We start from the raw sequence: 56,026 nt of genomic DNA on the forward strand, positions 1-56,026 counted from the left end.
TCGCGCTCGAAGCGGCAGGCTGGAAGGGGGAAGCCGCGACCGCAATCGCCTGCCTGCCTAATGACGCGGCCTATTTCCACCGGCTGGTCGAGCTCTTCGTCGAACAGGACGCGCTCCAGCTCGACACGCTGCTGCTCGATGGCAAGCCCATGGCGATGGGCCTGCTCGTCGAAAGCGGAAATACCCGCCAGTTCCTGAAGATCGCCTATGACGAGACCCAGGCGCGCCATTCGCCAGGGCGAGCGCTGACCATTGCGATGCTCCAAGCCGATTTCACGGAGACGCCGCCGGTCTTCTTCGACAGCGGCGCAGGCGACGGCGTCGATCCCGGAACCTATGTCTGGGGCGAGCGCAGGACCATGGCGAATGCGATCATCGCGATCGGCAGCGCGATACCGGGGCCGGCACAGGTCGCCGCCCTGGCCCGCACGTGGCTGCGGCGCCTGCGGAATCGTCATCAATCGGCAAAGCATCGATAGAGATCACGCGGCTCGCCTGGCGACCTCGCACGCATCAACTGAGAGCAACTCCGGCGACGCCGCCCTGTCGAGCCGACGTCGGGCTCGGAAGGCGGCGGCTCATGACGAGATTGACCAGGCTCGCCACCTGCCCGATACCGGCCAGGATCATCCTGCAACGGTGCGACGGCATGACCAGCGATATCAAGATCGGAATCGTCACGGTATCCGACCGGGCCTCAGCCGGCATCTATGCCGACGAGGGCGGCCCCGCCATTCGCGACTACCTGAAGAATGCGCTCACTTCGCCCTGGACGGCCGTTGCGCGGGTCATCCCGGACGACCGCAAGGCGATTGCCGACACCCTGATTGAACTTGCCGACCGCGAGGGCTGCTGTCTCATCGTCACGACGGGAGGCACCGGTCCCGCACCCCGCGACGTCACGCCCGAGGCCACGGACGACGTTGTCGAGAAACCGATGCCCGGCTTCGGCGAACTGATGCGCCAGGTCAGCCTCACCAAGGTGCCGACCGCGATACTCTCGCGCCAGACCGCCGGCATCCGTGGTCGCTCGCTCATCGTCAACCTGCCGGGACGGCCCCGCGCGATCGCCGAATGCCTCGACGCCGTGATGCCCGCCATACCCTACTGCATTGACCTGATCGAGGGCCCCTACCTGGACACCGACCCGACCGTCATCGTCGCCTTTCGTCCGGGCCAGAAGGCCAAGGCCTGAATTTTTCCACGACCCTGCATTTAACCAATGGTAGTGACGTTGCTGTAAGGCAGCAGGGTCACGACCTGCCTGAGAAGAGCGCGCTTGATGTCAGTCCCGAAAATCGTTCCGCTCGTCATGGCCGGCGGAGCCGGCACCCGGCTTTGGCCGCTGTCGCGCGATACGTTGCCCAAGCAGTTCATTCCGCTGCTCGGAGACGGGATCTCGACCTTCCAGGCGACCCTGCAGCGGCTGCATGACCCGCGCTTCGATGCGCCGATCGTCATCACCAACAATGACTTTCGCTTTATCGTTGCCGAACAGATGCTCGCGATCGGCATCAAGGGCGAGATCGTCCTGGAGCCGGAGCGACGCGATTCCGCCGCAGCGGTCGCAGTCGGCTCGCTATTGGCAGAACAGCGCAGGGCCGGCGCAATCTGTGCGGCCTTTGCAGCCGATCACGTCATTCAGGCGACTGCGGCATTCCGCGACGATTGCGCGATCGCAGCCGAGCTCGCTGCGTCCGGCCTGATCATGACGCTCGGCATTCCCCCGACGCATCCCTCGACGGCCTATGGCTATCTCGCACCCGGCGAGCCGCTGCCCGGCGAGCGCGCGAAACGTCTGCAGCGTTTTGTCGAGAAGCCCGACCTGGAACGCGCCACGCGCTATCTCGAGGAGGGATATCTCTGGAACAGCGGCAATTTCGTCTTTGCCGCGGCGACGATGTGCGACGAGATGGAACGCCACGTTCCGGACGTGCTGAATGCCGCGCGTGAAGCGATTGCCAAGGCGACCCGCGACCTCGACTTCCTGCGCCTCGATCCGGAGGCCTTTGCCCAGGCCACCAAGATTTCAATCGACTACGCCGTGATGGAGCGGACGCGGGCGGCCGGTGTCGTGCAGGCAAGCTTCGACTGGTCCGATATCGGCGCCTGGGACTCGATCCACGAGATCAAACAGAAGGACGCCGATCGCAACGTCCTCGAAGGCGAGGTGGTCGCGCTCGATAGCCACGGCATCTATGTCCGCAGCGATGACGTGTTGACGACGGTTCTCGGCCTCGACGATGTCGTCGTGGTTGCGACGCGCGATGCCGTGCTCGTCTCGTCAATGGCCGCCGCCGGCAAGGTCAAGAACCTCGTCGAGTTGATGAAGACCGATGGCCGGCCGCAGGCGAGCGAGCACTTGAGGGTCTACCGGCCCTGGGGCTGGTATCAGCGCATCGATATCGGCCAGCGCTTCCAGGTTAAGCGCATCAACGTCAAGCCGGGCGGGCTGCTCAGCCTGCAGAAGCACTTTCATCGCGCCGAGCATTGGGTCGTGGTTTCGGGAACAGCCGAAGTTACGGTCGATGCCAAGGTCACGCACGTGCATGAGAATGAATCGGTGTACTTGCCGATCGGCTGCGTCCACCGCTTGCGCAATCCCGGCAGGATCGACCTCGAACTGATCGAGGTACAGGTCGGCTCCTATACCGGCGAGGACGACATCATCCGCATCGAAGACATCTACGCGCGTAGCTGAAGGCGGGCTCAGGCGGCGTGCAGCTCCTGACCGATAGCCCGGATCAGCTGTGAGCCGACCGGGTCCGAGCTCGCGGGAAAGCCGCCTACGAGGCTGCCATCGCGCCCGACCAGATACTTATGGAAGTTCCAGGTCGGGACTTCGGCCGGCCGCCGTGTCGCCGCCCAGCGATAGAATGGATGGGCGTCCGGGCCGCGCACGCTCGATTTCGCGGCGAACGGGTAAGTCGCGCCATAGGTCTGGCGCGCTGCTTCCGCGATAGCCACGCCTTCCAGCGGCTCCTGCCCGCCGAAGTCATTGCACGGCACCGCCAGCAACATCAGGCCACGGCCGGAATAGCGTTGCCACAGCTGCTCAAGTGTTGCGAACTGCCCTGCGTAGCCGCAATTGGTAGCCGTGTTGACGATCAGGATCGGCTTGCCGCGATAGGCCGCCAGCGGAATATGGCCGCCCTCGAGCCGGGCGAACGCAAACTGGTAGGCGTCGGGTGCGCTCTGCATATCCGGCGATATGGCAAATGATGGGCTCGCAGCGAGCCCGCCGATCAGGCTCAACACGTCACGACGAAGCAGCGGCATGGCCTGCCCTCCCGCCAAACCTCATAATCCGGCGCAGATACTGGCGCAAATGAGAGCGCCCCGCAGCCATGATGGCCCGAGGCGCTGGATCACAATGGTGAGATTAGATCATCGGACAGGAAATCGTATCCGGTCCGATGATCTATCCCTTTATCTTTGCACCGGCTTTCCCGAAAACCGCAATCCACTTTTCGGGCCGATGCTTTAGCCTCGAGCCGCCTGCGCTCAGCAGGCGAGAACCTTCTTCACCCGCACCTCGAGATCGCGGAGCTCATAGGGTTTCACGACATAGTGGTCGGCGCCGTTGCTGGTCGCCTCGTCCATCTTGTCCACCGAGCGCTCGGAGGTCGCCATGATGATCTTGATCTGGTTGAGCTCCGGCACGGAACGGATCGCCCGCAGCAGATCGATGCCGCTCATTCCGTCCATGTTCCAGTCGAGCAAAAGCAGATCATAGCGCTTGGTCTGCATCTTCATCAGCGCTTCGCGCGCATTCTCCGCCTCATCGATGTCCTGGAACTCGATCTGCTTCAGGAAATAGGTGGCAAGACCGCGCATGCTCTTCTGGTCGTCGACCACGAGGATCCGGTAGTCACTTCTGGCTTTCATCACGCTCTCCTCACGCGGTGCGCTGATGCGGACGTTCTGCGATCAGGTGGCCGATAGCGGCGCCAATCTGGTCGAGTGCCACAACGCGATCAGCGGCCCCGATCTCGAATGCTGCTTTCGGCATCCCGTTTACCACACAGGTTTCGCCACTTTGAATTAACGTCTCGGCGCCGGCTTTGCGCATGGCTAACAAACCGTCTGCCCCGTCCCGGCCCATCCCGGTCAGCAGCACGCCTACCGCATGGGCACCCAGGCTGCGCGCCACCGAGTGGAACATGACATCGACCGATGGCGAATGACCGCTGACCAGCGGCCCTTCCTTCAGGACACAGACCAGTTCCCCACGGCGCTCCTCGATCTCGAGATGGCGCAGGCCACCTGGCGCGACGACCGCCATGCCAGGCTTCAGCTTGTCCCCGTCAGCCGCCTCGCGGACGTCAAGCCCGGTGGCCGCCGCCAGGCGTGCCGCGAATTTTGCCGTGTAGCCGGCGGGCATGTGCTGAACCACGACCATCGGGATGCGCAGATTGGCGAGGTCCCGCATCACCACCTGCACGGCCGGTACGCCGCCAGTCGAGGCGCCGATGGCGATCAACGACGTACGCCCACCGGGCGAGGCGGAAGCGCGCCCAGGTTCACGAACGGGAGCTGGCCTTGCCGGCGCGGCTTCGCGCGCCAGAGCGCGCGCGGCTGCAAGCATCTTTCGACTGGCCGAGGCGCGGTGAAGCGCAGCCACCAGATGCTTCATGAAGCCTTCGAGCGTATGCGTCGTGCCGTCCGGCTTCTCGATGAAGTCGATCGCCCCCAGTTCGAGCGCCTGGATGGTGTTGTCGGCGCCTGGGCCGCCGAAGGCTGAGACGATCAGCACCGGCAACGGATCCTGCTTCAGCACGCGCGCCAGCAATTTGAGGCCGTGCCGTCCCGGCAGTTCGAGATCGAGCGTCAGCAGGTCTGGCCGCAGCTCCTGGATCGCGTCCCAACCCTCCTCCGCGCTGCCGGCGACGCCGATCACCTTGAAGCCGGGGGCGGAGTCGATGATCTGCGTCATGAGCTTCTGCATCAGGACGGAATCGTCGACGACAAGGACAGTGACGGGTTTGGCCGATGGTGCTTGGTTCAGGGTCATGTGAAGATCTCGACATCACCTGCGACAGGCTGGGTCTTAAGTCGGTTGAGATAGGCCACTTCCTGCTCATGCTCGCTGCTGCGGACGCTCGGCTGCACATGCTGCACCCAGGCCCGTCCCGTGGAAGGCTGGTAGTGGATTCGCCGTGAGCGTGTGCCGCCGACATCCTTGGAGACGATGGGAATGCCTTCCCGGTTGAGGAAGTCGAGCACGAAGGCAATGTTGCCGTCGCCTATGGCGAGCATGGTCGCCCCCGACAGGACCCGTGCCCCGCCGAAGACCTTGGCTTCGAGATGATTTCGTTTGCCGCCGCGCTTGAGCAGGCCGTTGATGAGAACTTCCATGGCGGTGTCGCCATAACGCTCGCCGGCGCTGGCATCGTTGCCACTGTTGTTCTTCGGCAGCAGGAAATGGTTCAGCCCACCGACCCCTGCCTGCGGATCGCGCATGCAGACCGAGATGCACGAGCCCAGCACAGTCGCGACGATCTCGTCCTTCGCCGAGGTGATCTCGTGCTCACCTGGCGCGACCGTGATGATCGTCGCCTCGAAACGGGGGTCGAAATAGCGCCGAGAGGACCGCGTGATACTCATGGGGTTCTCTCGTAGATCGTGCGGCCGATCAGCCTGAGCTGCGGGTGAGGTTGCGGGAGCGACTCGGAATGACCGAGATAGAGGAAACCTCCCGGCGCAAGCAGATCGACGAAGCGGTCGAGGATCGTGGCCTTGGTCCGGGTATCGAAATAGATGAAGACGTTTCGGCAGAAAATGGCATCGAATGGGCCACGCATCGGCCAGTTTTCGATGAGATTGAGCCGCTTGAAGGCGATCAGCCGGCGCAGATCATCGCTGATCCGCGCCTCTCCACGCCCGACCTGCCCGTCCAGGCGCAGCAGCGGCCTGACATCGGCGGGCAGACGCTCGAACAGCTCCGCCGGATAGATGCCCGCTTCCGCCCGGTTGAGGATGTCCGTGTCGATATCAGTCGCCAGAATGCGGAAATCGAGATCGCTGCGTGAGCCGATGACGTCGCGCGAGACAGCCGCAATGCTGTAGGGCTCCTCGCCGGAGGAGCAGGCAGAGGACCAGATCCGGATACGCCCGCGCCGGCCGCCGCGTTCCTGAACCAGCCTCGGCAGCACATCGCGGCGCAAATGGTCGAAGTGATGCCGCTCGCGGAAGAAGGCGGTGTGGTTGGTGGTGACCGCGTTGATCAGCTCGGGGATCTCGTCCTGCGCGCCCGGCGTCTTCAGGAAGGCGCAGTACTCCGCGACCGAGCCCATTCCCAGCGCCTTGACGCGTCGGGAAATGCGACCGCGCGTCATCGCTTCCTTGTGTTCGCGGATGACGATGCCGGCATGCTCGTAGACGAGCTTCGATATGAAGCCCATGTCCTCACGCGTCAGCGTGGCTTCGGGAAGACCTTGAGGCGCGAGCATCACTGTGAACCTGACAACATCGAACTAGAACTCGGCCCAATCATCGACACGCCCATTGGCGATGCGGCGCGGCGCTGGACGGACCGCCGGGGCTTTCGTCAGTTCCGGCCGACGCGACTCCGGGCGGCGGACCGCCGGCGCGACACGCGCCTGCTCGACGAGCGCTGCAGCCGCAAGTCGCTGCAACCGGGCGGGCTCGGTCTGCGCAGCATGAACCGACGGCGCAGCGAACCCTTCCTCGATGCGGAAGACGGCAACAAGCTGTTTCAGCCTGTCGATTTCCGCCATCAGTTCATGTGCCGATGACGCACTCTGCTCCGCCAAAGCCGAGTTCTGCTGGGTCATCTCGTCCATATGGGCGACGGTCTGGCTCATCTCCTCGATGCCATGGGCCTGCTCGGCGGTCGCGGAAGAGATCTCCGCGACGGTCGCAGAGACCTTGCTCGCAGCGGCCACGATCCGCTCCAGAGCTTCACCGGTGCTGCGTACGAAGCGCACGCCCTCGCCGACCTGCTCGTTGGAGGTCGCGATGAGACCCTTGATATCCCGCGCAGCCTGAGCGGAACGCTGTGCCAGGGCGCGCACTTCGGAGGCCACAACGGCAAACCCCTTGCCCGCATCACCGGCCCGCGCAGCCTCGACCGCCGCATTGAGCGCCAGCAGATTGGTCTGGAAGGCAATACCGTCGATCACGGAGACGATCTCCGAGATGCGGACGGAGGACGTCTCGATCCGTTCGATCGCGCCAACCGCCTGGGACACGACAACCCTGCCGTCATTGGCCACATTCATGGCCTCTCCGGCCAGCTGGGTCGCCTCGCGGGAGCGGGCCGCGCTCTGCTTGACGGAGGCTGCCAGCTCCTCGGTCGTCGCGGCAGTTTCCTCCAGATTGCCGGCTGTCGCTTCAGTCCGCCTGGCAAGGTCGCCTGCGCCGGAATTGATCTCGCTCGCGGCTCGCGAAACATTGCCTGCCGTCAGTTGGATGGTCGAGACGGTCTGGCCGAGATGGGCGAGTGCTCCGTTCAGGCTGCGCTTCAGCTCTGCGAGGCGGCCGCGATAGTCCCCCTCCATGCGGTGGCTCAGGTCGCCCTCAGCCAGTCCACCGAGCACGCTCGAAAATTCGCCGACCGCGCCTTCGACCAGCGTATTGATCTGATTCAGGCCCTCGGCGATGCGAGCCATCGCCTCCGGCTTGCCCGCAAGCGGAATACGACGCGAGAAGTCGCCCTCGACGGCCGCCGAGACGACATCTGCAACCTCGTTGGCGGCGGCAAGTTCGTCGGTCAGTTCCAGCCATTCGACGGCGGTGCCGAGACGCTCGCCATTGGCATGCAGGACAGGGCTCAAAGACAGCGAAATAGTCCGCCGGCCGAGCGCATAGCGGATCGCGCGGGCCCCGCCGACATCATGCCGCCCGAACACGGCGTCGCCATAGACGGCATCCATGACCCGGCCAAGCATGTCCTTGGCCGAGCAGCCCGGGAAGGCCGTGCGAAAATCCTCCTGGGCCTCGGCAAAGAACTTCAGCAGCGACTTGTTGACGTAGACGACGCGGTTCTGCCGATCGCAGACCATGACATTGGTGCGGCAGTCATCGAGCGCGGCACGGATACGCGCAGCTTCGACCCCTGTCTCGTGAATGCTCTTCAGGGCGCGGGCAAGGTCGCCGATCTCGTCGCCGCGGGCGAGGCCCGGGATCGCGGCGTTCTCGCCCTGGGCCAACAGGCCGACCGCATCGCGCATCTCGACGATGGGCCGGTAGATCGAGCGCGCCGCAAACCAGCCGACGGCCGCGATCGCGACCAGCGAAACGGCGCTGATCCCCAGCATCTGCGGAATGGCCGATCGCACGGCACCGTCGATATCGGCGGCGCTCAGCCCGAGCTGCGCGAGGTCATTCAGCCGCCCCCAGGCGACATGATAGGCGGCGGCGCCGATGGCGCCGCCCGAAACGAAAGCCGCGCCGAGAAACATCAGCGGCAGCCGTACCGAGAGTCTCGAAAGGGAACCGGCGAAGCTGCCCATGTTCTTGTCGTGTCTTTCTTGGCGCGTTGGCCTTCCCCGGCTCAGTCATCTGGCGCGTTGCCGCGTCAGATGATGATCAAGCCGCCCGGGTGGTCCGAGCGAGAGGGGTTTCCGCCCCGCCTTCGCGGATCACGGCCGCGAGGTCGAGCAAGGCGACGATCTCGGTGTCGAGCAACACGAGGCCTTCGATCAGGCCATGCTCGTCACGCTCCAGATCCGGCGCCGGGCGAACCGCGCTGACCGGAACATCGACGATGTCGGAGACCGAGTCGACCAGCAGGCCGGCGGTCTTGTCCTCGACATCGACGACGACGATGACGTGGGTTGCCGTGGCATCGGTGACACCGAGGCCGATCGAGGTGCGCAGGTCGTAGACCGCGAGAATGACGCCGCGCAGATTGAGCACGCCGCGCACATGCGGAGCCGCATGCGGCAGGGGCGTGGTCACCTGCCAGCCCTTGATTTCACGAACCATGCCGACATCGATGCCGAAAGTCCGATCACCGACGCGGAAGGTAACGATACGACGCACGGCTGATTCAGGCTGCGCCGACGAGAAGTGCTTTTCGCCGAGTTGAAGGGTCATGATCATCCAGCCATTTTCAGTTCGGGAGCGGGTTGCCGGCTGCCGGTCGCGGCCAGCCTCAGCATCGAGTCGACATCGAGGATCAGGGCGACGAGGCCGTCGCCGAGGATGGTCGCGGCGGATGCGCCGTTGACCGCGCCGTAATTCGCCTCGAGGCTCTTCACGACGACCTGCTGCTGGCCGACGATCTCGTCGACCGCAATTCCGACATTACCGCCGCGCTCGGTTTCGGCGATGATGATGATGTTCTCGTCGCGCTGCCCGGACGAGCCCATCACGGCGCCGAGCCGGTAGAGCGGTGTGACCTCACCGCGCCAGCGCAGGACTTCCTGGCCGAAGGTGAGATGCTCGATCGGCGTATTGGCGAGGTGCTGGGTCTCGATCACACTCGCGATCGGGATGACGTAGCGATCGTCACCGCAGCGGATCACCATGCCCTCGAGCACGGCGAGCGTCAGCGGCAATGCCAGGGTGAACTTGCAACCGCGGCCGGGCTCGGAATCGACGCTGATGCGGCCGCCAAGCGACTCGACATTGCGCCGCACCACATCCATGCCGACGCCGCGGCCCGAGATGTCGCTGACGGCCTCCGCGGTCGAAAGCCCGGCGGCGAAGATCAACTGGTCGATCTCCTCGGGTGCAAGCTTTTCATCGGGGCCGACAAGACCACGCGAACGGGCCTTGCCCAGTAGCTTCTCGCGATTGATGCCGCGCCCGTCATCGGTGACGGAAATCACGATGCGCCCGGCCCGATGTTCGGCGGTGAGCTGGATCGTACCCTCCGGCCCCTTGCCTGCTGCCAGGCGTTCCTCCGGCGTCTCCAGGCCATGATCCATCGAATTGCGGATCATGTGAGTCAGCGGATCGGCAAGCTCTTCGATGATCGTCTTGTCGACCTCGGTGTTTTCGCCTTCGAGCACCAGGCGCACTTCCTTGCCCAGGGTCTGCGCAAGCTCGCGGACGAGGCGCGGCATGCGCTGGAACACGGCCTTCACCGGCTGCGCGCGCACGGCCATGACATGGTCCTGCAGCTCGCGTGTCTGGCGCGACAGCGTCAGGATGCCCTCGGCGGTCTTGGCATAGACGTCATAAGGCAGCGAGCGCACGCATTCGACCAGCATGGACTGGGTAATGACGATCTCGCCGACGAGATTCATCAGCTTGTCGATGCGGTCGAGATCGACACGAACGCTGACGGCCTGGCGTTGGCGGGCCGCAGGAGCATCATTGGCAGGAGCACGAAGCGCAGGACGCGGCACCGGCGGAGCCGCCGCCTCGACTGGGGCCGGCGCAGGAGCCGGCACAGGAACGGGTTCCGGCGCAGCGGCCGGAGCAGGCCCGAGCTTCGCCAGGATTGCCGAGAGATCGGCAGCAACCGACTGCGGCACCTCTGCTTCGACGGCAGCGACTGGCGCGAACGAGACCACATCGTCATTGGCCGGCTCGGGCATCGCCTCGATCTCGAACTCCTCGGTCGCGAGGGTGAAATCGAACTTGCCGTGCAGCTCTTCGACCGACAACTGCGTGCGCAGGTTCACGGCAAAGCGCATCCAGCAATCGGTGACGTCGAGTTCCTCCAGCGACGGCACGTGGCTCAGGTCGCAGGAGACGGAAACGATATCCTCCGGCGGCAGAGCCGCCAGCACGACGCGGGGTTCGATCACACGGCGGAAGAGGTCGCGATCCGGCGTGATGCGCAGGCACATCTCGCTGCCGGCCTTCACCGGCTCGGCCGGAGCGACGGCGGCAACTGGCTCGTCGTCCCAGCCGTCATCGATCGGCTTCACGGGCGCGGCGGACTTCGCCTCGACCATCGCAAGCAGATTGCCGAGCGCTGCGATACCCGGCGGGGCGTCGTCGCTCGCAGGCGCGGAGGCCGATGGCACTGGAGGTGCGGAAGCGGCAGCGGCAGGAGCTGCTGCGACGGGTTCGGCCTGCCCGACACGTTCCAGCGCCTCGAGCAGATCAGGACGCGGGCGGGCCGGTTCGTCATTGCGCGCCGCCGATACCAGATCGGCAACGGCATCCGAGCAGCGCAGGAACAGTCCGAAGGGAGCGTCCTCGATCGCGACACGCCCCGAACGCAAATGATCGAGCGAGGCCTCGAAGACATGGGCGAAGGCGACGAGCTCCGTGCAACCGAAGGCCCCTGCCCCGCCCTTGATCGAATGGATCGCGCGAAATGCGGCGTTGACGTCCTCGGGCTCGCGTGAGCCCTCATCAAGCGCCTGAAGCTTTTGCTCCAGAGCGCCGAGAAGCTCTTCGCATTCCTGGAAGAACGTTTGTTTGAGTTCCGCTAACGGATCCATCGGCCAGCCTTAGTTCTGATAGCGAGCAACGAGGCCGAGCAGGGTGTTGGGCTCGAACGGCTTGACCATCCAGGCGCTGGCACCGGCGCGCCGGCCCTCCGCCTTGATCTCGGCGCCGTTTTCCGTCGTCAACACGATGATCGGCGTATTCTGGCCGGCCGGTCGGGCACGGCAGGCGCGCGTGAACTCGATTCCGTCCATCAACGGCATGTTGAGGTCGGTGATCACCAGATCGGGCTGGAACTGGTCGAACTTGACGAGGCCGTCCTCGCCGTTCTCCGCTTCCGCCACCTCATGTCCGGCATTGCGAAGCGTCAGGCTGAGCAGACTGAGCAGGGTCTTCGTATCGTCGATGGCCAGGATTCGCATCGATATCACTCCAGGACGAGAGCGCTTTGGGCAGGATCGAAGCCGATCGCCTGCAGGGACTTGCGGCACTCTTCCGAGGCCGCCTTGAGAGTGACGCTGAGCCCCTTTGCCTGCGCACTGGTCGCGGCGGCATGGAGCAACTGAATCCAGAGGCTGGGCAGGGGGCCAGCTTCAGCGCATTCGACGGCGATGCTCTCCTTCTGCTCCAGCGCGACGAGCAGCTGATTGCGGAAGGCTGCCGCCTCGGAACGACCGAGAAAGGCTGGAAGCGAGACGGTGATGACCACGGCGGCGGGACCCATGATTGGCGGATGGAAGATCACGCCAGATTGGTAAAAATTTCGCTAATCGGCGGCACCCCGGCATCAACGCTTTGGGCGTTTCCGAGGCAGATGTGGTCAGAACATGGCATTGCTGATGGCACGCGGAACGAGCGAGATGCTGCCGTTCTGCTCCTTGTACTTGCGCGGGATGTTGATGATCCCGGACAGGTGCAGCCAGAGCGCGTTGGGCGAGATCGGCTTGGTGATGATCTCGTGCGCCCCGAGCTTGGCCGCCTGCACGACCGAGCGGCGGTCGGGGCGTTCCATCATCACCAGGACCGGAGCCTTGGCGAAGGGCGAAGTCTTGAACGAACGGATCGACGCCAGGCATTTGACACTGCCGGAATCGGGCAGGTCCCAGTCCAGGACCACGATGTTCGGCTGCTTCTGGATGAACATCGTTGCGGCCGAGGACAAATCCGGGGCCTCGAAGATGCGGTGGAGCGACGCCTGGTAGAGCATGGTCCGGACGATGCGCCGGTAATGCGCGCTGCTATCGATCAGCAGGACCGAGAGATTGGGAAAAGACGGCGCGATATGCATGACGCTGGACCGGACACTCACTCAACCCGACGCGCCATCCTGGCGCTACGCGTAGTCTTGCCTGCAGGAACGCTCACAGGCCGTTAATGCGGTCGCCTCAAACGCTGAGACCGAAGCGAATTCCGCCCCAATGGCGCCCCTTGACCCAGATCGGCGCGGAGAGGTCCTCCATGACGAGAAACTGGCCGCCGCCCATGTCGCGCCGATAGGTCTGCAGCAGGAAGGGTTTCTGGTTGCGGGCAGCCGCCAACCCGGTGCGATCCGCGAAGACGCGGCGGTTCCGGCAATTCGCGTTGTTCCAGATCGGATCCCGTCCCTGCGCCTGCGAGTACTTGCGGTTATGGGTCGGCAGAAAGCCGTTGCGATCGACGGCCGCGCAGAAAACGACGCGCTTGTCTGCGGCCAGCAGCCTTTCCTGGAGCGGCGGCAGCAGACGATCGGTCAACGCGACGAAACGCGTCATATGCTGCAGGGGGTCCGAGCCGCCGATCGGACGATAGGTCTCATCGAAGAGATCGGCCATCGTGACTTTGCCTTGTGCCACGGCGTCCTCGAAGAGGCCGGAAATGGCTTGCGCCGTCTCCATGGCGGTGGCGATCAGTTCCGATTGCGCGGTGCGCACGCCGGAAGCCGCAATCGAACCGAGGATCGCCTCGCTGATCGAGACGAGCGAAGCCGCCCGGCCCGACGCGAGATCGAGATTGCCGCTCGACTGGTCGACGCCGGCGACCAGCGCCTTGAGATCCTCGCCGACCTTGGCGAAGGCGATGGCATTCTCCCGCGTCGGATTCGAGATCGCATCGATATCGCCGATCAGCCCGACGACCGAGCGACCGAAAATGTCGAGTTCGCCGACCTGCCGGGATATTCCCCTGCTCTCCTCGCTCGCGCGGCGGGCGACCGCTGCATTCTCGAAACTGCGGCGGGCAAGCTGATCGACCGTTTCCACAAGCGCGTCGAGCTGTCGGGTGCTGAGTGCGGTCGCCTCACGCGTCTGCTCGGAGAGTTGCTTCACGGCCGCAGCGATGACCGCAAACCCGCGCCCCGCCGAACCACTCCGCGCCGCCTCGACACCGGCATTGATCGAGAGCAGTTGGATCTCGCGCGTGATCGTCTGGATGGCGTCGCTCGCCTCGCGAACCTTGTGGGCATTGGTGACGGCCTCGGCAAGCGCAGCCGAAATCGATTCGGCCCCCTGGCTCAGCGTCTCGATATCGCTCTGGGCAGCATTCAGCCCCTGCCGAACCGCTCCCGTGACCCGTTCCAGGCCACTCTTGACGACAGACGCCGCCTTCTGAGCGTCTTCCGCCGAACTCTGGATCGAGCGATTGGAGAGCGAAACCTGCTCGACGGACGCAACGACGCGGTGCAGCCCTTCGGCCTGGCCTTCGAGCTGTCGTGTGACATCGCCGATGCGGCCGGAAATATCCGTGATCTCGACCCCGAGCTTGCCGAAGCGCTCCGCGATCTCGCCAATGGCGCGGGCGGCCGCAGTCCCATTGAGCACATCCTCATTGGCCGTCTCCGGCAGCTTGAGCGCCTGTGCTTGCATGGCGAGATGTATCCGCGACCAGAGGAAGCCTCGCTTACCCTAGGCAAAACACGGTAAATCGCGCGTTAACGGCCAGTTCGGCCGTTAACCATCCCTCCGCGTACCGATCACGCTCTGTCGCAGGCGAGGCGGACATCGCCGAAATCGCGCAGCGGGGGGCGTTGCTGCGAACAGCGCTCGACGGCACTCGCACAGCGCGGGTGAAACGCGCAGCCGCTCGGCGGCGCAATCGGGCTCGGCACCTCGCCCGACATCGGCTTGCGCTCCCGGTTCGGTCTCTCGACATCGGGAATCGTCTCGAGCAGCAGCCGCGTATAGGGATGGCGCGGCAGGTTGAAGACCTCATCGGCGGGGCCGGCCTCGACGAAGCGGCCGAGATACATGATCGCCAGATGGTCGGACATGTGCCGAACCACCGAGAGATTATGGCTGATGAAGAGATAGGTCAGGCCGAACTCGGCCTGCAGCCTCACCATGAGATTGAGGATCTGTGCCTGCACGGAGACGTCGAGTGCCGAGGTCGGCTCGTCGCAGACCAGGAAATCGGCCTCGGTCGCCAGTGCACGGGCGATCGAGATGCGCTGCCGCTGCCCGCCAGAGAATTCATGCGGGAAGCGCCGGGCGTCGGCGCGGGACAGACCGACGATCTCGAGCAGATCGCCGACGCGTTCCGTCGCCTCGGCGTCATCGCGGCGCAGCTTCAGCTCGCGGATCGGCTCGGCGATGATGTCGCCGACCCGCCAGCGCGGATTCAGGCTGGCGTAGGGATCCTGGAAGATCATCTGAACGCGTGGCGGACCGAAGCTGCCATCGAGGCGGCGGATATCGGCGAAGCGCAAGCTGCCCTCGGTCGGGCGCTGCAGCCCGACGATCATCCGTGCCAGCGTCGACTTCCCGCAGCCGGACTCGCCGACGATGCTGAAAGTGGTGCCACGCTGGACCGTGAAGGAGATATCCTCGACCGCCCTCAACACACGGCGCGGCTCATGCGAAGCCAGACGGGACAGCCAGGGCGCCGAGACGTCGAAGCGGCACGACGCCGCCTTCACCTCGAGAATGGTTTCGGTTTCAGCCATGAACCAGCTCGCGCAAGGGGAAATGGCAGGCGGCGATATGGAGCCCCGCGCCCAGCGAAGGCCGCTCGTCGCGGCAGCGGTCGCGGCAAGAACCGCACCGCGGATTGAAGGCGCAGCCCTTCGGTATGGCGTTCAGTCGCGGCATGGCGCCGTCGATCTGGTTGAGATGGCGATGGCGCTCATGCACGCTCGGGATCGAAGCCATCAGCCCGGCCGTATAGGGATGGCTGGGGTGGCGCGTCACATCCTTCACAGGGCCGACCTCGACGACCCGTCCGGCATACATCACCGCGACCCTGTCTGCCGTCTCGGCGATCACGCCCATGTCATGTGTCACCAGCATGATCGCTGTGCCATGCTCGCGGCAGAGCCGCTTGAGCAGGCTCATGATCTGCGCCTGGATCGAAACGTCGAGCGCCGTCGTCGGCTCGTCCGCGATGATCAGCTTGGGTTCGGCGCAGAGAGCCAGCGCGATCACCACACGCTGGCGCATGCCGCCCGAGAACTGATGCGGATAATGGTCGATCCGCGTTTCGGCGGCGGGAATGCCGACTTCCTTGAGAAGGTGGAGCGCCCGTGCCCGCGCCTCGCCACGGCTGACCGGCAGATGCGCCAGGATCGTCTCGACGATCTGATCCCCAACCCGGAGCAGTGGATGGAGCGAGGTCAGCGGATCCTGGAAGATCGCGCCGATCTCCTTGCCCCGCACCAGGCGCATCGCCTCAGCTGGGAGATTGTCGATGCGCCGGCCGTTGAGATGGATGCTGCCGCCTGCAACCCGGCCGGGCGGATCGAGCAGGCCGATCACCGCCGTACCGGTCAGGGATTTGCCCGCCCCCGACTCGCCGACAACGCCAAGGATCTCGCCTGGCGCGATCTCGAGCGAAACGCCGTCGAGCGCCGTCAGCGGGCCATGTCGGCCGTCGAAGACGACCTTGAGGTCCCGCACCGAGAGCAGCGACTGGGGCACGGCCATGGCGGTCATGTTCTCTCCTCCCCACGTTCGACCGGATAGCTTGACGAGAAGATCTCGGAAGCCGGCGGGTGGCCATGTGTCCGGCGCGGGTACTGCGCCATCACGCCTTCGAACTGTTTCTGCGCGCGCCGCTTGTCCGCAGCTTCGTCGACGCCCGGGATCTCGCGGTCCTCCATGACGAAGCGGCCGTCGATGATCACCGTCGCGAAGTCGCGGCCGTGTCCGGCGAGCAGCATGGTCTGGATCGGATCGATGACCTGGCCGAGATGTGGCCGGTCGAGATCGAAGACCGTGATATCGGCCCGTGCGCCGGGCTGGAGCCTGCCGAGATCCGGGCGGCCAAGCGCATCGGCACCGCCAATGGTCGCCGCGTCGTAATAGTCCTCGCTGCGCACGCTGGCCGAGCTGCCCGCCATGGTGCGGGCGAGGATCATGCCGACCTGCATGTTCATGATCATGTCCGGTGGGCTGGTATCGGTGCCGAGGCCGAGATTCAGGCCCATCTCGCGATAGCGGCCGAAATGATCGATGGCATTGCCGTGGCGTCCGGAAACCAGAGGACAGTGCACGATGGTCGAACCGGCATCGCGGATGATCTCGAGATCGCGGCCAGGCCGGGAAATGTGCCTGCTGCCGGAGACATAGGTTCCGTGAGGCAGGAGCGTCCGCTCGGTCAGAAAGCCGAGCTTCTCCAGCCATTCCGGCGGGCTCATGCCGTGCTGCGCCAGCACGAGATCGTACTCGATCTTCGACTGGCAGCAGTGCAGCCGCACCGGCACGCCAAGCGTCCGGCCGGCCTCCGTCGTGCGCCGAAGCAGTTCGGCAGTCGAGGTCTCGATCCGGTCCGGCGCGAGCATGGTGCGGACGAGTCCGCCGGCGGCGCCCTCAAAGCGCTCGCAGAAGGCGATCGCCTCCGCGAGCTCGGCAAGGCCGCGAGGCTCGTCATAAGCCGTCGTGATCCTGCCATCGGCCTCGACCACCTGGTTCCCGGTGCGGTAGGCCGGGCCGAGATAGGCGCGCAGGCCGAGTTTCGCCGCGGCTTCTGCCGCATCGGAGAACTCTTCCGGCGTCTCGCCCCATTGCCGGTAGAACAGCGAGGCGATCGGCAGCGCCGTGGTGATGCCATTGCGGATCAACGTCGCGAAGGCATGATGCTTCTGGAAGGCAAGCTCCTCCCGCGAATACATCTCGACCGGGCCGGCCTCGATATAGGAACGCGGCCAGACACGCCCCTTCTTCCAGGCCGGTTGGTTGTCATAGGCGAGGATGGTGGTGTCGAGATCGGAAAGCGCGTCGAGATCGACGAAGCCGGGTCCGATCAGCGCGTTGCCGTAATCGATCCGGCGCATGACCTCGCCGGGGAAGCGATGGCCGATGAAGACCACTTCGCCATTCTCGAAGACGATCTCGCCATTCTCGATGAGCCGATGCCGGCCGTCGCGGTGGCCCACGAGCCAGCGCGCGGTCAGCAGGACCCTGCCCTTGGGGTGCGGCGCGGCCTGCAGCATCAGGGTGCGCTCTTGATCGAGACGCCGTCGCGCGCGACGATCTTGCCGCCCTTGACGACGCGACGCTTCGGCGAGCGGGTCACGATCGCCTCGGCCAGCGTCTCGCCGGGCACGAGCACGAGATCGGCCCGACAGCCCTGGCTCAGCCCGTAGCCGTCGAGTTCCATCACCTTGGCACCCTCGATGGTGCAGACATCGAGCGCGATCCGGAGTTCATCGTCGCGCCGGAAGTTGTTGCGCAGGCCGACGAACATGGCGCGCTCCAGCATGTCGGCATTGCCATACGGCCCCCAGGTGTCGCGGATGCCGTCTGAGCCGGAGCAGACCCGGATGCCGGCCTCGATCAGCCGCTTCACCGGCGGGGCCGGCCTGCTCGCCGGCGCCGTCGTCATGATGGCAATGTCGAGCTCGGCGAGCTGGGCGATCAGCGGATCGATGAGCGCCGGGTCCGGCGTGCCGAGGCAGAAGGCATGGCTGATCGTGACCTTGCCCTTCATGCCGAGTGCCCGTGTACGCTCGATGATCATGTCCATCGAGAAGGCGCCGACCTCACCCGGCTCATGCAGGTGGATGTCGAGCGGCTTGCCGTAGCGCTGGCAGAGCGCAAACACGGCGTCGAGATGGCCCTTGGGATCACGGTCGATCGTGCAGGGATCGAGGCCGCCGACCACTTCCGCGCCGAGCTTCATGGCCTCGTCCATCAGCTCCAGCGTGCCGGGCCGGCGCAGCATGCCGGACTGCGGGAAGGCGACGATCTCGACGTCGATGATGTCGCGATAATAGTCGCGCATCTTCATCACGCCCTCGACGCCCCACATGCCGTGGTCGGTATCGATGTCGATATGGCTGCGGATATGGGTCGAGCCCATCAGCGAGGACTGGATGCTCTGGCGGGCCGATTGCTGATAGGGATCGATGCCGAGCCGACGCTTGTTCAGGCGCTCATTGTCGATCTTGTCGAGAAGTCTCGGGCCAACTTCGTTCTTGTACCAGGGCAGGCCCCAGAGGCTCTTGTCGAGATGGGTGTGAGCCTCGACCAGGCCGGGCAGCAGGATCTCGTTGCGGCCATCCTCGACCACGACACCGGCCGGCGCGGCAAGCCCGGTCCCGAGGCGGGCAATCCGCCCCTTCTCGATCAGGATATCGGTCGCCTCGCCGCCAAGCGGGCGAATATTGCGCAGCAGAAGATCGGTAGCCATCGTTTCCTCGTCAGTTTCTTGTCAGCGGAGTTTCGGATTCAGCGCATCGCGTAGCCAGTCGCCGAGCAGGTTGACCGAGAGCACGATCAGCCCGAGCTGCAGTGACGGGAAGACGACCAGCCACCAGGAGCCGGAGAACAGGTACTGGTTGCCGATGCGGATCAGCGTGCCGAGCGAAGGCTGGGTGATCGGCATCCCGACGCCCAGGAAGGACAGGGTCGCTTCCGACAGGATTGCCAGACCGAGATTGAGCGTCGCGGCGACCATCACCGGCGTCAGGGTGTTTGGCAGGATGTGGCGGCGCATGATTCGCGCCGGCGCGACCTTGATGATGCGCGCAGCGAGCACGTATTCCTTGCGCCGTTCGACCATGGTGGAGGCGCGCACGGTGCGCGCATACTGCACCCAGTTGGTCAGCGAGATCGAGACCACCAGCACCACCGCAGCGAAAGGCTCACGCAGGCCGGGTGGCAGCAACTCGCGGAAGATAGCGCTGACCAGGATCGCCATCAGCAGGGTCGGGATCGAGAGAACGGTGTCGCCGAGGCGCATCAGGAGGTTGTCGATGCGGCCGCCATAGAAGCCCGAGACCAGCCCGACCGTAACGCCGAGCCCCATCGAGACGATCACCGCCGCGATGCCGATCAGCAGCGAGACGCGCGTGCCGTACAGAATGGCCGACAACACATCGCGTCCCTGCGGGTCCGTGCCAAGCAGAAACGGCCACTCCCCGCCGGCCTGCCAGATCGGCGGGATCTCGGCCTTGTCGATGAAGACCTGAGCGAGATCATGCGGGTTCTGCGGCGCGATCAGGGGCGCGAGAAACGCGGTCGCGATCAGCAGCACCAGCACCAGCGTCGAAAGCCAGGCCGCGGGAGTGCGGCAGAAGCTCCAGCCGATATCGCTGTCGAGGAAGCGGCGCAGGCGGCCGGGCTTGGCAGTGGCATCAACGGGCATTGGCGGCTCCCGAAATCGCATCTTCGCGCAGCCTCGGATCGACATAGGCGTAGAGCAGGTCGACCAGCGCGTTCAGTGACACGAAGATGAAGGAGACGACGATCAGATAGGCCGCCATCACCGGGATATCGACGAAGGTCACGGCCTGGACGAAGAGCATGCCCATGCCCGGCCATTGGAAGACGGTTTCGGTCACCAGCGCGAAGGCGATCAGGTTGCCGATCTGCAGACCGGTCACCGTGATCACCGGCATCAGGCAGTTGCGCAGCGCATGGCGGAAATTCACCGCGCGAGCCGGCAGGCCCCGCGCCCGGGCGAAGCGGATGAAATCGGTGCGCATCGTCTCCAGCATCTCGGCCCGCACCAGCCGCATCACCAGCGTGATCTGGAAGAGCGAGAGCGTGATGCCCGGCAGGATCAGCGCCCGCCGGCCGGACGGCGTCAGGAAACCTGTGCTCCACCAGCCGATCTGCACCACCTCGCCGCGGCCGAAGGCCGGCAGCCATTGCAGCGTCACCGAGAAGAGCAGGATGAACAGGATGCCGAGCGCAAAGCTTGGCAGGGAGACGCCGAGCACAGAGACGAATTGCAGCGACTTGGCGAGCAGGCTGTCACGTCTGATCGCCGTGTAGACGCCGAGCGGAATCCCGACTGCGAGCGACAGGAAGGTCGCCACCAGCACCAGTTCGAAAGTGGCCGGGAAGCGCTCCGTGATCAGCGTGAAAACATCCTGCTGATTGCGATAGGAGATGCCGAAATCGCCGCGCGCCGCGTTGCCGACAAAGGTCGCAAATTGCAGGACGAAGCCCCGGTCGAGACCGAGCCGCACGCGCAACTCGTCGCGCTGCGCCTGGCTCGCCTGCTCGTTCAGCATCAGCTCGACGGGGTCGCCGACGAAGCGAAAGATCAGGAAGGCGAGGAAGGCGACGGCGAGCATCACGCCAGCCGCGTTCAGCAGTCGTTTCAGCAGGAAAGCCGGCATCGTCCCCTCCGGTCACAATGGGCCGGGAGCGCCTAAACGCTCCCGGTCGGTCGATGCGGTTCAGCTTACTTCAGCATCGTCAGCCACAGGCGCGGCTTGTTGTCGGAGGCCTGCACGGTCGAGGTCACCGTGTTGCGCATCGCCCACGCCATCGGCTGCTGATGCAGCGGAATGAAGAGATGCTCTGCCTTGGCGATCTTGAGCGCCTCCATCATCATCGGGATGCGCTTGCTGTTGTCGAGTTCGACGCCGGCCTTGTCGATCAGCGCATCGATGCGCGGATCGCCCCAGTTGCCCCAGTTGAACACGCCGCCCGTGCCGCTCTTCGAGCGCAGCACCTGCACCAGCAGCGAGTAGGCGTCGATCATAGGCTCATTGGCCCAGCCAAAGGAGATCACGTCGAAATCGCCCTTGACGCGTTTCGGTGTCTGCTGGCTGCGCGGGGCGAGGCTGAGATTGGGCTTCAGGCCGGCGCGCGACCACATCGAAGCGACCGCCTGGCAGAACTCCTCCTCGTTGACCAGGCTGTCGGCCTGACAATTGAACTGGAAGGAGAAGCCGTTGGGATAACCGGCGGCCGCCAGCAGCTTCTTGGCCCCCTCGAGATCGAAGGGCAGGCGCACATCCTGGGACGGCTCGTAGCCTGGGATCGCCGGAGCGACCAGCGCGCCGGTATTGCGCGAGAGGCCGCGCATGGCCCGCTTCTGGACGGCATCGATGTCGATCGCGCGATAGAGCGCCTCACGGACCCGGATATCCTTGAAGGGGTTCTTGTCCTTCACATCGCTCTCGAACAGCGCATCCTTCAGATTGAGGGCGAAGAAGACCGAGCGCAGCTCGTTGGTCTGCAGGACCTTGACGTCGGGCGAAGCCGCGAGCCGCGGCAGATCCTGCAAGGGCGCGACATTGGTGAAGTCGATCTCGCCGGAGAGCAACGCGGCGACACGGGTCGAGGCCGAGGTGATCGGCGTGAACTCGATGACGTCGATATTGTGCTGCGGCTTGTCCCACCAGGTCGGGTTCTTGATGAAGATCGTCTTGGCGTCGGCGCGGCGGCTTTCGACCTTGAACGGGCCGGTGCCGTTGGTGTTGTCGGTTGCGTAGCCCTTGATACCCTTGCCGGAATCGGTCGGGAGCGAGGTGTTGTTCGCCTCCATCCACTCCTTGTCGAAGATGAAGATGTTGGTGAGGTCGTTCAGCAGCAGCGGATACGGGCCGTTGACCTCGATCTCGACGGTATAGTCGTCGATCTTCTTGGCGCTCTTGTAGGCCGGCAGATTACCCTTGAGCGGCGAGGTGTCATGCGTGACGCGGTCGAGCGAGGCGATCACGTCGTCAGCGGTGAAGGGGTTGCCATTGTGGAACTTCACACCCTGACGCAGCTTGAAGCGCCAGACCGTGGGGGAGACCGTCTCCCATGATTCCGCCAGGGCCGGCTCGATCTTGAGATCGCCGGTGTAGCGCACCAGCCCCTCATAGACATGATTGAGCACGGAGAGCGTGAACGTCTCGCCGTAGGAATAGGGGTCGAGCGAGGCGATCTCGCGCGACGCGCCCCATTTCAGGGTCTTCGCCTCAGCCGCGCCGTTCAGCGCCAGAGCCGCGACAGCCGCCAACAACCAGTGCTTCTTCATCGATCTCTCCTCTCGATGAACCTGCGGCGCATCTTTGGCGCTCGGTCAGGCTCGGTGCCCCTCGTGAATGCCCAATCCCGCGCCACCCTGGCACTTTGTGCAGCATCTCGTGCGCAATCAACAATCAATATTGCATACGATAGAGATATCGTATTGTATACGATTATCGCAGACAAGGGGAAACTGGAGTGGAGCGGGATCCCGTGACATGGAGTGAGGCTGAGACGGCCGAGCCAGAGCGGAGACGCACCATGCCGACGGAACCCCGCCCTCATGGATTGCGTGCGCAATCCGTGTACAAGGCGCTGCGACGCGCGATCATCGAGCAGGCGTTGCGGCCTGGCATGAAGCTTCCCGAAGACTCGATCGGCGAACAGCTCGGTGTCAGCCGTACGCTGGTGCGCGAGGCCTTCGGGCGGCTCGCCGTCGAGGGCCTGGTCGAGCTCAAGCCCAATCGCGGCGCCTCGGTCGCCTATCCCACCCTGGAAGAAGCCCGCGACGTCTTCGACGTCCGCCGCAGCCTTGAACGGTTGGTCGCCGAGACCCTTGCCGGCCGGCTCACTCCGGCGCAGATCACCGAACTTGAGCACCATGTCCGGCAGGAGGAAGCCGCACATGGACAGGACGGGCCGGAATCAATCCGGCTCTCTGGCGATTTCCACATCCGGCTCGCCGAGATGACCGGGAACGTCCTGCTGCTGCGCTATATCCAGGAGCTGAGCTCGCGCTGCTCGCTGGTTCTGGCGATCTACGGCCGTCCGCATTCGTCGGAATGCGCCGTCTCGGAGCACAGGCAGCTGATCGAGGCGCTGAAGCGCGGCGATGCGAAGCAGGCCGCCGAGCTGATGGATCATCATCTGCAGGCCGTGGTCACGCGCGCCCTGCTCACTCCCCGGGCGGAGCGCGACATCCGCGACCTGCTCGCCCCCTACGCATTGAGCGAAGGACTGACTCCCCCATGACCGCTCAGCCGCGCGTCCAGCCCAAGTCCGACACCCAGCCCTCGATCGTCACCTTCGATTTCGCGTCGCTCACGCCACGCGAGCGCTACAAGCTCCTGATCGGCGCGGTCGTGCCACGCCCGATCGCGCTGGTGACGACGGTCGATGCGCAGGGCGTCGTCAACGCCGCGCCGTTCAGCTTCTTCAACTGCCTTTCGGCCGATCCCGCGATCCTGGCCCTTGGCGTCGAGTATCGCCCGACAGGGGGCCAGAAGGATACCGGTCGCAATGTCCGCGATACCCTCGCCTTCACCGTGAACATCGTCTCTGACGCGCTCATTGCCGGCATGAATGTCTGCGCGGTGCCTTTTGCGCCGGGCATCGACGAATTGCGCGAAGCGGGGCTCGATGCCCTGCCGGGCGTCAAAGTGCCCTGCCCCTGGATCGGTCAGGCACCCGCCGCCTTCGAATGTCGCCACCACACCACGCTCGGCATCGGCAACTCCCGAGAGATCATCCTCGGCGAAGTCGTCTACGCCCATTTCCGGGCCGACATCGTCGACGAACGGCTCCATGTCGACCCGGTCGGGCTCGACGCCATCGGCCGAATGGGCGGTCATGGCTATGCCACGACCCGCGACTATTTCGACCTGCCCACGATGTCGGTCGACACCTGGACCCAGCGCCCGGAAGAGGCGAACCGGCGCACGTCGCTGAAGGACTGAACGTCCGATTGCAGGCTTGCGGAACGATCCGCTGAAGTGGAGGTTGGACAAGGCGCCGGCCCGGGCGCGGCCTCCAGGGACTGCATGACTCTCGATCAATCGCTCTCCATCGCCGTCATCACAACGATGATGGCGCTCTTCGTCTGGGGCCGCCTCCGCTATGATGTCGTCGCGGCGCTGGCACTCCTCGCCGCGCTGGCTCTGGGCCTTGTACCGGCCAAGGACGCCTTCAAGGGCTTTTCCGACGATATCGTCATCATTGTCGGCAGCGCGCTCGTGGTCAGCGCAGCGGTCGCGCGCTCCGGCATCATCGAGCGCGCACTCAGCCATGTTGCGCCCTATGTCCGCTCGACACAGATGCAGATCTCGCTGCTCGTGTTCTCGGTCGCGGTGATGTCGGCGATCATCAAGAATATCGGTGCGCTCGCGATGATGCTGCCGATCGCCTACCAGCTCGCCCGGAAGGGTGGAAAATCGCCATCCATCTTCCTGATGCCGATGGCCTTCGCCTCGCTGCTCGGCGGCATCGTCACGCTGGTCGGCACCTCGCCGAACATCATCGTCGCCCGCGTCCGCGAGGAACTGACCGGCCGCCCCTTCGAGATGTTCGACTTTGCGCCGGTCGGCCTCGGTCTCGCGCTCGCCGGCTGCCTGTTTCTATGCGTGGGCTACCGCCTGCTGCCGCGCGACCGGCAAGGCGCAGCCTCGCTCGAACAGGCGCTCGACATCTCCGACTATGTCACCGAGGTTCAAGTTCCCCAGCGCTCGGCGCTTGCCGGCAAAACCATCTCCGAGCTCAAGGCCATTGCGGAGGGTGAGGTCGATGTCGTCGCCATCCTGCGCTCCAAGACGCGGCTGTCCGCCCCGTTCCCAGATGCCGGCCTGCGTCCCGGCGATATCCTGTTGCTGCGCGGCGAGCCCAAGGCGCTTGAGCGCGTGGTCGCGCAGGGCGGCCTCCAACTCGATGCCGACCAGCGCCCGACCCATAGCACGGGCGCGCTCGATCAGATCACCGTGAGCGAGGCGATCGTCGGCCCCGTCTCATTACTGACGGGACGCTCCGTTGGCGAAATCGAGCTACACGAGCGCTATCGCGTCAATCTGCTCGCGGTGAGCCGCTCGGGCGAGCGCTTCCGGGAACGCCTGCGCAACATCACCCTGCGCACCGGCGATGTCGTCGTCCTCCAGGGCGACGAGAAAATCCTGCCGGAGCGAATGCGCGAACTGGGCCTGATGCCGCTCGCGGAACGCGCGCTGACGCTCGGCAGTGCCCGCAGGGGCTGGGTTACCGGCGCGATCCTGCTTGCGACCGTGATCGCGATCGCCTTCAACCTCGTCCCGGTTTCGGTCGCGTTCTTTGCGGCAGCCGCGCTGCTCGTCACCTTCCGAGCGATCTCGCCGCGCGACGCCTATGATTCGATCGAATGGCCCATCCTCGTCATGCTGGCGGCCCTGATCCCGGTCAGCGACACTTTGCGCTCGACTGGAACCACGGATCTGCTCGCCGGCTGGCTCGCGAGTGTCGGCATGCACCTTCCCGGCTGGGGCGCGGTGGCGCTGATTCTCGTCTCTGCCATGGCGGTCACGCCCTTCCTGAACAACGCTGCGACAGTGCTGGTCATGGCCCCGATCGGCGCGAGCTTTGCGAAGAGCCTCGGTTACAGCCCCGATGCCTTCCTGATGGCGGTGGCGATCGGTGCGGCCTGCGACTTCCTCACGCCGATCGGCCACCAGTGCAACACGCTGGTGATGGGTCCGGGAGGGTATCGCTTCGGCGACTACGCCCGGCTTGGCGCGCCGCTGTCGCTGCTGGTGATCCTGCTCGGTGTGCCGCTGATCATGCTGGTCTGGCCGCTACGATAGGGCTTTGGCCCCGCGCCGCCGCTGCGGCAGCATGATGGTCCCGGATGCGGCGACCACCAGTACGAGGCCGAGCCAGTCGCTCGGCGTCGGTCGCTCGCCGAGCAGCAGCACGGAACCCAGAACGCCGACGGCCGGCACCATCAGCGTGCCAAGGCTGGCAATGCCCGCGGGCAGCCGCGCGATCACCGTGAACCACAGGAAATAGGCCAGCGCCTGTGCTCCCAGGATATGGAAGGTCAACGCGGCGAAGGTCCGTGCCTCCAGCATCTTGGGAACGGGCAGGCCCTCGAAGACCAGCATGCCGATCCCGGCGACAACGCCGCCGATCAGCAGCTGCCACGCGGCGATGGTCAGTGCCGGCGCCGAAACCGGCCAGCGCTTGGTGACGATCGTGCCCAGGGCCCAGCTCACGCTGGCGATCAGCGCGTAGAGCAGGCCGATGGAGAACGAGCCGCTGGCGAGCAATGGCAGGCCGAGGCACAGCAATCCCGCAGCGCCGAGGCCGAGGCCGAGAAGGCGCCTTCGGTCAAAGGGCTCGGCAAGGACGAACCGTGCGAGCAATGTCGCCCAGATCGGCATGGTGAAGGTCAGGATCGCCGCCCGCGAGGTCGGCGCGGCGAGCTGTGCGAAGGCAAGCAATACGTTGAAGGCGGCAATCGAAAGGAAGCCGGCAATCGCCAGCCTCAGCCATTGGCCTCTGGGCACCGCCAGAGACTGCCCACGTGCGAGCCCTATGGCGACCAGAGCCAGCCCCGCAAAGCTCATGCCGCCGGCCCGGAGCGTCCAGGGCGCGATCTCGGTCAGCGCGATGCGGACAGCCGGCCAGTTGAAGCCCCAGAGCAGACCGAGCAACGGAACGAGCAGAAGCGAACGGCCGGGGGTTTGCGACATGGCGTGACTATGGCCGAACCGGCGGCGCCATCGTCATGCCAAATCGCGCAGGAGCCGATGCACGTTTATCGCCCCGGCCGCCGCGCGGCGTCACTCCGGGACGCTCTCGACGCCGCACCATTCGGCCACGAACAGGGCCATGGTTCCGGTGATGCGCTTCAGCGAGGCGAGGCTAACCCGCTCGTCGAAAGCGTGGATGTTCTCCGAGATCGGGCCATAGCACAGCGCCGGAATCTTGTCGTAGAGCGCGTAGACGCGGGTATCGAGATAGCCCGCCGTCATGAAGCTCTTCAGTGGTTTGCCGGTCGCGCCCTGATGCGCCCGGCCGAGCACGGCCTCCGCCTCGCTGCCGGGTTCGAGCACATAGCCTTCCGAATAGAAGCCGTTGAAGGTCACGCTCGGCGGATTGTTGGCGAGGAACGAATCGCCACGCGCATGCGTCAGCACGCGGGCCTCGATCCGCTTCGCCAATTCCTCGGCGCTGACCCCGGGATAGAGTCCGATGCGGCAGTCGATCCTGCACCAGCACGGCACGGAGGAGGCCCAGTCGCCGCCCTCGATCTTGCCGATATTCAGGTTGATCGGATGGGCGACGTCCTCGAAATGCTCGCGTCCGGCCTTCTCCGCGTTGAGTTCCTCCTCGAGCTTCCGCAGCGCCCCGATGACGCGATAGGCCCCGTCGATCGCGTTCGCGCCCGCGCCCATCTCGCGCACATGCATCGGCACGCCACGCACCTCGATCTGGAACCAGAGCACACCGGTATTGGCGCGCACCAGCATTTCCTCCTCTGGCTCGGGGATAAGCACCGCATCGGCCTTGTAGCCGCGCAGATGCGTCATCAGCGCGCCGTTACCGGTCGATTCCTCCTCGACCACCGACTGCACGTAGACCGTGGCCGCCGGCTGCAGGCCGATGCGCCGGAGCGCGTCGAGGCAGAACAGGTTGGCGGCATGGCCAGCCTTCATGTCCGCGCCACCACGGCCATAGAGCCAATCTCCCTCGATCACCGGGTCGAAGGGCCGATGCGTCCAAAACGTGTCCGGCCCGGTCGGCACGACATCGACATGCGCCTGCAGGATCAGGGAGCGCCCCTTTTCCTCGCGCGGGTGATGGATGCCGACGACGATCGGCGCATCCGAATGCTCATCGGAGAACGGCGCACCACCGGGATGGGCCGCGATCGCCTCGCGATCCATTCCGAAGCGGTCCATCGTGAAGCCACGCCCCTTCAGCGCCCGGAAGACGAAATCCTGCACCGCGTGTTCTTGCCCGCGCAGCGAGCCGAAGCGGATCATCTCCTGGGTGAAGGCGATTTGCTCGGCAAAGCCGGCCTCCACTGAGGCAAGGATGCGGTCGCGAAGCGCGGGATCGAGAGGCATGGGCAGGTCTCCGGTCGGTTAGGCGGCAAGCAGGTGCTCGCCGTCACGCTCAGCCTTGTGCCGAGCATCCGCGCCTCGCGACGCGGATGGCAGGTGTGGACATGGATGGTCGGGACAGGCCCGACCAGGACGATGAGGCAATGGCCGGCAAGGCTGCGTCACAGCGCGAAGCGGCGGCCGCCGGGCACGGCGGCGAGCAGTTGGCGCGTGTAGTCATGCTGCGGATTGGCGAAGAGCGCAGCCGTCGGGCCGGTCTCGACGATACGCCCGCGCTGCATCACGGCGATGCGGTCGCAGATCTGCGCAGCCACGCGCAGGTCATGCGTGACGAACAGGATCGCCAGGCCGAGCCGCTGCTGGATATCCTTGATCAGCGTCAGGATCTGAGCCTGAACCGAGACGTCGAGCGCCGAGACTGCCTCGTCCGCGACCAGCACGTCGGGCTCGAGCGCGAGCGCGCGGGCGATGCCGATGCGCTGGCGCTGCCCGCCCGAGAATTCATGCGGGTAGCGGTCTATCGCATTGGCCGAGAGGCCGACGAGCTCAAGCAGCTCCCTTGCCCGCCCGAGCGCCTGCGCGCGCGGCGTGCCATGGGCCACCGGCCCGTCCGAGATGATCCGCCCTACCGTCTGGCGCGGATTGAGCGAGGCGAACGGATCCTGGAAGACCATCTGGATGCGCTTGCGATGCTCGCGCAGCGCTGCCGGACCGAGATCACTCAGGACGAGGTCTCCCAGGGCGATCCGCCCGCCATCGGGCTCGATCAGCCTGAGGCAGCAGCGCCCGACCGTCGACTTGCCCGACCCGGATTCGCCAACCAACCCAAGCGTTTCGCCGCGAGCCAGGGTGAAGCTGATATCGTCGGCAGCCTTCACCTCGCGACCGGGCCGGAAGAAGCTGCGCTTGCGATAGACCTTGCCGAGTTTCTCGACGCTCAGCACAGGCACGGTCTCGGCGATCGGCGGGCGCTCCGGCGGCGTCATCGACGGCACGGCCGCGAGCAGCCGCTTCGTGTAGTCGTGCCTCGGTTGCGACAGCACGGCATCGGCCGTGCCCTCCTCGACGAGTTTGCCCTGCTGCAGCACGGCGATGCGATCGGCGATCTCGGCAACGACGCCGAAATCATGGGTGATGAAGAGCACCGCCGTTCCATGCTTGCGACGCAGATTGTCGATCAGCTTCAGGATCTGCGCCTGCGTGGTCACGTCGAGCGCGGTGGTGGGCTCGTCGGCGATCAGGAGCTTCGGCTCGAGTGCGAGCGCCATCGCGATCATCACGCGCTGACGCTGGCCGCCGGAAAGCTCATGCGGATAGGCCTTGGCCAAGCGTTCGGGGTCGGGCAGGCCGACCTCGGTCAGCAACGCGAGCGCACGGGCACGGCGCTCGGCATTGCTGTGCAGGCCATGCGCCTCGAACGTCTCGACGATCTGGTCGGCCACCCGCATCACCGGGTTGAGCGAGGTCATCGGCTCCTGGAAGATCATGCCGACCTCACGGCCGCGCACGTCCTGCATCGCAGCCTCGTCGAGCGCCAGCAGATCGCGACCCGCAAGGCGGATCGCACCCGCAGCGGGCTTCACCGCCTTCGGCAGCAGCCCCATCACCGCATGCGCGATCATCGACTTGCCGGAGCCGGATTCGCCGACGACGCAGAGCGTTTCACCGGGAGCGATGGTCAAAGAGACATCCTCGACCGCGAAGGCGCGGTCGGCGAGGGCCGGGAGAGCTAGCTTCAATCCCTCGATCGCGAGAACGGGCGTCGTCATCACTCCCTCCCCCGCGCCAGACGCGGGTTCAGCGCGTCGTTCAGCCCCTCGCCGGCAAGATTGAGCGCAAGAACCGTGAGGAAGATAGCAAGGCCGGGGAAGAAGCTGATCCACCAGGCATCGATCAGGCGAGTGCGCCCGGCACCGACCATATAGCCCCAGCTCATCAGGTTGGGGTCGCCCAGCCCGAGGAAGGAGAGCGAGGATTCGAGCAGGATCGCCGAGCCGATCATCAGCGAGCCCATCACGATGATCGGCGCGATGGTGTTGGGCAGCACCTGGCTGAAGATGATGCGCGGCGTCGACTGGCCGATCGTCACGGCGGCCTGCACATATTCGCGCGTCTTCAGCGACAGGACCTCGCCACGCACCAGTCGCGCCACGGGCGGCCAACTGACTACCCCGATCGCGAGCACGATCGAACCAAGCTGTGGTTGCAGGATCGCGACCATGACGATGGCGAGTGCGAAGCTGGGGATCGTCTGGAAGAACTCGGTGAAGCGCATCAACGCATCATCGACGAAGCCGCCCGCATAGCCTGCAATCGCGCCGAGCGGCACGCCGATCAGCAGCGCGACCACCGTCGAGACCACGCCGATCATCAACGAGACACGCGCGCCATGCACCAGCCCTGAAGCGATGTTGCGCCCCAGCGTATCTGTGCCGAGCGGGAAGCGCTCCATGGCGAAGGGTGCAAGGAACGGACGGCCGACCGTGCGCCATGGCGATTGTGGAAAGAGCGACGGCGCCAGCAAGGCGAAGACGATGACGACGAGCAGGATGATCAACCCGACCACCGCCCCGCGGTTGCGCGCGAAACGCTTAAGGAAGCTCATGATGTCGCCTCGATGCGCGGGTCGGCCAGCCGGTAGACCAGGTCCGTGAGGATATTGAAGCCGACGACCATGGCCGACGAGACGAAGAAGACACCGAGCAGCACCGAGTAATCGCGCTGCACCAGGGCATCGAACATCAAGCGGCCGATGCCGGGCCAGGCGAAGACCGTCTCGGTCAGCACGGCCCCGCCGACGAGCTGGCCCGCCTGCAGGCCAGCCAGCGTCACGACCGGAAGGATAGCGTTGCGCGCGACATGCCGGCGCGAGACGACCCCGGGTGAAAGCCCCTTCGCGCGCGCCGTCTTGACGAAATCGGCACCGGCAATCTCCAGCATAGAGGCCCGCATCATTCGCGCGTAGAGCGCCGTGAAGAACAATCCGAGCGTCAGCGCCGGCAGGAAGAGATGCTGCGCGATATCGAGCGCCCGAGCGAGGCCGGTATAGTTCGCGCCGATCGTCTCGAAGCCGACATTCGGCACGAGGCCGAGCTTCAGCGAGAAGACGATCTGGCTCATCAGCGCGATCCAGAAGAGCGGTGTCGCGTAGAAGACGAGGGCAAGCGTGGTGATGACGCTGTCCTGCCAGCGCCCGGCACGCCGCGCCGCAAGCGCGCCCATCAGGACGCCCAACCCCAGCGAGACGAGAAAGGCTGCGCCGGTCAGCAGCAGGGTCGCGGGCAGTCGGTCCAGGATCAGCTCGAGCACGGGCCTCTGCTGGCGATAACTGAAACCGAGATCGAGCGAGGCATAGCCCTTGAGATAGATCCAGAGCTGTTGGATCAGCGGCTGGTCGAGGCCAAAGCGCGCCCGCAACTGCTCGAGCAGCACCGCATCGGCCGCACCGGCCTCTCCCGCGAGAACCTGCGCGGGATCGCCCGGTGCGGCGCGGATCAGGAAGAAATTCAGGATCGCGATGGCGAAGAGGACGACGATCCCCTTCACCAGCCGGCCCGCGAGAAATTGAGCGAGGTTCATCAAAATCCTTCGGCGCTACGGACGGGCAAGATGACCGGTCCGCGTCTCCCCGAAAGGAGCACGCTCAAACCCGGGATGGTCTTCAGGAAGAGGCGCGTCACAGAGTAGTGGCGTCATGTCGTCCCGGATCGCCGCGACGCGACGTCCGGGACGGCAATGGCCTCACTCCTTCCAGGCGTCGCGGAAACCGTCATCCACGCCAATGCCGGTGGTGACGAGGTTCTTGACGTTGCAGCGATAGATCGTCGGGAAGTCCATCTCGAGCAGCCAAAGTACCGGCAGCTCGTCTGCCAGCAGCTTCTGCACCTTGGTATACAGCTCCTGGCGCTGCGCATCTGTCGGCGCGACGGCCGCCTCGGCGAAGAGCTTGTCGACCTCCGGGTTCGAATACCCGCCGACATTGGCGAAGGGATTACCCTTGGCGATGTTGCTCGAGATGTAGCTGCGCGCCACACCCATCGCCGGATCGCCGAGCTGGTAGAGGAAGTTGAAATTCAGGTCGAAGTCCCAGTTGCTGGCCTTCTGGGTCCAACCGGGCACGTCGGTGTTTTCGATCTGAATCTTGACCCCGACATCCTCGAGATTCTGCTTGATCGCCTCGGACCAACGGCTCCAGGTCTCGCCATAGGGCAGGTTGAGCAGCTTGATCGTCTCGCCCTTGTAGCCAGACGCCTTGATCAGCTCCTTCGCCTTCGCCGGATCGAAAGCATATGTCGGCACGTCGGACGAGTAGAAGCGCGTCTTCGACGAGATCGGCCCTGTCGGCAGCTTGCCGAGCCCGCCCCAGACCACATCCTTCCCGAATTCGCGATCGATCGCGTACATCAGGCCCTGGCGGAATTGCTTGTTGCCGAGGATGCCGTTGCGCACATTCGGCGTCAGCCAGGCATGCGGGGCGAACATCTCCCAGCCGTTGGTCGTCATGCAGGTATTGGGCAGCTTCGAGAGCCGCGCCACGTCGTAGACATCGACAGAGCCCCCGGTCAGCACGTCGACCTTGCCGGTCTCGTACGCCACCGCGCGCGCCGCCGCATCCGGGATGATCTGCCAGTAGATCTCGTCGAGGTTCGGCTTGCCCTTCAGCCAATAGTTCTCGTTCTTGACGAGGTGGATATAGGAGCCCTTCTTCCACTCCTTCAGCTTGAACGGACCGGTGCCGATTGGCGTGTTGTTCGCCGGATTCGCCCGATAATCCGTGCCGTCATAGATGTGTTTCGGGATCATCGGCGCCGAAGCGACTTCCTGGGTCATGATCATCGGGCCGAAGGGCTGCTTCAGTGTGATCTTGACCGTGAGATCATCGACCTTCTCGATTTTCTCGACCTGAGCGTTGACGATCGGCCGCCAGCGCGGATGAACCTCGCGCAGGAACTTATCGAGGGTGAACACGACGTCGTCCGCCGTGAAGGGCTTGCCGTCATGCCAGGTCACGCCCTCCTGGAGCTTGAAGGTGTAGACCTTCGCGTCAGGAGAAATCTCCCAGCTCTTGGCGAGCGATGGCTGCGGATTGAGCTTCTCGTCGTAACGCAGCAGCGACTCGTAGATATTGCCGGCGACCATGTTGGTCGGGCCATTCTGGTTCAGCCCCTGCATCAGCATTGGAGGCTCGGGCTGCACCACGACATGCACGGTGCCCCCCTTCTTCGGCTCCTGCGCGGTGGCTGCCCCGAGCGCGAGCACTGAAGCGGCAAGCGCCAGGCCAAGTCTCAATCCGGTCATCGTTGTTCTCCCGTTCCCCTGTGCCGGTTCCGGCAGCTGCGTGAGCGCACCGGGCACGGCCTCTCTTTTCGACTGGCATCGCGGCCTACCGGGATCGCACCCGAACATGTGCCGATTAGCAAGCTCCGCGCCATTGAAAGCCAGAGTCAAAATTCGTGTCAATGACTGACATGGCGTGTTATTAGACGACACGATGAAAGATCGGGCGATTGGCGCTGCGAGAGGGCCGATGAACAGCGCAGGCGACAGCCGGACCGCGAAACTTCCGCCGGGCGTCCCGATCGTCAGGGCGCTCGACCGGGCCATTGCCCTGCTCCGCGCCTTCCGCCCCGAGCAACCACGCCTCGGGCTGAGCGAGCTCGCTCGCCAGGTCGGACTCGACAAGGGCACGACGCGGCGGCTGCTGCAGACATTGCAGCTCAACGAACTGGTCGAGCACGACGAACGCTCGCAGACCTATGCATTGGCGGTCGGGCTGATCGAACTCGGCAGCGCCGTCACGACCGGGCGCGAGCTTCGGGACGTGGCCGGCCCCTATCTGACCGAGATCGCCGAGAAGACCGGCGCGACCTCGTTCCTATGGGTTCATATCTCGGGCCGCGCACTCTGCGTGGACCGCGTGCGCGCCTCACTGCCGCATGTCGATGCGACATGGTTCGCGGTCGGTGCTCAGGCGCCGCTGAACTGCGGCGGCGGCCCACGGGTGATCCTGGCCTATCTCGACGAGGCGCAGCGGCGACAGGCACTGGCCCTGGAACTGCCAAAGCGCGCGCCGGCAAGCCAGACGGACCCCGACCTGCTCTGGCGCGAGGCTGATCGTATTCGCGCGCAAGGCTGGGAGCTGGCCGCCGACGACTTCTTCATTGGCTTGACGGGCGTCGGCGTACCGATCTTCGACCGCAGCGGCGCGCTTGCCGGCGCACTCAGCATCTCGTCGCTGACCTCGATCGTCGCACCTGAAGGGCGCCCAGCGCATCTCGATGCCTTGCAGGACGCTGCCATGCGCATCGGGGCGCGCCTTCTCCCCGCCTGATCGACGTCTGCCTAAGCAGCAGGCTAGGGAAAGGCAGCTGATTCCTGTATGGGACGCAAGGCGCGCGACGAACCCGCCAATCGGCGAGCGCGCTTGCCGACTGGAGCCGACGCTCGGGCTCTCAAGGGCTTCGAGCGTTCATTTCGCTGCAATGAAGCATGGCCATCACCGCTGAGGCGGTCAATCCACGGCCTTTAAGGCGTTGGACGGCTATTCGATATTGATTTGCCGGCTTTCTAACATAGGTTCTGTTTACGGATGGGAGGGCACAGGTTTCGATGAAGAAGGCGAAGTCAGGATTGGGGAAGCCGCGCTCGCAGATCGCCGCGCTCCCCATCCGCCGATCGCCGACGGGGGAGCCGGAGCTTCTCCTGGTCACGACACGCACGACGCGGCGATGGATCGTTCCCAAGGGCTGGCCCATCAAGGGCAAGAAGAACCATGAGGCTGCGGCGATCGAAGCGCGCGAAGAAGCCGGCGTGATCGGCAAGGCCCACAAGAAGCCCGCGGGGCGCTACATCTATTGGAAGCGGATGAGCGACCACTTCGTTCTCTGCAAGGTGGCGCTCTATATTCTTGATGTCGAGCGTCGGCTTGAAAAATGGGCCGAGCACAATCAGCGGCTTTCGCACTGGTTCACGCTTGAAGATGCTGCCGAGATTGTCGACGAGCCCGGCCTGAAGGCTGCGATCCGCGCGCTGAAGTTGAATTGACCGACGCTGCGGGTTGCGCAGACTCAGCGCCCCTCGGCGGCGCCTCCTGATCCCGGTCACCGCCCGGTCAGGAACAGGCCGGAGACAAAATAGGCGATAGCCGAGATCAGTCCTGCCATCGGCATCGTCACGATCCAGGCGAAGACGATGCCGCGAGCCACCCCCCATCGCACGGCCGTCACGCGCCGGGCGGCGCCGACACCGATGATCGCGCCTGTGATCGTATGCGTCGTCGAGACGGGGATGCCGAGATAGGTCGCCATGAACAGCGTGATCGCGCCGCCCGTCTCCGCGCAGAAACCCTGCTGGGGTGAAAGCCGGGTGATCTTCGAGCCCATGGTGTGAACGATCCGCCAACCTCCACAGAGCGTGCCGAATGCCATGGCCGCCTGGCAGGAGATGACGACCCAGAACGGCACCGAGAACGTCTCGCCCATCATGCCATGCGAGAACAGCAGCACCGCAATGATGCCCATCGTCTTCTGCGCATCATTCGCCCCGTGTCCGAGCGAGTAGAGCGAAGCCGAAACGAACTGCAGCAGCCGGAAGGTGCTGTCGACCTTGATAGGGGCCACGCGCAGGAACACCCAGGAGACGATCAGGACGAGGACCAGCGCCAGGGCGAAGCCGATGGCCGGAGACATGAAAATCGCGACGAAGGTCTTGCCGAGCCCCCACCAGACGATCGACGAGAAGCCAGCCTTGCTCAGCCCGGCCCCGACCAGTCCGCCGATCAGTGCATGCGACGAACTCGACGGAATGCCTGCAATCCAGGTGACGACATTCCAGACGATGGCGCCGGTCAGGGCACCGAAGATGACACGGTCATCGACGATGGCGGTCTGGACAATGCCGGACCCGACGGTCTCGGCGACATGCAGGCCGAAGAACAGGAACGCGATGAAATTGAAGAAGGCAGCCCAGAACACCGCCCAGCGCGGCGCCAGAACCCTGGTCGAGACGATGGTCGCGATCGAATTGGCCGCATCGTGAAGTCCGTTCAGGAAATCGAACAGAAGCGCGACCGCGATCAGGAAGACCAGGGCAAAGGCGACGCTTGAGAAATCCACCGGGCCAACCGCCTAGAGATGTTCGAGGACGATACGGCTGACGCGCTTGGCGACATCCTCGAAACGGTCCACCACCTTCTCGAGATGGTCGTAGATCTCTGCGCCGACGATGAAACCCATCGTGTCCGAAGTCTGGTGCGCCTTGAACAACGCCTTCAGGCCCTGGTCGTGCAGTTCGTCGGATCGCTCCTCGATGGCCCGGATATCCTTGGCGAGTGCGCCGATCGAAATCGCATGTTTCTTGATGTCGCGCAGCATCGGCAGCAGCACGACGACGCGCTCGGACGCCTGGACGATGACCGCCCCGAGTTCCTTCATGCAGGGCTCGAAGCTCGTAACCTCGAACAGCGTGATCGCCTTTACGGTCTTCTGCATCTGGTCGATGGCATCGTCCATCGAACCGATCAGCTCCTCGATATCGCCACGGTCGAAGGGCGTGATGAAGGTGCGGCCGACTTCCAGCATTACCTCCGCGGCGATCTCGTCAGCGCGATTTTCCTGGAAAAGCACCTCGGTGCAACCTGCCTCCACCGGGGTTTCGCCCCTGAGGAGGCCGTTCAGGGCCGCGGCACCTGCCACCAATGTCCTGGAATGGCTCTCGAACAGGTCGAAGAACTTGGGCTCCTTGGGCAGGAGCTTCTGAAACCAGCCGAGCATCGGCGCCTCGTTATGTCATCGATCCGTCACAATCGCGATAAGCGGTTGGTATATCGCTGTAAAGCGGCATGCGCGATCGCACGGGGCGTAATCCCGAGGGCGGCCGTCGCTAGGTGATTGAGAGGGAAATGGTGGGCCGGGCCGGATTCGAACCGGCACCGGCGCTGTTATGAGCAGCGAGCTCTAACCGTTGAGCTACCGGCCCGCTCTTCGCCTAACACCCTCGCCTTCTGTCCCGCAAGACCCCAGGCAGCCCCCGCAACTGAAACGGCCCCGCTGCGTCTCGCGAGCGGGGCCGTTAGCAATGGTTGGATGCAGTGGATCGCTCAGGCCGCCCGGGCGACCGACGCCCCGCCGTGCCCGGCGACGTGTCCCTCGCGGAACTGGAAGCGCCCGATATGTTCGGTCAGCGCGCGGGTCTGCTCATCCGTCAGTGCGAGCGCGGCATTCGTCTCCTCGACCAGCGCAGCATTCTGATGCGCCATCGTGCCGATGCCGTCGATCTCGTTGTTGATGGCGGAAACGTCGCTTGCCTGGCTCCGCGCCGTTTGCGAGATGCCGTTCATCAGTCCGGAGAGATCGTTGACCGAGGACACAATACTTTCGAACATCGCCGAGGTCTCCTCGACGAGGCCGACACCGACCGCGACATCGCCATGCGCGGCCTCGACCAGGCGCTTGACGTCGTTCGAGGCATCCGCCGAGCGCTTCGCGAGACTGCGCACCTCGGCCGCGACGACCGCGAAACCGCGGCCGCTGTCGCCGGCGCGCGCCGCCTCCACTGCCGCATTGAGCGCCAGCAGGTTGGTCTGGAAGGCGATCTCGTCGATCATCGAGATGACTTCCGAGATCTTGTCCGACGACGCGCGGATGCGGCGCATCGCGTCCAGCGCCGAGGCGACGACCTTTTCGCCCTGCTGGGCACGCTGCTCGGCGCTCTCGGCCATGCCCATGGCTTGCGAGGCCTCGTCGGCCGTCTTCTTCACGGTGCCCGCGAAGGCGCCGAGCTGATTGGTCGCCATCGAGACAGCGTTGCTTTCTTCCGTCGTACGCTCGGCGAGGTCGGTGACACCATCGAGAATCTCGCTGGTCGCACTGCGCACGGCCGAAACCGTATCCGAAAGACGCGCGAGCGTGCTTTCGAACTCTTCGGCGAGGCCGTTGGCGCCGTCCTTGAGCTCGGCGAAAGCGCCGTGATAGCTGCCCTTGACCCGGGTCGAGAGCTGGCCAGCCGACAGTTCGGCCAGCACTTCGCAGGTTTCCGAAAGCCCGGCCTGGACGGTTTCGAGCAGGGCATTGACGGAACCCGCAAGCGCGTTGAGCTCGGCATCTGCGAAGCTTGCCGAGACGCGGCGGCTGAAGTCGCCGGCGGCCGCGGCCTCGACCACCTGGCCGAAGGCTTCCCCCAGCTCCTGCATCATCTCACGACGGCGCTGCTGCGCCAGGGCCTCGTCCTCGATCTTCGCAGCTTCGGCGGCTCGCAGCGCCAAGGCATTGTCGCGGAACAGCAGCACGCTGCGCGCAATGTCCGAGATCTCGTCATTGCCCTTGGTCTCGACGGTTGCGTCCAGCTGCCCATCGGCAATGGCCCGTGTCGCCGTCCACAGCTTGTTGAGACGGCCGACGATCATCGGGCGGACATAGAAGAGCGAGAGCGCCAGCGCGACGAGCAGCGAGCCGAGGCCGATTGCGCCGAGCCACCACTTGCTGTCCTCGATCAGGTTGCCGGTCGACGTGCCCGCGGAATGCGCCTCGTCACGAGCCGCCTTGACCAGCGTCTCGACCTCGCGGCGCACCACTTCAGCCGCGCGATTGAGGTCCGACAGGCCGGCGCGGATTGCGCCCTGAGTCACGATGTCGCGGTCGCGCACATCGAAAAGGCCGCTGCTTCCTTCGGCGACGTTGAGGATCGCATTGACCGAGCGCACGCGGCCCTGGTTCGGCACGATCTTCTCAGCGTCGGCGAGGCCGGTGCGGACAAGCTTGGCAATGGCCTGGAAGCGTTCGCGCGCGGTTCCAAGCTGCGAGCTGTCGCTGATCTGGGCGATCTCGCGCAGGATGCCGCCGAGCTCGCTGACATCGGCCTGTAGGCTTCTGGCCAGGTCGAAGGCCGTGAAATCGCGGCCGGCGAGCGATTTCAGAGCCGAGGTCAGCTCGTCGCCCGACAGATTGGCCGCATTCTCGATGCCATAGGCAAGATTGAACTTCGCCTCTTCAGCCTCGGTTCCGACAGCCCTGACGAAGTCCTCTCGGGCCTTTCCCAGGGTCTCGATCGCGATCTGCGCCTCGCTGGAGTTGCGCAACCGCTGCCCCGTCAGATCGTTCAGATCGTTGATCTGCCGTGAAAGTTCGTCGATCGCCTTCTGGGCCTTTGCCTTGTCCTGCCCGCGATCGGAGATCTTGCGCAGCAGTTCGAACTGCTTGGCTTCAATGAGATCGAGCTCTCCCGTCAGCTCGGACCGCTCCTTGGCATTCTGGACTTCGCTGAAACGCGCGGCGAGTGCCGTGGATTTCGTCGCCGCCTGCGAGAGCTCGAGCGCCAGCTCGACCACCGGCATCTTGTTCTCGATCATGTCGTTGACCGTCTGGTTCACCCGGCCATAGGAAAACCAGGCGACCGCGGATGCGACGATCGTCAGTACGGTCAGAATGCCGAGCGCGGCATAGATGCGCGCGGCAATGCCGACGCGCAGCGGCGTGCGCTGCCGCGTGGGCTTCTTGACCTTCTTCATAGTCGTTCTCCGGGATGCATGCAGCGCGCGACGGCGGGGCCTCAGGAAGGAAACCGCGACGCAGACAGCGGGGCCCGGCAGGAGCCTCGTTGATCAGGCATGAACAGTTCCCCAGCTCTCTTTAGGTCAGCCCTTAGAGTTAGGCTTCTTGAGCCCTAGGATCGGGGACATGCGCTTAAAAAACGCTTAAGTGAGCGCCCTGTTCTGAATCGCCCGATGGAACGGGCGATTCAGCTTCCGTTAACCTCTTCGAAAGGCCGGCGCGCACCGGTCCGGCTCAATGCGTCAACGTCGGTATCTTGGTTTTGGTTGCGATGGCTTCAGCGAGCTTCTTGACGAGCTGCGTATTGCCTTCAGTCAGCGTGCCTCCTTGAAAGAAACCGGGCCACTTCCTGACTGGCAACCAGTTTGTCGTGCCTGAATCGCCGAAGAAGACCAGCATCCTGTTTTCCTGATCCATCTTGACGCTGGAACTCCACTTGTAATTAAGGCCAGGGGCAGCGGGCGGCGTACCCGTCCAGGTCCGTGGCATGATGTCAGCTGCTGGATAATCAGGATTCTTCAGGGATTGGCTGTGGGATGGCTGGTGCGCATCGGCGTCGGTCCAGACGGCAATGACGTTGAACGATGCCGTGATCACCTGGCCTGCGCTCGCTCCACCGACCACGGCCGCGCCCTTCTTGATCCAGTTCGAATTCATGCCCTCATTGACGCATTCGAGACCCGATTCAGGCAGGTCGCCGCCACCGCTGGCCTGTTCCGGCGATACGAAGTTCGAGAAGAGCGTCGACTGGTCGGGCAACCTCCAGAACTCGCCCACTTTCATGGGAGGCCGGTCGCCATAGTCCCGAGGGTCTTTTTTTGTGCCGCTATTGCCCCCGAAATCACGGTAGAAAATGGGCTTCACCCGCATCGACTCGAAGGGATCGATCTTCTTCGCCTTCAGCTCATCGTTCAGATTCTTCTCGAAATTCAGGGCAGCGTTCTTCACCGCGTTGAGCGTGTTCTGCATCGACCCGGTCGCGTCGATGCACATCACCAGATCGAGATGGCGGACCTGCGGCCGTGCGATGAGCGCCTTCGCCGTGGTCGCGACCTTGGTCGAGGATCCTCCGATGAAGTTGCCGAACATTGTCTTGACGTTCGCGCTCGCATCCCCCTTCACCGCTGCCGCACCGTCGACGATGGCAAAGCTGGAGATGACGGCGGTGCCGGGAAAGCCCGGCGGCAAGGCCGCCGTTAGGTAGCGGTTCGCGGCGGCAATCCGCTCGCTGTCGCTTTCGTTCAGCTTGGCCGCGGCCAGAACCGCCGAATCGAGGGCGCTTTGCAGATCGATGCGGGCATTCTGGGCCTGCGACGTATCGACGAGAACGCCTATGAGCGCGATCAGCGGAACCAGCAGGATCGCGAAGATCATGGCAATGGCACCGCGTTCGTCTCCGCGCAGTCGGGACGACAAAACGCTCAGTTTGCGGAGACGAAGAACGACCGAGCGATGCATGGCGATGGTTGTCCAATGGAGTTTGACCCATGGAAAGAACCATCTGGCCCTGTCACAATTGTTAATGCGCTGCTTCAACCTCTTGGCGCAGTGAAGAATCCTTTAGCGTGATCGCAGAAACCTGGCAGCAACCCGGCGCTCATGCGCCCGGAAGCGGCGGCACTGGCCGCGGACGGCCGTCCTCGTCGATCGCAACGAAGGTGAAGGTCGCATCGGTGACCTTCTCGTGCAGGGTCGTCCGAAAGCGCTTCGCCCAGGCCTCGACATGGATCTTCATCGAGGTCCGGCCAACGGATTCGACTTGGGTGTAGACGCTGAGGACATCGCCGACCTTGACCGGGCGGATGAAAGTCATGGCTTCGACCGCGATCGTCACCACCCTGCCCTGTGCACGATCGACGCCGGCTATTCCACCGGCCGAATCCATCCGAGACATCACCCAGCCGCCGAAGATGTCGCCATTGGCATTGGTATCGGCCGGCATGGCGATGGTGCGAACCGTCAAATCGCCCAACGGCTCCTCGTCCGGCTTTAGGCCTGGCTCGATCATCTCTGCTCCCTTCCTCTCCGACATGGAGGGAATGGAGCACATGACGCAGCATCGGCGCCAGCGCGAAGCCTGTGGCAATCCCCACGAACGGCCTCGAGACAATTGCGCAGGAGCCCGCGAAGCCCCTTCCGGCATCGCCATTGAGAAGGGAAGACCAGCGCTGCTGGAGAGGCTCCCTGCGGCGCTGACGATCCATGGATCGCAGAGACATCGGTCCTCGCTCCTGCGCTATGATCAGTCGTTGAGGAGGACGCCATGACGAGACCACCGGCCATGATTTGCATTTCGCTGCGCTATGCGGATGCTCCGCGCATGTATGACTGGCTGATCGAGGCCCTCGGCTTCGAGAAGCACGCCGCCTATTACTCGGACGACGGCAAGACGCTGCTCCATGGCGAGCTTCGCATGGGCGAGAGCTTCGTGATGCTCGGCTCTGCCGACAACAATCCCTTCGGCAAGCTGGTTTCACGCCCGGCTGAGCTCGGTGGCACCACAGCCTCGCCCTATATCGCAACCGACGATATCGATGCCCGGTGCGAGCGCGCCCGCAAGGCCGGTGCCGAGATCTGCATGGAGCCGACGGACCAGCCCTATGGCAGCCGCGACTTCATCTGCAAGGATCCGGAGGGGCATGTCTGGTGCTTCGGCACCTATCGGCCGGGACCGATGGCGGGGTGATCAGGCTGGCTGCAGCCGCGGCCTTGCCCGCAGCATCAGCCAGGAGACCACGGCGAGATTGATCAGGTTCCAGGCCAGCCCGTTCAGGAAGGCAACCCTGTAGGAGGCAAAGAGGTCGTAGATCAGCCCGGAGATATAGCCGCCGAAGGCCATGCCGAGAATCGTCGCCGACATCACGATGCCGATCCGCACCCCGGCCTCCTTGGCCGGCAGGTACTCGCGGATGATCACCGCATACATCGGCACGATCCCGCCCTGGAACAGACCAAAGATGCCGGTGACGATGTAGAGCGAGGTCAGCCCGTCGAAAAAGAGATAGAGGAAGAGCGCAACACCCTGCATCACCGAGCCAAGCGCCAGGGTTGCCGCTCCGCCGATCCTGTCAGAGACGAAGCCGGAACCGATGCGGCTGACGATGCCGAGCAGCAGCATCAACGAGAGCATTTCGGCGCCACGCGCGACGCCGTAGCCAAGGTCGCCGCAATAGGCGACGATATGGACCTGCGGCATCGCCATTGCGACGCAGCAGGCGAAGCCGGCGACCGAAAGCAGCAATTGCAGCTGGTTCGCTGAAAGGCCGAGATCGCCGCGAGCCCCGGCACTCGAAGCCTCGGCCGCTGCCAGCGTTTCGGCGGCCGGGCGCCTGCGGAAGAACAGGGAAAGCGGCACCAGCACAACCAGCGCCGTCAGGCCGATGCCGATATGCGTGGCGCGCCAGCCATGGTTCTGCAATCCCCAGGTGATCACCTGCGGCCAGATCACGCCCGCGAGATAGCTGCCGGATGCTCCGAAGACCACGGCGAGCCCGCGATGCTTGCGGAACCAGTGCGAGAGATCGGCGATCAGAGGCGAGAACCCCGCAGCGCCGCCGATCCCGATCAGCAGGCCGTGGGCGAGCGCGAATTGCCAGAGCGTGCCGGCAAGACCCGCAAGCACATAGCCCGCACCGAGGAAGACCCCACCCATCACGATCGGAACGACGATGCCGTAACGATCGGCGATCCGGCCCATCAGGATATTGCCGACGCCGAAACCGAGCATGACGGCGGTATAGGGCAGCGAAGCGCCCGCCCGCGCCGTGCCGAACTCAGCCTGAACGGAGGGAAGCACGACGACCACGGACCAGGTGCCGACGCAGGCGACGGTGCCGACGAGCAGCGCCATCGCCAGCCGCAGCCAGGCATAGGAGGAATCAGGCGCGTAGCGCTCGTGCTGAAGAGACATGTTTCCTCGCCGGCCGATTTTAGAGAACGGCTCTCTTATGACGCGGCGATGATTAGGCACCGCGAACCCACGCGGCAAGCGCGCCGGCCGCAGTGGGGCACGGCGTCCGCAGCGCGACGCGGCAGTTCTGGCATGCCAAAGGCAGACGGCGCGCGGGGTGCCTATCCCTCGGCCCGCGAGACCTCGGTTCGCCCGCGGACCAGGCTACGGACGCCGCATCATGATCATCTTCTCCTGCGCCATCTCGCGCATGGTGAAGGGAATGCCGCCAATGCCGTAGCCGGACTCGCGCCGGCCCGCGAAGGGCATCCAGTCGGTCCGAAATGCGGTCGGGTCGTTGATCATCACCGCGGAGGCATCGAGACGGTCGGCGGCCCGCATCGCGACATCGATATCCTGCGCGAAGACGCTGGCCTGGAACGCGACCGGGAGCGAATTCGCCTGTGCGATCGCGTCATCGAGCCGCCGGTAGCGATAGACGCAGGTCACAGGCCCGAAGACCTCTTCGCGCGAGACCTTTGCCTCAGTGGACGGGTCAAGCAGCACGGTCGGTTGCAGGGTCGTTTCCGAGATGCGGCCGCCGCCGACTGCGAGCTTCGCCCCACCGCTCACGGCCTCCTCGACCCACGAGGCGATCCGGTCGGCCTCGCGGGGATGGATCAGCGGCCCGACTTCGGTATCGGCAAGCGTCGGATCCCCGACACGCAGCTTCGCGACCCGCGCGATCAAGCGTTCGGTGAATGCCGCAGCGATGTCCTCATGCACGAAAATGCGCTGCGTCGACACGCAGACCTGCCCTGCATGATAGTAGCCGCCCTTGACGATCGGCTCGATGATGCGGTCGAGATCGGCGCTGCGATCGACGATCGCGGGTGCCGCTCCGCCATGCTCCAGCGCCGAGCGTGCGCCATGGGCAAGCTTGCTGTGCAGATACCAGCCGACCTTCGCCGAGCCGATGAAGCTCAGGAAACCGATGCGCCGGTCTATCGCCAATTTCTCGGCAAGCGCATTGCTCTCAGGAATGAAGCTCTGGCACCAGGCCTCCGGCAAGCCGGCTTCGTGAACGAGAGCCACGAAGTCGCGGCAGGAAAGCGGCGTCGGGCCGGCCGGCTTGATGATCACCGGACAGCCGACGGCGATCGCCGGAGCGACCTGATGCACGATCAGGTTCAGCGGATGGTTGAAGGCCGAGATCGCGGCGACGATCCCGATCGGCTCCTTGGTGGTGAAGGCCCAGCGGCCCGCTCCCGCCGCCGAGAGGCCCATCGGAATCTCGCGCCCGGCAAAATTCCGCAGCTCGTCGGCGGCATTGTGCACGCCGTCGATTGCGCGGGTGGTTTCGACGATGGCGTCCGGCAGCGGCTTGCCACCCTCGCGCGCGATCTGCATGGCAAAATGATCGCGTCGGGCCTCCATGAGACCGGCCAGTCGCCGTAGAATGGCGATGCGCTCATAGGGCTTCAGCCAGCCATCCCGATCCCGGAACACACGTTCGGCCGCCTGCAGCTTGGCTTCGAGCGCAGCAGCGTCATCGGTCTCGATTTCGGCGATAGGAGCGCGGTCAAAGGCTTGAACAATCTGCAGCATCGTCCCTCTCCCGTCAGGCCAGCTCGATATCGGGCGTACGGTTGCGCAACTCGTCCACCAGAACGCGCGTGTTCTCGGAATAGTCGATCGGCACCTCGACGAGATGAACGCCGCCACCCGCGAATGCGGCTTCCAGCGTTGGAGCAAGATCCTCCGCTGCGGCGACGCGAGACCCCTTGGCACCATAGGCTTCGGCATAACGGACGAAATCCGGATTGCCGAAGGTCAGGCCGAAATCCGGGAAATTATCGACCGCCTGCTTCCAGCGGATCATGCCATAGGCATTGTCGTTGAGGATGACGACGACGAGATTGAGGCCGAGCCGGACGGCGGTTTCCATCTCCTGCGAGTTCATCATGAAGCCGCCATCGCCGCAGACGGCCATGACGCGGCGTTCGGGATACAGCATCGCCGCCATCATCGCGGAGGGCAGCCCTGCCCCCATCGTTGCGAGCGCATTGTCGAGCAGCAGCGTATTGGCGACATGGGTGCGGTAGTTTCGGGCGAACCAGATCTTGTACATGCCGTTGTCGAGGCAGACGATGCCATCCTCCGGCATCACCTGGCGTACGTCATGGACGATGCGCTGGGGCGTGATCGGAAAGCGGTCCTCATCGGCACGGTCATTGATCCGCGCCAGGATCCTTTGGCGCAGATCGAGCAGCGACACATCGGGTTCAAGCTTGCCGCCGAGCCGTTCGGCAAGCTGCGTCACGGTCGCGCCGATATCGCCGATCACCTCGGCGTCGGGGTGGTAGACCTGCTCCACATTGGCGGATTGATAGCCGATATGGATCACCTTCGGACCGCCAGCGCTCTGCATCAGGAAGGGCGGCTTCTCGACCGTGTCGTGACCGATCGAGATGATCAGGTCGGCCCGGTTCACGGCCTCATGGACATAGTCTCGTTCGGAGAGGGCAGCGGTCCCCATATAGAGGTTCGAGCCGCCGGTGACGGCGCCCTTGCCCATCTGGGTGTTGAAGAAGGGCAGCCTTGTACGCCGCACAAAGGCCGAGAGTGCCTCGACGAGACGCGGCCGGTTGCCGGCAGCACCGATCATGACCAGCGGCCTCTTTGCCGCCAGGATCATCTCGGCCGCGCGGTCGAGCGCCGCGGTCTGCGCAACCGGCCGCTCGAGCGGATGAACCGGGATGACGGGGATGTCGTCGATCTCCTCGGCAGCGACATCCTCGGGCAACTCGAGATGCACCGGCCCCGGCCGTTCTTCCATCGCGACGCGGAAGGCGTCGCGCACAGCAGCCGGGATGCTGGCGGCGCTGACGATCTGCCGTGTCATCTTGGTCAGCGGCTTCATCGAGGCGACGACATCGACGATCTGGAAACGCGCCTGCTTGGCGGTCATGATCGCCTTCTGGCCGGTGATCATGATCATCGGCATGGCACCGAGATGGGCATAGGCCGCGCCGGTCGAAAAGTTCAGGGCACCCGGTCCGAGCGTCGCGATGCAGACCCCCGGTCGGCCCGTCAGCCGACCATGCGTCGCCGCCATGAAGGCCGCAGCCTGCTCATGCCGCGTCAGGACGAGCTTGATACCGGAATTGCGGAGGGACTCGACGACATCGAGATTTTCCTCGCCCGGCACACCGAAGATGCAGTCGACGCCCTCATTCTCGAGCGCCGCTACCAGGAGATCGGACCCCTTCTTCATCACTCGCTGCCTTTCACAAGAGCACTGCCCCGGGGGCAGAGGCTAGAGCGCCGCAGCGCGAAGGGAAAGCGTCATCGGCCACGCTGCCTCGGTATTCGTCGCGAGGACATCCCTTGCCAGGAGAGCCAACCGGCGCACCTGCAGTCGCCCCTCGTCTGCTCATGCCCAAAGATCAGATGCCGAATAGCATCGGCGGCGCGCAATTCCGGTGCACGGAAACTATCGGGCAAACGTGCAGGCTTGGCAGCGGTTGCCGCAGCGTCTCTAGGATAGCCACGCACACTTTCCGATTCGCTGGCCTGGCCTACCCCGGAAAACTGACGATGAACCGGGGACTTTTGCTCGCCCTGATGGCAGCGAGCGCGCCGATCGCGATCGCCACTGCAAGCGAGCAGGATGCCGAGGAGCTCTCGAAACAGCTGCAGAACCCGGTCGCGAGCATGATCAGCGTACCGATTCAAAGCAATTTCCAGTTCCGTGGCGGGCCTGATCGGGATGGCTTTTCGTCGACCAGCAACATCCAGCCGGTCATCCCGGTGTCGCTGAACCAGGACTGGAACCTGATCGTCAGAACAATCCTGCCCGTCATACACCGTGAAAGTTACGGCCCGGCCGATGGCGTGGGCCTCGGCGACACCACCCAGAGCTTCTTCTTCACGCCGAAGACCCCGAAGAACGGCTTCGTCTGGGGTATCGGGCCGGCCTTCATGTGGCCGACGGCAACAAGTGACCGCTTCGGCTCGGGCAAATGGGGAGCGGGGCCGACCGCCCTGATGCTGGTTCAGGACGGAGCATGGACGGTCGGCGGGCTGGCCAATCATATCTGGTCCTATGCCGGCCCCGAAGGACGCAAGGATGTCAGCGCGACGTTCCTGCAGCCCTTCCTGTCTTACAGCCTCGGCCAGGGCCTCAGCCTCTCCCTCAATACGGAAGCAAGTTACGACTGGATCGCCCGGCAATGGACGGTTCCGATCAATGTCGGCGTCGGCCAGGTATTCAAGCTCGGCAATCAGGCGATGAGCGCCGGACTAGGCTTCCAGTACTATGCGGTCAGACCGACCGAAGGGCCGCGCTGGGGCGTTCGTGCCACGCTGACCTTCCTCCTCCCGGAGAAATAGGAGCGAAACGCGCGGGCGTCCGGCTTGCTGCGGATGGAGGCGTTGGGCATCCTTTCCCGATGGCGGGGATCTGCATCTACGGCGCCGGTTCGGTCGGCTGTTATATCGGCGGCCGGCTGCTCGCGGCTGGCGCCGATGTCAGCTTCGTCGGCCGTGAGCGCATCGCCTCCGAGATTCGCCGGCATGGCCTTGCACTGTCGCATTACCAGGGTGGACGCTGGCAGCTCCCGCCATCGACCATCGACTTCTCGACCGTTGCCGGGGCTGCAAAGGCAGTTGGGCTGGTATTGGTGACCGTGAAGTCGGCTGCGACACGTGCTGCCGCTGCCGAACTCGCAACGATTCTCGGCCCCAAGACCATCGTCATCAGCTTCCAGAACGGCCTGGGCCATGCCGACCGTCTGCGTAACGCCTTGCCAGGCCGAACTGTGCTGGAGGGCATGGTCCCGTTCAATGTGGTGATGTCGGGGCCAGGCACCTTCCATCAGGCGTCGCAAGGCGCGCTTGCGGTCAAGGCGCATGCGGAGCTTGATCCCTATCTCGCAGCCTTCACAGCCGCCGGGCTGCCGCTCAGCCAGTACCCGGACATCGTGCCGGTTCAATGGGCAAAACTGCTGTTCAATCTCAACAACGCGATCAACGCACTCGCCAACGTCCCGCTGAAGGAAGAACTGTCGCAACGCGCCTACCGGCGCTGCCTTGCGCTGGCCCAAGCGGAGGCCCTCGCACTGCTGGAACGCTCAGGCATTCGTCCGGCCCGGCTGACGCCATTGCCCGCCAGCTGGCTTCCACGGCTGCTCGATGCGCCTGACTGGGTATTTGCAAGGCTGGCGAGCAAGATGCTGACGATCGCCCCGGTCGCGCGCTCCTCGATGGCGGATGATCTTGCAGCTGGCCGCCCGACCGAGATCGACTGGATCAATGGCGAGGTGCTGCGCCTGGCCGAGCAGCATGGAACACGCGCGCCAGCGAACGAGCGGCTGCATGCATTGGTGCAGGCGGCCGAGAGGAGCACCACGCGCCCGCACTGGTCCGGAGAAGCCTTGTTTGCGGAACTGCGGCAGGCGGCCGGCACGCACGAACAGCGGGCCGTACGGCGATAGCCGCCCCCGGATAAGCAGGCGATGCCGCTCAGGCGCCGCCAGTCAACGGGGCATAGGCCGCGGCATCCAGTGGCCGGCCGAGCAGATAACCCTGCGTTGAGTCGCAACCCTCGCAGATCAGGAAGTCGAGCTGTTCGGGTGTTTCGACGCCTTCCGCCACCACCTCGATGCCCAGGGCATGCCCAAGCTGGATGATGGCGCGGGTGATCGCAACGGCTTCGAGCGTGACGCCGAGCGTTGCGACGAAGCTGCGGTCGATCTTCAGCGTCGTCAGAGGAAAGCGATGAAGATAGGACAGCGACGAATAGCCGGTGCCGAAATCATCGAGCGCGATCCGCACCCCAAGTGCGCGCAGGCGCGACAGGGTTGCCATGGCGCGGTCGGCATCGGTGACCATCACCCCTTCGGTGATCTCGAGTTCCAGCCGCTCCGGATCGAGGCCGGTCTCCCTCAGCACCTCCTCCACGAGGCCGGGCAGCGCGTCAGCCGCGAATTCGAGCGGCGAGATGTTGACGGAGATCCTGAGGGGCTCTTTCCAGCGCACCGCTTCGCGGCAGGCCGCGCGAAGGACGTGAGCCCCAAGCGCGGCGATAAGGCCGCCCTCTTCCGCTGCTGGGATAAACAACGAGGGTGAGACGACGCCACGTGAAGGATGGCGCCAGCGTGCCAATGCCTCGAACCCGACGACGCTGCCATCCGCCCGGAACTGCGGCTGATAATGCAACAGGATCGCCCCGGTCTCGATGGCCTGGCGCAGATGAGCGCGCAGGTCGAGACGTTCGCGCTCGCGCTCCTGCTCGGCAAAGTCAAACATCCGGACGCGGCTGCGCCCTTCGGTCTTGGCGAGACGCAAGGCCGCATTGGCGGCGTCGAGCAATCCGGTTTCGCTGTCGCTGTCCTCGGGGAAGCGGGCGCAGCCCATGCTGACGCTCACCGCGTGACGGGCCCTTCCATTGATGAAATCAGCTTCCAGGGCAAAGCGCACCTGTTCGGCCTGCAAGAGACCATGCTCTCCACCCGGGGAGTGTCGCGACACCAGGACGAATTCGTCGCTGCCGATTCGCGCCGCGAAGCTGCCCTCGATCGATCCCAGACGCCTGGCGAGTTCGATCAGGAGGCTGTCCCCAGTTACCTGGCCATACTCCTCGTTGAAACACTTGAAGCGGTCGGGATCGATCCGCATCACAAGGAAGCTCTCGCCTTCATGCTTCGCGCGTTCCATGCGCTCGGCCAGATACGAGCGAAGGGCGAAACGGTTCGGGAGCCCCGTCAGGGCATCGTTGCGGGATAGATGGGCGATCTTCTTCTCGGCATACTTTCGCTCGCTGATGTCGACCAGCAGATTGAAGCCCCCGACGAGCCTGCCGCTGGCATCGAAGAGCGGCGTCGGAAATGGCATGAAAGGGATGCAGCTCCCATCAGGCCGCTCGGCCTGCGCCTCGACGCCCCGGATGGGCCGGCCCTCGCGCAGCGCAATCGCCATCGGGCACTGATCATGCGGCAGATGCTCACCGTCCTTGGTCAGCAAGCGGTGGGAAATGCACCAGAAATCCGCGCCAATGCGCGGTTCGCGGCCGGCAAACTCGGCAGCAGCGCGATTGAAGTAGGTCAGGCGCCCATCGGCATCCGTGACATAGACGGCAGCGGGAAGCTGATCGAGAACGCTCGCAAGCCAGGCGTTATCCTCAGCGCGAGAGCCTAGCAGCGGCATTGCAGCAACAAGGGGCGCGAGATCCACGTCGCTCCCGGCGAAAGTCGCAAGCCCGGATATCACGGCGCCCGCTGCGTTTGCGAGGCGTGATCAAGAGCTTCTGGGTCGGCAGCTGCTCGATGCATCGAGAATTCCGTGTCGCCTCATTCTGTGGTCACTGAGCGATGACAGCACGGAGATGCCAATAAAATATTAAGCCCCCGATCAATTGGGATGGAGAAAACCCGACATACGGAACTAAAGAGACCAAAATATCCAAATTTGAAAATCTATTACGGCAGATTACAACACATAATCTCAAATCTATACGAAATGACACAAGAAAAAAGTCAGATAAAAAGCAAGAATGTCGCAAAGTAAGGAACGATAATCCTCGGGACAGTGGAAATTCTATTTGAAAATGGCTTCACCCTGCTCATCGATGAGCTGCTGCCCCTTCAGCAAGGTAAAGTCGGCGGCCTCCGCCACACCAGGGAAACGATCCGCCCGCACGAAGCGATGCGTCTTCAGGTCACCACCGACATCCTTCTCGATGACGCCGCAAAGCTGATACTGCCCGCCCTCCTGGTAAGGCGTGGCGTGAATCGTGAAGCCTCTGTGCTCCAAGGTCTTGAGCGGTCCAGGGGCCGGTTTCTCGGCCTTCTCACCAAGGCCGAACAGGGATTTCAGGAATGACATGGGGCCTCCATCGCGATCTCGATCTGTATAGGGCAGAAACAGCCCGAGAGGGAGCCAGCCTCGTGCATCTTCACATATATTGAGCGACGCGGGCGCTCCTCAGCGATTGTACAACTCGCCATCGCACGCGTCCCCTGGCCTCCTTGCCACACATAACGTTTAATACCATACTGTATGGTATTAAACGAACATCGAGTGCACTCGGATGAATGGTTGGTTCCTGGGCGCTGCAGCGATCGCAGTCTTGACCTGCGTGATCCATGTCTGGCTCGGTGGGCGCGAAGTTGCCCAGCCGCTCCTAGCCTCCGGCGGGTTGGGCAAGGTGCCCAAATTCACCAATTACTATTGCTGGCACCTGGTCACGATCGTGCTGGCGGGGCTCGCGCTCGCTTTCGGCCTCGTTGCCTGGCACGCAGGCAGCCGCGACCTTGGGGCGTTTGCGACAGGGTGCGCTGGACTCTTCGCCCTCTGGAGCCTGGCCATGATCCGGCGCTTCCGGCTGAGACCCACTCATTTCCCGCAATGGGCCCTGTTCATTCCCATGACCGCCTGCGGCGCACTGGGGTTGTGGTGGTGAAGGCAGCCGCCCGCCGTTTCTCGCAGAAGGATTGGCTCGACCTCGGCCTCGAGGCGCTTGCTGAAGCCGGCCCTGCCGGCGTGACCATCGAAGCGCTCTGCCGGCGCGGCGGCAAGACCAAGGGCTCATTCTACGCGCATTTCGTGACGAGCGAGGCCTATCTCAGCGCACTCGCGGAGCATTGGCGCGAGGCTTACACCCGCCGGCTCGTCGAAGCCGCCGATACCGGCGAACATCCGGACGCCAGACTCTCCGTCCTCGACCAGATGGCGCTGCGCCTCGACAGCCGCGTCGAGCAAGGCATGCGCCGGCTTGCCGCCAACGACACCGCCGTGAGGCGCGTTTGCATCGAGGTGGACCGTGAACGCATCGCCTATCTCGCCGGGCTGCACCGGGCCTCCGGACGCTTCGATGACAAGAATGCGCTCGCTCTCGCTCGTCTCGAATACGCAGCCTTCATCGGCTTCCAGCAGATCGACACAGGCGCCGGCAACGCGGGCGCGGCCGAGAGTTATCGGCTGCTCCTCAAGCTCGCCGGCAGGACCTGACCACCGCATGGTGAAGGGCCGGACCTTGACCTCACCGTTCAGTGATCCCCCCATCGACTTTCGGCGTTTCTTGAAAGCAGGCAACCCGGATCCCACGTTTTAAGGGTTCAGGGCGACCGTCGTGCCCCTTGACGCCAGGTTCATCTCTCGCGGCGCCTCTGAATAGGGAGGTGGCCATGAGACGGATCAGGACGCTGTCGTCCCTGCTGCTCGCACTCGCCACAGTGAGTTACGCGGGTACTGCGCAAGCACAGGCGCCGCGAGGGCCGCCTTGCGCAGCGCGAAGCGAAGTCGTCGGACATCTGCGCGACATTTACGGCGAACACCTTGTCGGCAACGGCCTCGCCGAGGGCGGCTATATGCTTGAGCTCTTTACGGGCCCGGCCGGTAGCTGGACCGTTTTTGCCACCACGCCCGAAGGCATGAGCTGCCTGATTTCGGCAGGCAACTCATGGGAGCCGCTGCCAAGGCCCGACATCTTCGCCGGCCGCTGAATCGGAAGGGGAATGTGGTGCTTGGCAGGAGGCCAGGCAGCGGTTAGAAGGCCGCATCGCTCCAGGGAGTGGTCGTAAGCGTCTCACGTCAGGCAACGCATCCACCGCGGCGTTGCGCCGATGGATGCCGAAAGCGCCTCCCCAAGCGACACCGCCTGTCCTGAGAGCTCGTTCTCCATGTCTCCGACTGACGTCTCACGCCCGCGCTGCAAGCTGCCGGCACGATATGCCGGCATCGTCATGCCCTTCATCCTGTCGATCGTAATGACCTTCATCGTCTCAGGCATCTCGACATTGAAGGCGCTCGGTCCTTCCATGACCGCGCTGCAGACTTGGCCCGCCTCCTGGGCCCTGTCCTGGCTGGTCGCCTTCCCGACTTTGCTTGTCGTGCTGCCCCTCGTGCGACGGCTAGTGGCACTTGTCGTCGCCACGCCCAGCCAAGGCTGAAGGTCCCCCTCAAAAGGAAAGGGCGGCTCGCGCCGCCCTTCGCTGATCCCGAGTGCTGAGTTCAGTTGTCGAGGAAGCTGCGCAGCTTCCGCGACCGGCTCGGGTGCTTGAGCTTGCGCAGCGCCTTGGCTTCGATCTGACGGATACGCTCGCGCGTCACCGAGAACTGCTGGCCGACCTCTTCGAGAGTGTGGTCGGTGTTCATGCCGATGCCGAAGCGCATGCGCAGCACACGCTCCTCGCGCGGCGTGAGCGAGGCCAGCACCCGCGTCGTCGTCTCGCGCAGATTCGACTGGATCGCCGCGTCGATCGGCAGGATCGCGTTCTTGTCTTCGATGAAGTCGCCGAGATGCGAATCTTCCTCGTCGCCGATCGGCGTTTCCAGCGAGATCGGCTCCTTGGCGATCTTCAGCACCTTGCGCACCTTTTCGAGCGGCATGGCGAGCTTCTCGGCCAGCTCCTCAGGCGTCGGCTCGCGGCCGATCTCGTGCAGCATCTGGCGCGAGGTCCGGACGATCTTGTTGATCGTCTCGATCATGTGCACCGGGATGCGGATGGTGCGGGCCTGATCGGCGATCGAGCGTGTGATCGCCTGCCGGATCCACCACGTCGCGTAGGTCGAGAACTTGTAGCCGCGACGATACTCGAATTTGTCGACCGCCTTCATCAGGCCGATATTCCCCTCCTGGATCAGGTCGAGGAATTGCAGGCCGCGATTCGTGTACTTCTTGGCGATCGAGATCACGAGACGCAGATTGGCCTCGATCATCTCCTTCTTCGCCTGCCGGGCTTCGCGCTCGCCCTTCTGGACCATCAGCACGATCTTGCGGAATTCCTGGATCTCCAGGCCGGTCTCGGAGGCAAGCGTGTGGATGTCCTCGCGCAGCTCCTTGATCCGGTCCTTCTCGGACCCGACGAATTCGCGCCAGCCGCGCGAACCGAGCTTGGAGACGCGCAGGACCCATTTGGGGTCGAGCTCGCCGCCGACATGCTGCTTGAGGAAATCGTCGCGCGCGACGCCATAGGTTTCGGCCAGGCGGAGCAGGCGCGTCTCATGCGAGATCAGGCGCTTGTTGATGTCGTAGAGCTGCTCGACAAGCGCTTCGATGCGGTTGTTGTTGAGCGAGAGCGACTTCACCGCGGTGATGATGTCGTCCTTGAGCTTCTTGTACTTGCGATCCTGCGACGGCGAGAGCTTGGTGTTCTCCAGCCGGTTGGCGATATCCTGGTCCTGCAGACGCCGCAGCTTCTTGTAGTTGTCTGCGATCGAATCGAAGGTCTCGAGCACGCGCGGCTTCAGCTCGGCTTCCATTGCCGAAAGTGAAACGTTGTTCTCGATGTCGTCGTCATCCATCTCGGGCGGCGGTTCGCCACCCTCGCCACCGAAGGCCGGGGCGCCGCCTGCCGGCTGGCCTTCGCCTTCTTCGCCCTCTTCACCCGGCAACTGCACCGGATTCTTGCCGTCGGGACCGGCATAAGTGGCTTCGAGATCGATGATGTCGCGCAGCAGAACCTTGCCGTCGACGAGTTCGTCCCGCCAGATAATGATGGCCTGGAAGGTCAGCGGGCTTTCGCAGAGCCCGGCGATCATCGCCTCGCGGCCGGCCTCGATGCGCTTGGCGATCGCGATTTCGCCTTCGCGCGACAGGAGCTCGACCGAGCCCATCTCGCGCAGATACATGCGGACCGGATCGTCCGTGCGCTCGGTCGGCTCGAGATTGCGCTTGACCTCGACCGGCAGCGCCGAACGGGAGGTCTCGACGAGATCGCCCTCGCCTTCTTCGTCGTCGCCGCCGCCGTCCTTGCCGCGCTGGGCGCGTTCCTCGCCGGCGGCCTCGGGATCTTCGTTGTCGACGACGTTGATGCCCTGCTCGCTGAGCTGGCCAAGCACGTCCTCGATCTGCTCCGAGGAGAATTCCTCGGAAGGCAGGACTTCGTTCAGTTCGTCATAGGTGACATAGCCGCGCTTCTTGGCGAGCTTGATCATCCGGCGTACGGCCTGATCCGTCAGATCCAGCAGCGGCCCATCAGTGGTCGGGGGGGCTTCCGGTGCGACCTGATCGGTCTTTTCCCGTTCGCTCGCTTTAGTCGCCATCAATCAGCGCTCCGCACTCTCGCGTGGCAGGAGGCGCGAAGTGCCCCATGTCGACGCATAAAAGGGCGGCGCGGCCGCTGGTCCGGCGCGCTCACCCCACCCAAATCATCTCGACCAGATGGACCCGATCCTCCTTAGGAATCGTGAACCACCCATGCCCCGTGCGACAGTGACGACGACAGCGAAAGCTATGTTCCGATCAATCACCTGCCATGGCCTCGGTGCCCTCGAGGTTCTCGAGCCGGGCCTTGACGT

At 64.4% G+C, this 56,026-nt stretch carries 52 protein-coding genes and 1 tRNA gene (2 of these 53 running past the window's edge); 15 read left to right on the forward strand and 38 right to left on the reverse strand.

Translation table 11 applies throughout. The features are described from left to right. The 3 genes from AC1DIO_RS02525 to AC1DIO_RS02535 all read left to right on the forward strand — a co-directional run. Positions 1-479, forward strand: the final stretch of a protein-coding gene (locus tag AC1DIO_RS02525) for a GNAT family N-acetyltransferase (protein WP_476768410.1). It extends 664 nt beyond the left edge of the window; only the last 479 of its 1,143 coding nucleotides appear in the window; its start codon lies beyond the left edge, outside the window; the stop codon is at positions 477-479. Positions 480-649: 170 nt separating this feature from the next. Continuing rightward, entirely contained in the window at positions 650-1,195 is a 546-nt protein-coding gene (mog, locus tag AC1DIO_RS02530; protein ID WP_441505369.1) for a molybdopterin adenylyltransferase, read from the forward strand. 87 nt (positions 1,196-1,282) lie between these two features. Then, positions 1,283-2,701, forward strand: coding sequence for a mannose-1-phosphate guanylyltransferase/mannose-6-phosphate isomerase (locus AC1DIO_RS02535; protein ID WP_441505306.1), 1,419 nt, complete (start codon positions 1,283-1,285; stop codon positions 2,699-2,701). Between the two features lie 8 nt (positions 2,702-2,709). On the opposite strand, the gene AC1DIO_RS02540 is transcribed toward AC1DIO_RS02535, so the two are convergent. The 19 genes from AC1DIO_RS02540 to AC1DIO_RS02630 form a co-directional block, all read right to left on the reverse strand. After that, positions 2,710-3,279, reverse strand: coding sequence for a glutathione peroxidase (locus AC1DIO_RS02540; RefSeq protein ID WP_441505305.1), 570 nt, complete (start codon positions 3,277-3,279; stop codon positions 2,710-2,712). Between the two features lie 225 nt (positions 3,280-3,504). Beyond that, complete coding sequence (locus AC1DIO_RS02545) at positions 3,505-3,888, reverse strand: response regulator (protein WP_043233413.1); 384 nt, start codon at positions 3,886-3,888, stop codon at positions 3,505-3,507. A gap of 10 nt (positions 3,889-3,898) precedes the next feature. Beyond that, positions 3,899-5,014 (reverse strand): chemotaxis-specific protein-glutamate methyltransferase CheB, encoded by a 1,116-nt coding sequence (cheB, locus tag AC1DIO_RS02550; RefSeq protein WP_441489355.1) that lies wholly within the window; start codon positions 5,012-5,014, stop codon positions 3,899-3,901. Beyond that, positions 5,011-5,607, reverse strand: coding sequence for a chemoreceptor glutamine deamidase CheD (locus AC1DIO_RS02555; RefSeq protein ID WP_441489356.1), 597 nt, complete (start codon positions 5,605-5,607; stop codon positions 5,011-5,013). Before AC1DIO_RS02555 ends, cheB begins: the two co-directional genes overlap by 4 nt. Beyond that, positions 5,604-6,452, reverse strand: coding sequence for a CheR family methyltransferase (locus tag AC1DIO_RS02560; protein WP_476853082.1), 849 nt, complete (start codon positions 6,450-6,452; stop codon positions 5,604-5,606). The genes AC1DIO_RS02555 and AC1DIO_RS02560 overlap by 4 nt, the downstream gene beginning before the upstream one ends. A 24-nt stretch (positions 6,453-6,476) precedes the next feature. Continuing rightward, positions 6,477-8,477 (reverse strand): methyl-accepting chemotaxis protein, encoded by a 2,001-nt coding sequence (locus AC1DIO_RS02565; RefSeq protein ID WP_441505303.1) that lies wholly within the window; start codon positions 8,475-8,477, stop codon positions 6,477-6,479. 76 nt (positions 8,478-8,553) lie between these two features. Continuing rightward, entirely contained in the window at positions 8,554-9,063 is a 510-nt protein-coding gene (locus AC1DIO_RS02570) for a chemotaxis protein CheW (protein ID WP_069882586.1), read from the reverse strand. A 2-nt stretch (positions 9,064-9,065) separates the two neighbouring features. Continuing rightward, positions 9,066-11,372 carry a chemotaxis protein CheA gene (locus AC1DIO_RS02575; protein ID WP_441505302.1) on the reverse strand — a complete coding sequence of 769 codons (2,307 nt, stop codon included), beginning with the start codon at positions 11,370-11,372 and terminating at the stop codon, positions 9,066-9,068. A 9-nt stretch (positions 11,373-11,381) separates the two neighbouring features. Next, positions 11,382-11,741, reverse strand: a complete 360-nt coding sequence (locus tag AC1DIO_RS02580; RefSeq protein ID WP_441476827.1) for a response regulator — start codon at positions 11,739-11,741, stop codon at positions 11,382-11,384. A gap of 5 nt (positions 11,742-11,746) precedes the next feature. Further along, positions 11,747-12,043 carry an STAS domain-containing protein gene (locus AC1DIO_RS02585; protein ID WP_441505301.1) on the reverse strand — a complete coding sequence of 99 codons (297 nt, stop codon included), beginning with the start codon at positions 12,041-12,043 and terminating at the stop codon, positions 11,747-11,749. 96 nt (positions 12,044-12,139) lie between these two features. Further along, a complete protein-coding gene (locus AC1DIO_RS02590; protein WP_113513871.1) occupies positions 12,140-12,607 on the reverse strand; it encodes a response regulator in 468 nt (155 codons plus the stop codon). 97 nt (positions 12,608-12,704) lie between these two features. Beyond that, positions 12,705-14,159: a methyl-accepting chemotaxis protein gene (locus AC1DIO_RS02595; protein ID WP_441505300.1), complete on the reverse strand. Its 1,455-nt coding sequence runs from the start codon at positions 14,157-14,159 to the stop codon at positions 12,705-12,707. Positions 14,160-14,266: 107 nt separating this feature from the next. Beyond that, entirely contained in the window at positions 14,267-15,235 is a 969-nt protein-coding gene (locus AC1DIO_RS02600; RefSeq protein ID WP_441489362.1) for an ABC transporter ATP-binding protein, read from the reverse strand. Beyond that, complete coding sequence (locus tag AC1DIO_RS02605; RefSeq protein ID WP_201788703.1) at positions 15,228-16,205, reverse strand: ABC transporter ATP-binding protein; 978 nt, start codon at positions 16,203-16,205, stop codon at positions 15,228-15,230. The genes AC1DIO_RS02600 and AC1DIO_RS02605 overlap by 8 nt, the downstream gene beginning before the upstream one ends. 11 nt (positions 16,206-16,216) lie before the next feature. Beyond that, entirely contained in the window at positions 16,217-17,719 is a 1,503-nt protein-coding gene (locus tag AC1DIO_RS02610) for an amidohydrolase family protein (protein ID WP_441489363.1), read from the reverse strand. Next, a complete protein-coding gene (locus AC1DIO_RS02615; protein ID WP_441505299.1) occupies positions 17,719-18,918 on the reverse strand; it encodes an amidohydrolase family protein in 1,200 nt (399 codons plus the stop codon). Before AC1DIO_RS02615 ends, AC1DIO_RS02610 begins: the two co-directional genes overlap by 1 nt. A 21-nt stretch (positions 18,919-18,939) precedes the next feature. Next, on the reverse strand, positions 18,940-19,875 hold the full coding sequence (locus AC1DIO_RS02620) for an ABC transporter permease (protein ID WP_441489365.1): 936 nt from the start codon (positions 19,873-19,875) through the stop codon (positions 18,940-18,942). Then, a complete protein-coding gene (locus tag AC1DIO_RS02625; protein WP_069879765.1) occupies positions 19,865-20,857 on the reverse strand; it encodes an ABC transporter permease in 993 nt (330 codons plus the stop codon). The genes AC1DIO_RS02620 and AC1DIO_RS02625 overlap by 11 nt, the downstream gene beginning before the upstream one ends. A gap of 65 nt (positions 20,858-20,922) precedes the next feature. After that, complete coding sequence (locus AC1DIO_RS02630) at positions 20,923-22,491, reverse strand: ABC transporter substrate-binding protein (protein WP_441505298.1); 1,569 nt, start codon at positions 22,489-22,491, stop codon at positions 20,923-20,925. Positions 22,492-22,742: 251 nt separating this feature from the next. Here AC1DIO_RS02630 and AC1DIO_RS02635 point away from each other — a divergent pair, with 251 nt between their 5' ends. The 3 genes from AC1DIO_RS02635 to AC1DIO_RS02645 all read left to right on the forward strand — a co-directional run bounded on the left by AC1DIO_RS02635 (position 22,743) and on the right by AC1DIO_RS02645 (position 26,020). Then, positions 22,743-23,453, forward strand: a complete 711-nt coding sequence (locus AC1DIO_RS02635) for a GntR family transcriptional regulator (protein WP_052513480.1) — start codon at positions 22,743-22,745, stop codon at positions 23,451-23,453. Continuing rightward, positions 23,450-24,157 (forward strand): flavin reductase family protein, encoded by a 708-nt coding sequence (locus AC1DIO_RS02640; protein ID WP_201788634.1) that lies wholly within the window; start codon positions 23,450-23,452, stop codon positions 24,155-24,157. Before AC1DIO_RS02635 ends, AC1DIO_RS02640 begins: the two co-directional genes overlap by 4 nt. 84 nt (positions 24,158-24,241) lie before the next feature. Further along, on the forward strand, positions 24,242-26,020 hold the full coding sequence (locus AC1DIO_RS02645) for an SLC13 family permease (protein WP_441489367.1): 1,779 nt from the start codon (positions 24,242-24,244) through the stop codon (positions 26,018-26,020). Here the strand turns inward: AC1DIO_RS02645 and AC1DIO_RS02650 are convergent. The 6 genes from AC1DIO_RS02650 to AC1DIO_RS02675 form a co-directional block, all read right to left on the reverse strand. Continuing rightward, entirely contained in the window at positions 26,012-26,911 is a 900-nt protein-coding gene (locus tag AC1DIO_RS02650) for a DMT family transporter (RefSeq protein ID WP_441489368.1), read from the reverse strand. The genes AC1DIO_RS02645 and AC1DIO_RS02650 overlap by 9 nt on opposite strands. A gap of 90 nt (positions 26,912-27,001) precedes the next feature. After that, positions 27,002-28,291 carry an ArgE/DapE family deacylase gene (locus tag AC1DIO_RS02655; protein WP_441505297.1) on the reverse strand — a complete coding sequence of 430 codons (1,290 nt, stop codon included), beginning with the start codon at positions 28,289-28,291 and terminating at the stop codon, positions 27,002-27,004. A 158-nt stretch (positions 28,292-28,449) separates the two neighbouring features. Next, the gene (locus tag AC1DIO_RS02660) at positions 28,450-30,057 is read right to left on the reverse strand and encodes an ABC transporter ATP-binding protein (RefSeq protein WP_441505296.1); all 1,608 of its coding nucleotides are present in this window, start codon (positions 30,055-30,057) and stop codon (positions 28,450-28,452) included. Beyond that, the gene (locus tag AC1DIO_RS02665; RefSeq protein ID WP_441505295.1) at positions 30,057-30,893 is read right to left on the reverse strand and encodes an ABC transporter permease; all 837 of its coding nucleotides are present in this window, start codon (positions 30,891-30,893) and stop codon (positions 30,057-30,059) included. The genes AC1DIO_RS02660 and AC1DIO_RS02665 overlap by 1 nt, the downstream gene beginning before the upstream one ends. Beyond that, positions 30,890-31,867 carry an ABC transporter permease gene (locus AC1DIO_RS02670; RefSeq protein ID WP_069879759.1) on the reverse strand — a complete coding sequence of 326 codons (978 nt, stop codon included), beginning with the start codon at positions 31,865-31,867 and terminating at the stop codon, positions 30,890-30,892. Before AC1DIO_RS02670 ends, AC1DIO_RS02665 begins: the two co-directional genes overlap by 4 nt. Positions 31,868-32,029: 162 nt before the next feature. Next, complete coding sequence (locus AC1DIO_RS02675; protein WP_441505294.1) at positions 32,030-33,586, reverse strand: ABC transporter substrate-binding protein; 1,557 nt, start codon at positions 33,584-33,586, stop codon at positions 32,030-32,032. Between the two features lie 229 nt (positions 33,587-33,815). Between AC1DIO_RS02675 and AC1DIO_RS02680 the strand changes: the two genes are divergently transcribed. After that, complete coding sequence (locus AC1DIO_RS02680) at positions 33,816-34,619, forward strand: IclR family transcriptional regulator (RefSeq protein WP_441505293.1); 804 nt, start codon at positions 33,816-33,818, stop codon at positions 34,617-34,619. Between the two features lie 278 nt (positions 34,620-34,897). Continuing rightward, positions 34,898-35,332 carry an NUDIX hydrolase gene (locus AC1DIO_RS02685; protein WP_441489374.1) on the forward strand — a complete coding sequence of 145 codons (435 nt, stop codon included), beginning with the start codon at positions 34,898-34,900 and terminating at the stop codon, positions 35,330-35,332. 56 nt (positions 35,333-35,388) lie between these two features. On the opposite strand, the gene AC1DIO_RS02690 is transcribed toward AC1DIO_RS02685, so the two are convergent. From AC1DIO_RS02690 to AC1DIO_RS02715, 6 genes are all read right to left on the reverse strand, one after another. Beyond that, complete coding sequence (locus tag AC1DIO_RS02690; RefSeq protein ID WP_441505292.1) at positions 35,389-36,402, reverse strand: inorganic phosphate transporter; 1,014 nt, start codon at positions 36,400-36,402, stop codon at positions 35,389-35,391. A gap of 12 nt (positions 36,403-36,414) precedes the next feature. Further along, positions 36,415-37,059, reverse strand: coding sequence for a DUF47 domain-containing protein (locus AC1DIO_RS02695; RefSeq protein WP_441489375.1), 645 nt, complete (start codon positions 37,057-37,059; stop codon positions 36,415-36,417). A 129-nt stretch (positions 37,060-37,188) separates the two neighbouring features. Then, positions 37,189-37,264: transfer RNA gene (locus AC1DIO_RS02700), tRNA-Ile, on the reverse strand. Between the two features lie 121 nt (positions 37,265-37,385). After that, positions 37,386-39,791 carry a methyl-accepting chemotaxis protein gene (locus AC1DIO_RS02705; RefSeq protein WP_441505291.1) on the reverse strand — a complete coding sequence of 802 codons (2,406 nt, stop codon included), beginning with the start codon at positions 39,789-39,791 and terminating at the stop codon, positions 37,386-37,388. Positions 39,792-40,068: 277 nt separating this feature from the next. Next, positions 40,069-41,208 (reverse strand): TadE/TadG family type IV pilus assembly protein, encoded by a 1,140-nt coding sequence (locus AC1DIO_RS02710; RefSeq protein ID WP_476775153.1) that lies wholly within the window; start codon positions 41,206-41,208, stop codon positions 40,069-40,071. Positions 41,209-41,431: 223 nt separating this feature from the next. Next, entirely contained in the window at positions 41,432-41,842 is a 411-nt protein-coding gene (locus AC1DIO_RS02715) for an acyl-CoA thioesterase (RefSeq protein ID WP_441505289.1), read from the reverse strand. Positions 41,843-42,097: 255 nt separating this feature from the next. Between AC1DIO_RS02715 and AC1DIO_RS02720 the strand changes: the two genes are divergently transcribed. Further along, complete coding sequence (locus AC1DIO_RS02720) at positions 42,098-42,520, forward strand: VOC family protein (RefSeq protein ID WP_441505288.1); 423 nt, start codon at positions 42,098-42,100, stop codon at positions 42,518-42,520. Here AC1DIO_RS02720 and AC1DIO_RS02725 read toward each other — a convergent pair whose 3' ends face one another. From AC1DIO_RS02725 to AC1DIO_RS02735, 3 genes are all read right to left on the reverse strand, one after another. Then, a complete protein-coding gene (locus AC1DIO_RS02725) occupies positions 42,521-43,744 on the reverse strand; it encodes an MFS transporter (RefSeq protein WP_441505287.1) in 1,224 nt (407 codons plus the stop codon). 204 nt (positions 43,745-43,948) lie between these two features. After that, positions 43,949-45,331, reverse strand: a complete 1,383-nt coding sequence (locus AC1DIO_RS02730; protein WP_473965327.1) for an aldehyde dehydrogenase family protein — start codon at positions 45,329-45,331, stop codon at positions 43,949-43,951. A 13-nt stretch (positions 45,332-45,344) separates the two neighbouring features. Then, positions 45,345-47,000, reverse strand: a complete 1,656-nt coding sequence (locus tag AC1DIO_RS02735; RefSeq protein ID WP_441505285.1) for an acetolactate synthase large subunit — start codon at positions 46,998-47,000, stop codon at positions 45,345-45,347. A gap of 323 nt (positions 47,001-47,323) precedes the next feature. Here AC1DIO_RS02735 and AC1DIO_RS02740 point away from each other — a divergent pair, with 323 nt between their 5' ends. Beyond that, entirely contained in the window at positions 47,324-48,118 is a 795-nt protein-coding gene (locus AC1DIO_RS02740) for a hypothetical protein (protein ID WP_441505284.1), read from the forward strand. A 59-nt stretch (positions 48,119-48,177) separates the two neighbouring features. Further along, positions 48,178-49,221, forward strand: a complete 1,044-nt coding sequence (locus AC1DIO_RS02745) for a 2-dehydropantoate 2-reductase (protein WP_476775154.1) — start codon at positions 48,178-48,180, stop codon at positions 49,219-49,221. Positions 49,222-49,249: 28 nt separating this feature from the next. Here AC1DIO_RS02745 and AC1DIO_RS02750 read toward each other — a convergent pair whose 3' ends face one another. After that, entirely contained in the window at positions 49,250-50,959 is a 1,710-nt protein-coding gene (locus AC1DIO_RS02750; RefSeq protein ID WP_441505282.1) for a putative bifunctional diguanylate cyclase/phosphodiesterase, read from the reverse strand. A gap of 363 nt (positions 50,960-51,322) precedes the next feature. Next, positions 51,323-51,610 (reverse strand): HlyU family transcriptional regulator, encoded by a 288-nt coding sequence (locus AC1DIO_RS02755; protein WP_069879743.1) that lies wholly within the window; start codon positions 51,608-51,610, stop codon positions 51,323-51,325. Positions 51,611-51,815: 205 nt separating this feature from the next. Between AC1DIO_RS02755 and AC1DIO_RS02760 the strand changes: the two genes are divergently transcribed. The 4 genes from AC1DIO_RS02760 to AC1DIO_RS02775 all read left to right on the forward strand — a co-directional run bounded on the left by AC1DIO_RS02760 (position 51,816) and on the right by AC1DIO_RS02775 (position 53,676). Next, on the forward strand, positions 51,816-52,187 hold the full coding sequence (locus tag AC1DIO_RS02760) for a hypothetical protein (RefSeq protein ID WP_441505281.1): 372 nt from the start codon (positions 51,816-51,818) through the stop codon (positions 52,185-52,187). Beyond that, the gene (locus tag AC1DIO_RS02765) at positions 52,184-52,735 is read left to right on the forward strand and encodes a TetR/AcrR family transcriptional regulator (RefSeq protein WP_441505280.1); all 552 of its coding nucleotides are present in this window, start codon (positions 52,184-52,186) and stop codon (positions 52,733-52,735) included. The genes AC1DIO_RS02760 and AC1DIO_RS02765 overlap by 4 nt, the downstream gene beginning before the upstream one ends. A gap of 176 nt (positions 52,736-52,911) precedes the next feature. Continuing rightward, positions 52,912-53,229 carry a hypothetical protein gene (locus AC1DIO_RS02770; RefSeq protein ID WP_441505279.1) on the forward strand — a complete coding sequence of 106 codons (318 nt, stop codon included), beginning with the start codon at positions 52,912-52,914 and terminating at the stop codon, positions 53,227-53,229. Between the two features lie 177 nt (positions 53,230-53,406). Beyond that, a complete protein-coding gene (locus tag AC1DIO_RS02775; protein WP_476768567.1) occupies positions 53,407-53,676 on the forward strand; it encodes a DUF2798 domain-containing protein in 270 nt (89 codons plus the stop codon). Positions 53,677-53,737: 61 nt separating this feature from the next. Here the strand turns inward: AC1DIO_RS02775 and rpoD are convergent, their stop codons facing one another. Continuing rightward, entirely contained in the window at positions 53,738-55,771 is a 2,034-nt protein-coding gene (rpoD, locus tag AC1DIO_RS02780) for an RNA polymerase sigma factor RpoD (protein ID WP_441505278.1), read from the reverse strand. A 199-nt stretch (positions 55,772-55,970) separates the two neighbouring features. Then, positions 55,971-56,026: the 3' portion of a DNA primase gene (gene dnaG, locus AC1DIO_RS02785; protein WP_441489392.1), read on the reverse strand. Its footprint extends 1,849 nt past the window's final position; only the last 56 of its 1,905 coding nucleotides appear in the window; its start codon lies off the right edge, out of view; the stop codon is at positions 55,971-55,973.

Source organism: Allobosea sp. 05T439, assembly GCF_056396005.1.

What these genes read in the sequence shown, in the direction of transcription:
- mog (WP_441505369.1), top strand. Translation starts at nt 650, where the DNA reads ATGACCAGCGATATCAAGATCGGAATCGTCACGGTATCCGACCGGGCC.
- AC1DIO_RS02535 (WP_441505306.1), top strand. Translation starts at nt 1,283, where the DNA reads ATGTCAGTCCCGAAAATCGTTCCGCTCGTCATGGCCGGCGGAGCCGGC.
- AC1DIO_RS02540 (WP_441505305.1), bottom strand. Translation starts at nt 3,279, where the DNA reads ATGCCGCTGCTTCGTCGTGACGTGTTGAGCCTGATCGGCGGGCTCGCT.
- AC1DIO_RS02545 (WP_043233413.1), bottom strand. Translation starts at nt 3,888, where the DNA reads ATGAAAGCCAGAAGTGACTACCGGATCCTCGTGGTCGACGACCAGAAG.
- cheB (WP_441489355.1), bottom strand. Translation starts at nt 5,014, where the DNA reads ATGACCCTGAACCAAGCACCATCGGCCAAACCCGTCACTGTCCTTGTC.
- AC1DIO_RS02555 (WP_441489356.1), bottom strand. Translation starts at nt 5,607, where the DNA reads ATGAGTATCACGCGGTCCTCTCGGCGCTATTTCGACCCCCGTTTCGAG.
- AC1DIO_RS02560 (WP_476853082.1), bottom strand. Translation starts at nt 6,452, where the DNA reads ATGCTCGCGCCTCAAGGTCTTCCCGAAGCCACGCTGACGCGTGAGGAC.
- AC1DIO_RS02565 (WP_441505303.1), bottom strand. Translation starts at nt 8,477, where the DNA reads ATGGGCAGCTTCGCCGGTTCCCTTTCGAGACTCTCGGTACGGCTGCCG.
- AC1DIO_RS02570 (WP_069882586.1), bottom strand. Translation starts at nt 9,063, where the DNA reads ATGACCCTTCAACTCGGCGAAAAGCACTTCTCGTCGGCGCAGCCTGAA.
- AC1DIO_RS02575 (WP_441505302.1), bottom strand. Translation starts at nt 11,372, where the DNA reads ATGGATCCGTTAGCGGAACTCAAACAAACGTTCTTCCAGGAATGCGAA.
- AC1DIO_RS02580 (WP_441476827.1), bottom strand. Translation starts at nt 11,741, where the DNA reads ATGCGAATCCTGGCCATCGACGATACGAAGACCCTGCTCAGTCTGCTC.
- AC1DIO_RS02585 (WP_441505301.1), bottom strand. Translation starts at nt 12,043, where the DNA reads ATGGGTCCCGCCGCCGTGGTCATCACCGTCTCGCTTCCAGCCTTTCTC.
- AC1DIO_RS02590 (WP_113513871.1), bottom strand. Translation starts at nt 12,607, where the DNA reads ATGCATATCGCGCCGTCTTTTCCCAATCTCTCGGTCCTGCTGATCGAT.
- AC1DIO_RS02595 (WP_441505300.1), bottom strand. Translation starts at nt 14,159, where the DNA reads ATGCAAGCACAGGCGCTCAAGCTGCCGGAGACGGCCAATGAGGATGTG.
- AC1DIO_RS02600 (WP_441489362.1), bottom strand. Translation starts at nt 15,235, where the DNA reads ATGGCTGAAACCGAAACCATTCTCGAGGTGAAGGCGGCGTCGTGCCGC.
- AC1DIO_RS02610 (WP_441489363.1), bottom strand. Translation starts at nt 17,719, where the DNA reads ATGCTGCAGGCCGCGCCGCACCCCAAGGGCAGGGTCCTGCTGACCGCG.
- AC1DIO_RS02615 (WP_441505299.1), bottom strand. Translation starts at nt 18,918, where the DNA reads ATGGCTACCGATCTTCTGCTGCGCAATATTCGCCCGCTTGGCGGCGAG.
- AC1DIO_RS02620 (WP_441489365.1), bottom strand. Translation starts at nt 19,875, where the DNA reads ATGCCCGTTGATGCCACTGCCAAGCCCGGCCGCCTGCGCCGCTTCCTC.
- AC1DIO_RS02625 (WP_069879765.1), bottom strand. Translation starts at nt 20,857, where the DNA reads ATGCCGGCTTTCCTGCTGAAACGACTGCTGAACGCGGCTGGCGTGATG.
- AC1DIO_RS02630 (WP_441505298.1), bottom strand. Translation starts at nt 22,491, where the DNA reads ATGAAGAAGCACTGGTTGTTGGCGGCTGTCGCGGCTCTGGCGCTGAAC.
- AC1DIO_RS02635 (WP_052513480.1), top strand. Translation starts at nt 22,743, where the DNA reads ATGCCGACGGAACCCCGCCCTCATGGATTGCGTGCGCAATCCGTGTAC.
- AC1DIO_RS02640 (WP_201788634.1), top strand. Translation starts at nt 23,450, where the DNA reads ATGACCGCTCAGCCGCGCGTCCAGCCCAAGTCCGACACCCAGCCCTCG.
- AC1DIO_RS02645 (WP_441489367.1), top strand. Translation starts at nt 24,242, where the DNA reads ATGACTCTCGATCAATCGCTCTCCATCGCCGTCATCACAACGATGATG.
- AC1DIO_RS02650 (WP_441489368.1), bottom strand. Translation starts at nt 26,911, where the DNA reads ATGTCGCAAACCCCCGGCCGTTCGCTTCTGCTCGTTCCGTTGCTCGGT.
- AC1DIO_RS02655 (WP_441505297.1), bottom strand. Translation starts at nt 28,291, where the DNA reads ATGCCTCTCGATCCCGCGCTTCGCGACCGCATCCTTGCCTCAGTGGAG.
- AC1DIO_RS02660 (WP_441505296.1), bottom strand. Translation starts at nt 30,057, where the DNA reads ATGACGACGCCCGTTCTCGCGATCGAGGGATTGAAGCTAGCTCTCCCG.
- AC1DIO_RS02665 (WP_441505295.1), bottom strand. Translation starts at nt 30,893, where the DNA reads ATGAGCTTCCTTAAGCGTTTCGCGCGCAACCGCGGGGCGGTGGTCGGG.
- AC1DIO_RS02670 (WP_069879759.1), bottom strand. Translation starts at nt 31,867, where the DNA reads ATGAACCTCGCTCAATTTCTCGCGGGCCGGCTGGTGAAGGGGATCGTC.
- AC1DIO_RS02675 (WP_441505294.1), bottom strand. Translation starts at nt 33,586, where the DNA reads ATGACCGGATTGAGACTTGGCCTGGCGCTTGCCGCTTCAGTGCTCGCG.
- AC1DIO_RS02680 (WP_441505293.1), top strand. Translation starts at nt 33,816, where the DNA reads ATGAACAGCGCAGGCGACAGCCGGACCGCGAAACTTCCGCCGGGCGTC.
- AC1DIO_RS02685 (WP_441489374.1), top strand. Translation starts at nt 34,898, where the DNA reads ATGAAGAAGGCGAAGTCAGGATTGGGGAAGCCGCGCTCGCAGATCGCC.
- AC1DIO_RS02695 (WP_441489375.1), bottom strand. Translation starts at nt 37,059, where the DNA reads ATGCTCGGCTGGTTTCAGAAGCTCCTGCCCAAGGAGCCCAAGTTCTTC.
- AC1DIO_RS02705 (WP_441505291.1), bottom strand. Translation starts at nt 39,791, where the DNA reads ATGAAGAAGGTCAAGAAGCCCACGCGGCAGCGCACGCCGCTGCGCGTC.
- AC1DIO_RS02710 (WP_476775153.1), bottom strand. Translation starts at nt 41,208, where the DNA reads ATGATCTTCGCGATCCTGCTGGTTCCGCTGATCGCGCTCATAGGCGTT.
- AC1DIO_RS02715 (WP_441505289.1), bottom strand. Translation starts at nt 41,842, where the DNA reads ATGATCGAGCCAGGCCTAAAGCCGGACGAGGAGCCGTTGGGCGATTTG.
- AC1DIO_RS02720 (WP_441505288.1), top strand. Translation starts at nt 42,098, where the DNA reads ATGACGAGACCACCGGCCATGATTTGCATTTCGCTGCGCTATGCGGAT.
- AC1DIO_RS02725 (WP_441505287.1), bottom strand. Translation starts at nt 43,744, where the DNA reads ATGTCTCTTCAGCACGAGCGCTACGCGCCTGATTCCTCCTATGCCTGG.
- AC1DIO_RS02730 (WP_473965327.1), bottom strand. Translation starts at nt 45,331, where the DNA reads ATGCTGCAGATTGTTCAAGCCTTTGACCGCGCTCCTATCGCCGAAATC.
- AC1DIO_RS02735 (WP_441505285.1), bottom strand. Translation starts at nt 47,000, where the DNA reads ATGAAGAAGGGGTCCGATCTCCTGGTAGCGGCGCTCGAGAATGAGGGC.
- AC1DIO_RS02740 (WP_441505284.1), top strand. Translation starts at nt 47,324, where the DNA reads ATGAACCGGGGACTTTTGCTCGCCCTGATGGCAGCGAGCGCGCCGATC.
- AC1DIO_RS02745 (WP_476775154.1), top strand. Translation starts at nt 48,178, where the DNA reads ATGGCGGGGATCTGCATCTACGGCGCCGGTTCGGTCGGCTGTTATATC.
- AC1DIO_RS02755 (WP_069879743.1), bottom strand. Translation starts at nt 51,610, where the DNA reads ATGTCATTCCTGAAATCCCTGTTCGGCCTTGGTGAGAAGGCCGAGAAA.
- AC1DIO_RS02760 (WP_441505281.1), top strand. Translation starts at nt 51,816, where the DNA reads ATGAATGGTTGGTTCCTGGGCGCTGCAGCGATCGCAGTCTTGACCTGC.
- AC1DIO_RS02770 (WP_441505279.1), top strand. Translation starts at nt 52,912, where the DNA reads ATGAGACGGATCAGGACGCTGTCGTCCCTGCTGCTCGCACTCGCCACA.
- AC1DIO_RS02775 (WP_476768567.1), top strand. Translation starts at nt 53,407, where the DNA reads ATGTCTCCGACTGACGTCTCACGCCCGCGCTGCAAGCTGCCGGCACGA.
- rpoD (WP_441505278.1), bottom strand. Translation starts at nt 55,771, where the DNA reads ATGGCGACTAAAGCGAGCGAACGGGAAAAGACCGATCAGGTCGCACCG.